General features: G+C 71.2%; 51 protein-coding genes and 2 tRNA genes (1 of these 53 cut by a window edge). 26 read left to right on the forward strand and 27 right to left on the reverse strand.

Annotated features, from left to right (window positions below):
* The 5 genes in view from QT381_RS04750 to QT381_RS04770 are tightly spaced (at most 56 nt apart) and all read right to left on the reverse strand, a layout consistent with a single transcriptional unit that may run on beyond the window.
* Window positions 1-558: the 5' portion of a lytic transglycosylase domain-containing protein gene (locus QT381_RS04750; protein ID WP_289247585.1), read on the reverse strand. The gene continues 315 nt to the left of window position 1, outside the view; only the first 558 of its 873 coding nucleotides appear in the window; the start codon lies at window positions 556-558; the stop codon falls past the left edge of the window.
* Window positions 555-1,943 (reverse strand): dihydrolipoamide acetyltransferase family protein, encoded by a 1,389-nt coding sequence (locus tag QT381_RS04755; RefSeq protein ID WP_289247586.1) that lies wholly within the window; start codon window positions 1,941-1,943, stop codon window positions 555-557. Before QT381_RS04755 ends, QT381_RS04750 begins: the two co-directional genes overlap by 4 nt.
* 4 nt (window positions 1,944-1,947) lie before the next feature.
* Window positions 1,948-2,907: an alpha-ketoacid dehydrogenase subunit beta gene (locus QT381_RS04760; protein WP_289247634.1), complete on the reverse strand. Its 960-nt coding sequence runs from the start codon at window positions 2,905-2,907 to the stop codon at window positions 1,948-1,950.
* 56 nt (window positions 2,908-2,963) lie between these two features.
* Window positions 2,964-4,079: a thiamine pyrophosphate-dependent dehydrogenase E1 component subunit alpha gene (locus tag QT381_RS04765; RefSeq protein ID WP_289247587.1), complete on the reverse strand. Its 1,116-nt coding sequence runs from the start codon at window positions 4,077-4,079 to the stop codon at window positions 2,964-2,966.
* A 34-nt stretch (window positions 4,080-4,113) separates the two neighbouring features.
* Window positions 4,114-5,175, reverse strand: coding sequence for a histidinol-phosphate transaminase (locus QT381_RS04770; RefSeq protein WP_289247588.1), 1,062 nt, complete (start codon window positions 5,173-5,175; stop codon window positions 4,114-4,116).
* Window positions 5,176-5,258: 83 nt separating this feature from the next.
* On the opposite strand from QT381_RS04770, the gene QT381_RS04775 reads away from it, so the two are divergent.
* On the forward strand, window positions 5,259-5,660 hold the full coding sequence (locus tag QT381_RS04775) for a phage holin family protein (protein WP_289247589.1): 402 nt from the start codon (window positions 5,259-5,261) through the stop codon (window positions 5,658-5,660).
* 10 nt (window positions 5,661-5,670) lie between these two features.
* Here the strand turns inward: QT381_RS04775 and QT381_RS04780 are convergent, their stop codons facing one another.
* Window positions 5,671-7,107 (reverse strand): alpha/beta hydrolase family protein, encoded by a 1,437-nt coding sequence (locus QT381_RS04780; RefSeq protein ID WP_289247590.1) that lies wholly within the window; start codon window positions 7,105-7,107, stop codon window positions 5,671-5,673.
* Window positions 7,100-7,372, reverse strand: a complete 273-nt coding sequence (locus tag QT381_RS04785) for a hypothetical protein (RefSeq protein WP_289247591.1) — start codon at window positions 7,370-7,372, stop codon at window positions 7,100-7,102. The genes QT381_RS04780 and QT381_RS04785 overlap by 8 nt, the downstream gene beginning before the upstream one ends.
* Window positions 7,373-7,485: 113 nt before the next feature.
* On the opposite strand from QT381_RS04785, the gene QT381_RS04790 reads away from it, so the two are divergent.
* Together QT381_RS04790 and purB are read left to right on the forward strand one after the other, a co-directional pair.
* Complete coding sequence (locus QT381_RS04790; protein ID WP_289247592.1) at window positions 7,486-7,992, forward strand: low molecular weight protein-tyrosine-phosphatase; 507 nt, start codon at window positions 7,486-7,488, stop codon at window positions 7,990-7,992.
* Window positions 7,989-9,374 (forward strand): adenylosuccinate lyase, encoded by a 1,386-nt coding sequence (gene purB, locus QT381_RS04795; RefSeq protein WP_289247593.1) that lies wholly within the window; start codon window positions 7,989-7,991, stop codon window positions 9,372-9,374. Before QT381_RS04790 ends, purB begins: the two co-directional genes overlap by 4 nt.
* Before the next feature lie 13 nt (window positions 9,375-9,387).
* On the opposite strand, the gene QT381_RS04800 is transcribed toward purB, so the two are convergent.
* The 5 genes from QT381_RS04800 to QT381_RS04820 form a co-directional block, all read right to left on the reverse strand.
* Window positions 9,388-9,675 carry a hypothetical protein gene (locus tag QT381_RS04800; RefSeq protein WP_289247594.1) on the reverse strand — a complete coding sequence of 96 codons (288 nt, stop codon included), beginning with the start codon at window positions 9,673-9,675 and terminating at the stop codon, window positions 9,388-9,390.
* Window positions 9,672-10,283 (reverse strand): hypothetical protein, encoded by a 612-nt coding sequence (locus tag QT381_RS04805; protein ID WP_289247595.1) that lies wholly within the window; start codon window positions 10,281-10,283, stop codon window positions 9,672-9,674. Before QT381_RS04805 ends, QT381_RS04800 begins: the two co-directional genes overlap by 4 nt.
* A gap of 96 nt (window positions 10,284-10,379) precedes the next feature.
* Window positions 10,380-11,099 (reverse strand): type 1 glutamine amidotransferase domain-containing protein, encoded by a 720-nt coding sequence (locus QT381_RS04810; RefSeq protein WP_289247596.1) that lies wholly within the window; start codon window positions 11,097-11,099, stop codon window positions 10,380-10,382.
* Window positions 11,100-11,212: 113 nt separating this feature from the next.
* A complete protein-coding gene (locus tag QT381_RS04815; protein ID WP_289247597.1) occupies window positions 11,213-12,088 on the reverse strand; it encodes a LysR family transcriptional regulator in 876 nt (291 codons plus the stop codon).
* A 65-nt stretch (window positions 12,089-12,153) separates the two neighbouring features.
* Window positions 12,154-12,765 (reverse strand): TetR/AcrR family transcriptional regulator, encoded by a 612-nt coding sequence (locus QT381_RS04820; RefSeq protein ID WP_289247598.1) that lies wholly within the window; start codon window positions 12,763-12,765, stop codon window positions 12,154-12,156.
* Between the two features lie 108 nt (window positions 12,766-12,873).
* Between QT381_RS04820 and QT381_RS04825 the strand changes: the two genes are divergently transcribed.
* Genes QT381_RS04825 through QT381_RS04835 form a run of 3 tightly spaced genes read left to right on the forward strand, consistent with a single transcriptional unit; the run spans window position 12,874 to window position 15,018 of the window.
* Window positions 12,874-13,431: a hypothetical protein gene (locus QT381_RS04825; RefSeq protein WP_289247599.1), complete on the forward strand. Its 558-nt coding sequence runs from the start codon at window positions 12,874-12,876 to the stop codon at window positions 13,429-13,431.
* On the forward strand, window positions 13,431-14,672 hold the full coding sequence (locus QT381_RS04830) for a dihydrolipoyl dehydrogenase family protein (RefSeq protein WP_289247600.1): 1,242 nt from the start codon (window positions 13,431-13,433) through the stop codon (window positions 14,670-14,672). The genes QT381_RS04825 and QT381_RS04830 overlap by 1 nt, the downstream gene beginning before the upstream one ends.
* 40 nt (window positions 14,673-14,712) lie before the next feature.
* Window positions 14,713-15,018 carry an EthD family reductase gene (locus tag QT381_RS04835; RefSeq protein WP_289247601.1) on the forward strand — a complete coding sequence of 102 codons (306 nt, stop codon included), beginning with the start codon at window positions 14,713-14,715 and terminating at the stop codon, window positions 15,016-15,018.
* A gap of 10 nt (window positions 15,019-15,028) precedes the next feature.
* Here the strand turns inward: QT381_RS04835 and dnaB are convergent, their stop codons facing one another.
* The 5 genes from dnaB to rpsF all read right to left on the reverse strand — a co-directional run bounded on the left by dnaB (window position 15,029) and on the right by rpsF (window position 18,538).
* Window positions 15,029-16,420: a replicative DNA helicase gene (gene dnaB / locus QT381_RS04840; RefSeq protein WP_502877441.1), complete on the reverse strand. Its 1,392-nt coding sequence runs from the start codon at window positions 16,418-16,420 to the stop codon at window positions 15,029-15,031.
* A gap of 474 nt (window positions 16,421-16,894) precedes the next feature.
* A complete protein-coding gene (gene rplI, locus QT381_RS04845; protein ID WP_289247602.1) occupies window positions 16,895-17,347 on the reverse strand; it encodes a 50S ribosomal protein L9 in 453 nt (150 codons plus the stop codon).
* Window positions 17,348-17,358: 11 nt separating this feature from the next.
* Window positions 17,359-17,622, reverse strand: a complete 264-nt coding sequence (gene rpsR, locus QT381_RS04850) for a 30S ribosomal protein S18 (RefSeq protein WP_289247603.1) — start codon at window positions 17,620-17,622, stop codon at window positions 17,359-17,361.
* Window positions 17,623-17,672: 50 nt separating this feature from the next.
* Entirely contained in the window at window positions 17,673-18,167 is a 495-nt protein-coding gene (locus QT381_RS04855; protein ID WP_289247604.1) for a single-stranded DNA-binding protein, read from the reverse strand.
* 2 nt (window positions 18,168-18,169) lie between these two features.
* Window positions 18,170-18,538 (reverse strand): 30S ribosomal protein S6, encoded by a 369-nt coding sequence (rpsF, locus tag QT381_RS04860; protein WP_289247636.1) that lies wholly within the window; start codon window positions 18,536-18,538, stop codon window positions 18,170-18,172.
* A gap of 198 nt (window positions 18,539-18,736) precedes the next feature.
* Between rpsF and QT381_RS04865 the strand changes: the two genes are divergently transcribed.
* Window positions 18,737-19,810 carry an inositol-3-phosphate synthase gene (locus QT381_RS04865; protein WP_289247605.1) on the forward strand — a complete coding sequence of 358 codons (1,074 nt, stop codon included), beginning with the start codon at window positions 18,737-18,739 and terminating at the stop codon, window positions 19,808-19,810.
* A gap of 704 nt (window positions 19,811-20,514) precedes the next feature.
* On the opposite strand, the gene QT381_RS04870 is transcribed toward QT381_RS04865, so the two are convergent.
* Window positions 20,515-21,939: a CCA tRNA nucleotidyltransferase gene (locus QT381_RS04870; RefSeq protein WP_289247606.1), complete on the reverse strand. Its 1,425-nt coding sequence runs from the start codon at window positions 21,937-21,939 to the stop codon at window positions 20,515-20,517.
* 87 nt (window positions 21,940-22,026) lie between these two features.
* Here QT381_RS04870 and QT381_RS04875 point away from each other — a divergent pair, with 87 nt between their 5' ends.
* The 6 genes from QT381_RS04875 (at window position 22,027) to QT381_RS04900 (ending at window position 29,344) form a co-directional block, all read left to right on the forward strand.
* Window positions 22,027-23,817, forward strand: a complete 1,791-nt coding sequence (locus QT381_RS04875) for a DUF6049 family protein (RefSeq protein ID WP_289247607.1) — start codon at window positions 22,027-22,029, stop codon at window positions 23,815-23,817.
* Window positions 23,814-25,436 (forward strand): murein biosynthesis integral membrane protein MurJ, encoded by a 1,623-nt coding sequence (murJ, locus tag QT381_RS04880; RefSeq protein ID WP_289247608.1) that lies wholly within the window; start codon window positions 23,814-23,816, stop codon window positions 25,434-25,436. Before QT381_RS04875 ends, murJ begins: the two co-directional genes overlap by 4 nt.
* A gap of 124 nt (window positions 25,437-25,560) precedes the next feature.
* Window positions 25,561-26,559, forward strand: coding sequence for a thioredoxin-disulfide reductase (gene trxB, locus QT381_RS04885; RefSeq protein WP_289247609.1), 999 nt, complete (start codon window positions 25,561-25,563; stop codon window positions 26,557-26,559).
* Window positions 26,560-26,590: 31 nt separating this feature from the next.
* Complete coding sequence (gene trxA, locus QT381_RS04890) at window positions 26,591-26,917, forward strand: thioredoxin (protein ID WP_289247610.1); 327 nt, start codon at window positions 26,591-26,593, stop codon at window positions 26,915-26,917.
* 136 nt (window positions 26,918-27,053) lie between these two features.
* Complete coding sequence (locus QT381_RS04895; protein ID WP_289247611.1) at window positions 27,054-28,373, forward strand: aminotransferase-like domain-containing protein; 1,320 nt, start codon at window positions 27,054-27,056, stop codon at window positions 28,371-28,373.
* Between the two features lie 26 nt (window positions 28,374-28,399).
* On the forward strand, window positions 28,400-29,344 hold the full coding sequence (locus QT381_RS04900) for a D-alanine--D-alanine ligase family protein (RefSeq protein WP_289247612.1): 945 nt from the start codon (window positions 28,400-28,402) through the stop codon (window positions 29,342-29,344).
* A 154-nt stretch (window positions 29,345-29,498) separates the two neighbouring features.
* Here the strand turns inward: QT381_RS04900 and QT381_RS04905 are convergent, their stop codons facing one another.
* The 8 genes from QT381_RS04905 to rpmH form a co-directional block, all read right to left on the reverse strand.
* Window positions 29,499-30,446 carry a ParB/RepB/Spo0J family partition protein gene (locus QT381_RS04905; protein ID WP_289247613.1) on the reverse strand — a complete coding sequence of 316 codons (948 nt, stop codon included), beginning with the start codon at window positions 30,444-30,446 and terminating at the stop codon, window positions 29,499-29,501.
* Window positions 30,446-31,324, reverse strand: coding sequence for a ParA family protein (locus tag QT381_RS04910; protein WP_289247637.1), 879 nt, complete (start codon window positions 31,322-31,324; stop codon window positions 30,446-30,448). Before QT381_RS04910 ends, QT381_RS04905 begins: the two co-directional genes overlap by 1 nt.
* Before the next feature lie 163 nt (window positions 31,325-31,487).
* Window positions 31,488-32,135, reverse strand: a complete 648-nt coding sequence (rsmG, locus tag QT381_RS04915; RefSeq protein WP_289247614.1) for a 16S rRNA (guanine(527)-N(7))-methyltransferase RsmG — start codon at window positions 32,133-32,135, stop codon at window positions 31,488-31,490.
* Between the two features lie 23 nt (window positions 32,136-32,158).
* Complete coding sequence (locus QT381_RS04920; protein ID WP_289247615.1) at window positions 32,159-32,671, reverse strand: Jag family protein; 513 nt, start codon at window positions 32,669-32,671, stop codon at window positions 32,159-32,161.
* Window positions 32,668-33,633 (reverse strand): membrane protein insertase YidC, encoded by a 966-nt coding sequence (gene yidC / locus QT381_RS04925; protein ID WP_289247616.1) that lies wholly within the window; start codon window positions 33,631-33,633, stop codon window positions 32,668-32,670. The genes QT381_RS04920 and yidC overlap by 4 nt, the downstream gene beginning before the upstream one ends.
* Before the next feature lie 19 nt (window positions 33,634-33,652).
* Entirely contained in the window at window positions 33,653-33,967 is a 315-nt protein-coding gene (gene yidD / locus QT381_RS04930; RefSeq protein WP_289247617.1) for a membrane protein insertion efficiency factor YidD, read from the reverse strand.
* Entirely contained in the window at window positions 33,964-34,305 is a 342-nt protein-coding gene (gene rnpA / locus QT381_RS04935; RefSeq protein ID WP_289247618.1) for a ribonuclease P protein component, read from the reverse strand. Before rnpA ends, yidD begins: the two co-directional genes overlap by 4 nt.
* 37 nt (window positions 34,306-34,342) lie before the next feature.
* A complete protein-coding gene (gene rpmH / locus QT381_RS04940; protein WP_096382907.1) occupies window positions 34,343-34,480 on the reverse strand; it encodes a 50S ribosomal protein L34 in 138 nt (45 codons plus the stop codon).
* 294 nt (window positions 34,481-34,774) lie between these two features.
* Between rpmH and dnaA the strand changes: the two genes are divergently transcribed.
* The 11 genes from dnaA to QT381_RS04995 all read left to right on the forward strand — a co-directional run bounded on the left by dnaA (window position 34,775) and on the right by QT381_RS04995 (window position 46,150).
* On the forward strand, window positions 34,775-36,169 hold the full coding sequence (gene dnaA / locus QT381_RS04945) for a chromosomal replication initiator protein DnaA (protein WP_289247619.1): 1,395 nt from the start codon (window positions 34,775-34,777) through the stop codon (window positions 36,167-36,169).
* A 361-nt stretch (window positions 36,170-36,530) separates the two neighbouring features.
* The gene (gene dnaN, locus QT381_RS04950; RefSeq protein WP_289247620.1) at window positions 36,531-37,676 is read left to right on the forward strand and encodes a DNA polymerase III subunit beta; all 1,146 of its coding nucleotides are present in this window, start codon (window positions 36,531-36,533) and stop codon (window positions 37,674-37,676) included.
* A 36-nt stretch (window positions 37,677-37,712) separates the two neighbouring features.
* Complete coding sequence (gene gnd, locus QT381_RS04955; protein WP_289247621.1) at window positions 37,713-38,600, forward strand: phosphogluconate dehydrogenase (NAD(+)-dependent, decarboxylating); 888 nt, start codon at window positions 37,713-37,715, stop codon at window positions 38,598-38,600.
* 62 nt (window positions 38,601-38,662) lie between these two features.
* A complete protein-coding gene (gene recF / locus QT381_RS04960) occupies window positions 38,663-39,835 on the forward strand; it encodes a DNA replication/repair protein RecF (RefSeq protein ID WP_289247622.1) in 1,173 nt (390 codons plus the stop codon).
* On the forward strand, window positions 39,832-40,344 hold the full coding sequence (locus QT381_RS04965) for a DciA family protein (RefSeq protein WP_289247623.1): 513 nt from the start codon (window positions 39,832-39,834) through the stop codon (window positions 40,342-40,344). Before recF ends, QT381_RS04965 begins: the two co-directional genes overlap by 4 nt.
* Window positions 40,345-40,509: 165 nt before the next feature.
* Window positions 40,510-42,489: a DNA topoisomerase (ATP-hydrolyzing) subunit B gene (gyrB, locus tag QT381_RS04970; RefSeq protein WP_289247624.1), complete on the forward strand. Its 1,980-nt coding sequence runs from the start codon at window positions 40,510-40,512 to the stop codon at window positions 42,487-42,489.
* Window positions 42,490-42,538: 49 nt separating this feature from the next.
* Window positions 42,539-45,085, forward strand: a complete 2,547-nt coding sequence (gene gyrA, locus QT381_RS04975; protein ID WP_289247625.1) for a DNA gyrase subunit A — start codon at window positions 42,539-42,541, stop codon at window positions 45,083-45,085.
* Window positions 45,082-45,489, forward strand: a complete 408-nt coding sequence (locus QT381_RS04980) for a DUF3566 domain-containing protein (protein ID WP_289247626.1) — start codon at window positions 45,082-45,084, stop codon at window positions 45,487-45,489. Before gyrA ends, QT381_RS04980 begins: the two co-directional genes overlap by 4 nt.
* A gap of 62 nt (window positions 45,490-45,551) precedes the next feature.
* Window positions 45,552-45,625: transfer RNA gene (locus QT381_RS04985), tRNA-Ile, on the forward strand.
* A 106-nt stretch (window positions 45,626-45,731) separates the two neighbouring features.
* Window positions 45,732-45,804 (forward strand) — tRNA-Ala (locus QT381_RS04990).
* Between the two features lie 118 nt (window positions 45,805-45,922).
* On the forward strand, window positions 45,923-46,150 hold the full coding sequence (locus tag QT381_RS04995; protein ID WP_289247627.1) for a hypothetical protein: 228 nt from the start codon (window positions 45,923-45,925) through the stop codon (window positions 46,148-46,150).
* A 240-nt stretch (window positions 46,151-46,390) separates the two neighbouring features.
* Here QT381_RS04995 and QT381_RS05000 read toward each other — a convergent pair whose 3' ends face one another.
* Window positions 46,391-46,918 carry a recombinase family protein gene (locus QT381_RS05000; RefSeq protein WP_289247628.1) on the reverse strand — a complete coding sequence of 176 codons (528 nt, stop codon included), beginning with the start codon at window positions 46,916-46,918 and terminating at the stop codon, window positions 46,391-46,393.
* Between the two features lie 36 nt (window positions 46,919-46,954).
* Between QT381_RS05000 and QT381_RS05005 the strand changes: the two genes are divergently transcribed.
* Together QT381_RS05005 and QT381_RS05010 are read left to right on the forward strand one after the other, a co-directional pair.
* Complete coding sequence (locus QT381_RS05005) at window positions 46,955-47,212, forward strand: ribbon-helix-helix domain-containing protein (protein ID WP_289247629.1); 258 nt, start codon at window positions 46,955-46,957, stop codon at window positions 47,210-47,212.
* A complete protein-coding gene (locus QT381_RS05010; RefSeq protein WP_289247630.1) occupies window positions 47,209-47,448 on the forward strand; it encodes a toxin in 240 nt (79 codons plus the stop codon). The genes QT381_RS05005 and QT381_RS05010 overlap by 4 nt, the downstream gene beginning before the upstream one ends.
* Window positions 47,449-47,825: the final 377 nt, after the last annotated feature.

Here is a 47,825-nt window from a genome sequence, read left to right on the forward strand (position 1 = left end):
GCCGCCGTCGAGGGCCGGCCCGACGATCCTCGGCGTCACGGTGCCGTCGGCCGCGACGCTCGTGCCGTCGATCGTGCCGTGCGCGGACTCCGCCCTTCCGATGCCCGCGAGCGTGTTCCAGCCCAGGTGGCAGCCGGGTTCCGCGGTCGCCAGCACCGCGGTGGCGCGGGCGTACGCGTCGAGCGCGACCGGCGGGACGCCCGTGGCCGCGGCCGTCCCGGCGAGCCAGGCCGGGTCGATGCGGATCGCCGCGGCCGCGGCGCCGAGGCGTGCCCCCGCGCCCCCTTCCCCGCCCCCGTCGCGGCCGGGGTCGGCGCCGGGAGCCGGGGTCGCATCCGTCCGCGTCGCGCCCGGCGCCGGGGACGCGGATGCCGCGAGCACCGGCACGGCGTCCGCCTGGGCGACGACGCGATCCCGGGTCGCCGTGGCGTCGAGCCGCGAGATCCACGCGACGCCGACGGCGGCGAACGCCGTCACGACGACGACCGCCGCGATCAGGAGCGCGACCAGTCGGCCGGCGCCGCCGCGACCCGGCGACGACCCCGCGGCATCCGTCACTCGAGCAGGAGTGCGGGCTCCTCGAGCACGCTCGCGACATCCGCGATGAACCGGCTGATCACGTCGCCGTCGACGACGCGGTGGTCGAAGCTGCCGCCCACGGTGGTCACGAACGCCGGCCGCACCTCGCCGTCGATCACCCACGGCTTCTGACGGATGGCGCCGAGCACGATGATCGCGACCTCTCCCGGGTTGAGGATCGGCGTGCCCGTGTCGACGCCGTACGAGCCGAGGTTCGTGATCGTGATCGTGCCGTTCGCCATGTCGGCGGGCGTCGTCTTGCCGTCGCGCGCCGTGAGCGTGAGCTGCTCGAGCGCCTTCGCGAGCTCGAGCAGGCTGAGCTCCTGGGCGTCCTTGACGTTCGGCACGATGAGCCCGCGGGGCGTCGCCGCGGCGATGCCCAGGTTCACGAAGTGGCGCACGATGATCTCCCGATCCGTCCACGCCGAGTTCACCATCGGGTTGCGGCGCACCGCCCAGATCACGGCCTTCGCCATGACGAGCAGCGGGCTCACCCGCACGCCCGCGAACTCGGGACTCGCCTTCAGGCGCTTCACGAACTCCATCGTGCGCGTGGCGTTCACGTCGGTGAACACGCTCACGTGCGGGGCCGTGAACTTCGAGGTGACCATCGCCGTCGCGATCGCCTTGCGCACGCCCTTGACCGGGATGCGCTCCTCGCGGTCGGCGCCCCACGCGGGCGTCTCGATGTTGCGGAACACGCTCGCCTGCTGCGCGTGACGGATGACGTCGTCGCGCGTGATCTCGCCCGCGAGCCCGGTGCCGGGCACGGCCTGGAGGTCGACCCCGAGGTCCTTCGCGAGCTTGCGGATCGGCGGCTTCGCGATGATCGGCAGGGCGGATGCCGCGGGCACGCTCGACGGGCGCGCGGGGGCCGGTGCGCCGTTCGCGGGCGCCGCGGTCGGGTGCAGCGCCGGCACCGCGGTCGGCGCGGGACCGCCCGCGGCCTTGCGCCGGCGGGAGACGCCGTGGCCCTTGATGCCGTAGCCGACGAGCACGGGGCCGGGGGCGTCCTCCGGGACGTCGCCCTCCTCGACCGGCACGGTGCCCGCCGTGTCGGCGATCGGCGTGGACACCGGGGCGGACGGCACCGCGGCGTCCGTGGCCTCGCCCTGGAAACGGATGATGGGCGTGCCCACCTCGACCGTGTCGCCCTCGCCGACGAGCAGCTCCGACACGACGCCGCCGAACGGGCTCGGCAGCTCGACGAGCGACTTCGCGGTCTCGATCTCGACGATGACCTGGTTGACCGCGATCTCGTCGCCGGGCTTGACCCTCCACCCGACGATCTCGGCCTCGGTCAGGCCCTCGCCGACATCCGGCAGGGTGAATTCGTTGCTCACGAGCGGTGCTCCTTGGGGCATGGGCCTAGTACGCCAGGGCGCGGTCGACGGCCTCGAGCACGCGATCCGCGTCGGGCAGGTGGGAGGTCTCGAGGCGCGCGGGCGGGAACGGGATGTCGAAGCCGGTCACCCGCAGCACGGGCGCCTGCAGCGAGTAGAACGCGCGCTCGGTGACGGTCGCCGCGATCTCCGACGAGATCGACACGAACCCCGGCGCCTCGGAGGCGACGACGAGGCGGCCGGTCTTCTGCACGCTCTCGACGATCGGCCCGTAGTCGATGGGCGAGAGCGAGCGCAGGTCGACGACCTCGAGGCTCGTGCCCTCCTCCTCGGCGAGGTTCGCCGCCTCGAGCAGTGTCGATACCATCGCGCCGTGCCCGACCACCGTCACCTCCGTGCCGGTTCGCACCACACGGCTCGCGTGCAGCGGCGTCGGGTTGCCCGACAGGTCCACCTCGCCCTTCGGCCAGTAGCGGCTCTTCGGCTCGAAGAACAGCACCGGGTCGTCGCTGCGGATCGCCTCCTGGATCATCCAGTACGCGTCGTGCGGGGTCGCGGGGCTCACCAGGCGCAGGCCGGCGGTGTGCGCGAACAGCGCCTCCGGGCTCTCGGAGTGGTGCTCGATCGCGCCGACGTGACCGCCGTAGGGCACCCGGATGACGACCGGGAACGACTGCGTGCCCATGTGGCGGTTGGTGAGCTTCGCGAGCTGCGACGTGATCTGGTTGTAGGCCGGGAAGATGAAGCCGTCGAACTGGATCTCGCAGACCGGCCGGAAGCCGGCCATCGCGAGCCCGATCGCCGTGCCGACGATGCCGGCCTCGCCGAGCGGGGTGTCGATGACACGCTGCTTGCCGAACTCGTTCTTGAGGCCCTCGGTCACCCGGAACACGCCGCCGAGCGTGCCGATGTCCTCGCCCATGAGCAGCACGCGCGGGTCGTCGGCGAGCGCACGGCGCAGTCCGGCGTTGATGGCCTTCGCCATCGGCAGCGTCTGCACCCCGGCGGGCGCCGCGGCCGGGGCGGTCGGGTCGATGAGGGTCACGCGGCACCTCCGAACGAGGCCTCGTAGTCGGCCAGCCACTGCTTCTGGGTCGCGATGAGCGGGTGCGGCTCGCTGTACACGTGGTCGAACATGCGCGACTGCGGCGGCTCGCCGAGCTCGAACGTGCCCCGACGGATGCCGGCCGCCACGTCGAGCGCCTCGCGCTCGACGTCCGCGAAGAACTCCTCGCCCGCGCCGCGCGCGCGCAGGAACGCCTCGAACCGGGTCAGCGGGTCGCGCGCCGCCCACGGCGCCGTGTCGTCATCCGTGCGGTACTTCGTCGGGTCGTCGCTCGAGGTGTGCGCGCCCATGCGGTAGGTGAGCGCCTCGATGAAGCGCGGACCCCGGCCGGCTCGGGCCGCATCGAGCGCGAGCCGCGTCGCCGCGTAGCTCGCGAGCGCGTCGTTGCCGTCGATCTGCACGGCCGGGATGCCGAAGCCCTCCGGGCGGTGGAACAGCGGCGTGCGCGACTGCGTCGTCACGGGCACCGAGATCGCCCAGTGGTTGTTCTGCAGGAACATCACGAGCGGCGCCTGGAAGCTCGCCGCCCAGATCATCGCCTCGTTGGTGTCGCCCTCGCTCGTCGAGCCGTCGCCGAAGTAGACGATCGTCGCGGCATCCGTTCCGGGGTCCCCCGTGCCGGTCAGGCCGTCGAACAGCTGGCCCATCGCGAAGCCCGCGGCGTGCAGGGTCTGCGCGCCGATGACGAGCGTGTAGAGGTGGAAGTTGCCGACCTCGCGCGGGTCCCAGCCGCCGAGCGTCATGCCCCGCCAGTACTCGATGAGCCGCATCGGGTCGAGGCCGTGGTGGTAGGCGACGACCGCCTCGCGGTAGGACGGGAAGACGTGGTCCTGGCCGCGCGTCGCGAACGCCGAGCCGATCTGCGCGCCCTCCTGGCCGAGGCTCGGCACCCAGAGCGCGAGCTGCCCCTGACGTTGCAGGTTGATCGCCTCGAGGTCGAACCGGCGGGCCACGACCATCTCGCGGTGCATCCGCTGCAGGTCGTCGTCGGAGAGCTCGGCGACGACGGCGAGCGCCTCCGCGGTGCTGTCGTCCTCGATGAGCCGGCCCTCGGGCGTGAGCAGCTGGAGCGGCGCCTGGGTGGTGGGCATTGCCCTAATCTAACGCGGCGCCCCGGGGGCCCGGTCAGAGGTCGCGGACAACCTCCGCGGCCGCGGCCAGGAGGTTGTCGACAGCCTCGCGCTCGCCGATCGAGATCCGCACGCCCTCGCCGAGCGCCCGCACCACGATGCCGTGGCGCGCGAACACCTCCGCGGCCTCGAGCGTGCGCTCGTCCGTCGGCAGCCAGATGAAGTTGCCGTGCGGCCGGGGCGAGTTCCAGCCCTGCGCGACGAGCGCCTGCCAGATCTCGTCGCGCAGCGCGCCGAGATGGGTGACGCGCTCGAGCAGCTCGTCCTCGTGGTCGAGGCTCACGATCGCGGCCTTCTGCGCCGCGTCGATCACCGAGAGCGGGATCGCGACGGCGCGAGCGGCATCCATGACGTAGGCCGGGCCGACCGCGTAGCCGACCCGCAGTCCGGCGAGGCCGTAGGCCTTCGAGAAGGTGCGCAGCAGCACGAGGTTCGGATGCGCGTGCAGCACGTCGGTGCCGCGCACCGCGCTCGGGTCGGTGACGAACTCGATGTACGCCTCGTCGAGCACCACGAGCACGGATGCCGGCACCGTCGCCATGAACGCGTCGAACTCGTCGCGCGTCACGATCGCCCCGGTCGGGTTGTTCGGGCTGCAGACGATGACGACGCGCGTGCGGTCGGTGATCGCCGCGGCCATCGCGTCGAGGTCGTGCCGCTCGTCGGGCGTGTTCGGCACCCGCACGCTCGTCGCCCCGGCGACCGCGACGAGGCCGGGGTACGCCTCGAAGCTGCGCCAGGAGAAGACGATCTCGTCGCCGACGCTCGCCGCTGCGGTGATCAGCTGCGAGAGGACGGCGACGGAGCCCGAGCCGACCTGCACCTGCGCGGCGGAGACCCCGAAGCGCTCTGCCAGGCGCTCGCGGAGCGCCACGGCGAGCGCGTCGGGGTACCGGTTGACGCTCGCCTCGGCGATCGCCTCGCGCACGCTCGGCAGCGGGTCGAACGGGTTCTCGTTGCTCGACAGCTTGAAGGCCTCGGCCGCCGCGGGCTTGCCCTGCTGGTAGGGCGCCATCGCGGCGATCTCGGGCCGGAGGGTCACGCGCTCGCTCGTCACCGTCTCACCCTAGGGTGCGGCGGTGCCCGCGGGCGCGCGCGTGGCTCATTGCGACCGCTCGGGCCGCCGGGCATAGTGGGCGCATGTCACGTCTGCTCGTCCGGATCGTCGTGAACGCGATCGCACTGTGGTTGACCACCCTCATCGTGACCGGGGTGCAGGTCGTGCCGTTCGCGCCGGGCGGCACGGTCGAGAAGGTGCTCACCTACCTCTTCGTCGCCCTCGTGTTCGGCATCGTCAACGGCACGGTCGGCACGCTCATCCGCGTCGTGGCGTTCCCCATCTACATCCTCACGCTCGGACTCATCGCGCTCGTCGTCAACGCCCTGCTGCTCCTGCTCGTGAGCTGGATCACCTCGCTGTTCGGCTTCGGGCTCGAGGTCGCCGACTTCGGCTGGGGCGTCGTCGCGGCGATCGTGCTCGGCCTGATCAGCTGGCTGCTGGGGCTGCTGCTGCGCCCGCTCGTGCGCGGCGACCGGCGCTGAGCCCTGCCGGTCACCGCACGCGCGACGAGGCGTACTTCTCGACCGTGACGGACGTCGCTCCGCCCGTGACGGATGCGATGGCCGACGTCAGCCTCGCGATCCGCGGGTCGTCGCTCTGCTGGGCGAGCGCGGCGGTCTGCTCGTAGGTCGCCGCATCGTGGGCGACGACGGGGATGTCGGTCGCCTTCGGCATCGGGCCGTCGTCCCACGGGGCGCGCTTCACGTCGACGGTGCGGGAGTCGCCGCCGAGCGCCGCGACGGGATCGCCGTCGTGCACGAGGCGCACGTCGGGCGTGCCCCGGTCGACGTCGACCTGGTCCGCGGGCGAGCCGATCTCGAACACCCCGGCCGTGCGGTAGTCGCCCGACGCCGCGAGCTCGTGCGCGATCAGCCCGCCCTGCGAGTGGCCGACGAAGACCACGTCGCTCTCGCTCGACACCCCGGCCTGCGCCATCGCCTCCCGCGCGGCGCGCTCGGCACCGGACGACAGCCCGCCCATCGCGTCCAGGTTGCTCGTCATGTCGGACGGGTCGGCGCTGCCCGTCGCCGTCCAGGTGTTCGTGCCCGCGATGTAGACGATGAACCCGTCCGCCCGGCCCGGCCGGTGGTACCGCTCGACCCGGACCCGCGACGCGGCGTCGTCGTCGTTCGTCGGCAGCCGGCGCACGAGCTCGTCGAGGGTGGGGCTCGCGGTCGACCCCGTCTCGCGCGCGATGCGGCGCACCTCGACCCGCGACTCCCGGTACAGGCCGAGCGCGGGCAGTGTCGTGCCGAGCAGGCGCGCCACGTCACGCGAGTCGACCCACCCGGTCTCGTCGTCGCCCGCGATGAGCGAGCCCGGCATCGGCACGCCCGCGAACCCGCCGAGGAACTCGTCGGCGTCCCGCGTCGCCGCTCGCAGCAGCATCGCGAGCAGCGGGTTGCTCGTCAGCCGGGGACGGTCGTGCAGGAACCGTTCTGCCGCGTGCGCGAGGTTCGAGATGCCGCGATCGCGGATGCGGCGGAAGTCGTCGCCGCCGACGGCGCCCGTGATCATCCAGCCCGCGGCCGCGTGCGCTCCCGCGATCACGAGCGCGGGCAGCGCGATGCGCACGAGCGCGCCGAGCGTCCAGGCGATCGCCGCGGTGGCCACGTGCGCGGCGCGATCGGCCAGCACGTAGGCGAGAGCGGCGGCCGCGAGCAGCGCCGCCTCGCGCTCCGCCCCGGCGACGAACGCGTCGACGCGCGCTCTGGCCTCGTCGATCTCGTCCTCGGTGCGATAGCAGGGGTACGGCGCACCGGCGGCCATGAGCAGCGCCCGGGGCACCGCGCCGTCGGCGACGCCGAGGGCGAGCGAGGCGAGGCGCGCCTCGAGCGACGACGATGCGATGCGCGACGCGAGGGCCAGCAGGTGCGCGGTGTCGACCGCGAGCTCGTTCGGCGACGCGACGGTGATGTCGTCACTCATCGAGCCACGCCGTCGTGTACCAGCCGCTCGTGTGCGCGGCGGACGTCGCCCGGGCGGCCTCGCCGAGCGCGGTGCGCATGCCGGCCAGGTCCCGTGCGAACCCGGCGGACGCCGGGCCTCGCCAGGATGCGCCGGGCGAGCGCGGCAGCGCGGCGAGCGCGGCCTCGAGGCGGCCCTGTGCGAGCGCGAGGGCGCCCTGCTGCGCCTCCACGCCGACGCGCAGCGCCAGGCGCGCCGCCTCGGTGAGGGGATCGAGTGTCGTCATGCCGACGAGGATGATCCGTGGGAGGCCCCGGCAGGGGCGTCCGTCGGCGACCGTCGCCGACATCCGCCGATCTGCCCGCTGTGGAGGAGCGGATTCTGCGCAAGGATCGACGCATGGGCCCGAGCGACGACCGCTTCACCGTGTGCTTCGTCTGCACCGGGAACATCTGCCGATCGCCGATGGCCGAGGTGATCTTCCGCGAGCTCGTCGACCGCGCCGGGCTCGTCGGCCGGGTCAGCGTCTCGAGTGCCGGGACCGGCGACTGGCACGTCGGCGAGCGCGCCGACGCGCGCACCCTCGCGGCGCTCGAGCGGCGCGGCCACGACGGGTCCCGGCATCGGGCGCGGCAGTTCGACCCGGCGTGGCTGCCGTCGATCGACCTCGTGATCGCGTTCGACCGCAGTCACGAGCGCATCCTCCGCTCCTGGGCGCGCACCGACGACGACCGCGGCAAGGTGCGCCTGCTCACGTCGTTCGACCCGGAGCGCGCCTCGCTCGACGTGCCCGACCCGTACTATTCGGATGCCGCCATGTTCGACGACGTGCTCTCCACCATCGAACGTGCGAGCCGCGCGCTGTTCGCGCAGATCCTGCCCGCCCTCCGCCAGGGAGCCTCATGAGTCCTCTGCCCCCGCAGCCCGTCAGCCCGCTCGACGGGCGTTACCGAGCCGCCGTCGGCGTGCTCGGCGAGCACCTGTCGGAGGCCGGCCTGAACCGCGCGCGCGTGCAGGTCGAGGTGGAGTGGCTGCTCTACCTCACCGACCACGAGCTGTTCGGCTCGCAGCACCTCACCGCCGAGCAGGCGCACGCGCTGCGCGCCCTCGTGGCGGACTTCGGCCAGCCCGAGATCGACCGGCTCGCCGAGCTCGAGGCCACCACCCGGCACGACGTGAAGGCCGTCGAGTACCTCGTGCGCGAGAAGCTCGCGGCCCTGGGGCTCACGGATGTGGCCGAGCTCACCCACTTCGCGTGCACGAGCGAGGACATCAACAATCTGTCCTACGCGATCACGATCGGTGCGGCGGTGCGCGAGACGTGGCTGCCCGCGGCGCGCGGCATCGTCGCCCGGCTCACGGAGCTCGCCCGCGAGCACGCCGCGACCCCGCTGCTCGCCCACACCCACGGGCAGCCCGCGACGCCGACGACAGTCGGCAAGGAGTTCGCCGTCTTCGCGCACCGTCTCGAGCGCGTGCTCGCCCAGGTCGAGGCGACCGAGTACCTCGGCAAGTTCAGCGGCGCGACCGGCACCTTCGGGGCGCACGTCGTCGCCGACCCGAGCCTGGACTGGCCCGCGATCTCGCGCGAGTTCGTCACCTCGCTCGGACTCGACTGGAACCCGCTCACCACCCAGATCGAGTCGCACGACTGGCAGGCCGAGCTCTACGCTCGCATCAGCCATGCCGGTCGCATCCTGCACAATCTGTGCACGGACATCTGGACCTACATCTCGATGGGCTACTTCACCCAGATCCCGCAGGCGGGCGCGACGGGGTCGTCGACGATGCCGCACAAGATCAACCCCATCCGGTTCGAGAACGCGGAGGCCAACCTCGAGCTCGCGAGCGCGCTCCTCGACTCGCTCGCGGCGACGCTCGTGACGAGCCGCCTGCAGCGCGACCTCACCGACTCCACGACACAGCGCAACGTCGGCGTCGCCCTCGGTCACTCGCTGCTCGCGCTCGACAACATCGCGCGCGGCCTCGGCGAGTTCAGCGTCGCGACCGACGTGCTCGCCGCCGACCTCGACCGGAACTGGGAGGTGCTCGGCGAGGCGATCCAGACGGTCATCCGCGCCGAGGTGACGGCCGGGCGCAGCTCGATCGCCGATCCGTACGCGATGCTCAAAGAGCTCACGCGCGGCAAGGGGGTGACGCGGGCCGACCTCGTCGCGTTCGTCGACGGGCTCGACATCGGCGCGGATGCGAAGGCCCGCCTGACGGCGCTCACGCCGGCCGGCTACACGGGCGTCGCGGCGCGGCTCGTCGACTACCTCGAGGGCTGACCGCGGGGCGGGATCAGTGCCCGCGCGGCTCCTCGCCCCGGTTCTGCTCGCCCCGGTTCTGCTCGTCGAGGTCGGCCTGCTCGTCGCCGGTCGGCCGGGCCGCGAGCGAGAGCATCGCGAGCACGACGAGCCCGACGATGAACGCGACGCCGCCGAACTCGAGCGCGATGAGCGGCTCACGGGTGCCCATGAACACGACCGCGGTGACGAAGACGCCCAGCACGGCCGCGAACACGAGCAGCTGCACGGGCCGGCGGCGGTCCCGCTTGTCCGGCTGGTTCTTGCCCGGCGTTGCGCTCACGACGCCACCTCCACGGTCGATGCGCGCGACCACCGCAGCGACAGCGCGGCGATGAACAGGTAGACGCCGAGGATCGCCGCGTAGGCGCCGACGAGGCCGGTGACCATGACGGATGCGGTGAGCGCGCGCTTCACCTCGTCCGGCCCGACGAACACCTGGTTGAGGTCGACGGGCACGAGCAGCACGGCGATCGCGAACAGCCCGGTGAGGGCCCCCGCGAACACCCATTCCCGGGCGAGGCTCGATCGCCCGCGGGAGCGCAGTCCCCGGAACAGCTCGATGAACGCCGTCAGCGCCGCCCAGCTGCTCAGCACGAACAGCAGGATCGCGATCTCGTCCCGCGCGACGAGGATCGAGACGACACCCGCCACCCCGCTCACGGCACCCTGCACGATGCCGGCCACCGGCAGCGGGCCGGTCACGGCGCCCACGCCGATAACGAGCCCGCTCACGATCGCGAACAGGCCGAACGCGAGCGCCCCGACGGCGGTCGCGTGGTCGGCGGAGAAGGTGACCACGAGGGCCACGACCAGGGCGACGACGGCGCGCGCGAGGAGCACGATCCATGCGCGACCCGGCGTCGCCGCGTCGGCAGCAGGACTGGACACAAGAGCCTTCCGACGCTCGACAAACGACATGCCAGTGTACCGCCGCGCGGATGGGCGCCGGCCGGGGCCGGTCGAGTTCGTCGACGGCGGGATGCGCTACGACCGGGCCGCCGCATCCTCGGCGAGGGCTGCGACGACCGCGGCGGCGACCGCGTGGCTCGACTGCGGGTTCTGCCCGGAGACCAGGTTGCCGTCGCGCACGACGTGGCTCGACCACGCGGCGCCCTCGTCGAGGATCGCCCCGCGCTCGGCGAGGGCCGACGCGACGAACCACGGTGCCGCCGCACCGAGGCCGCCGGTGCGCTCCTCCTCGTCGGAGAACACCGTGAGGCGACGTCCCGCGAAGGCGAACGCGCCGCCCGCGTCCACGGCGCTCAGCAGGCCGGCGGGGCCGTGGCAGAACGGCGCGATGAGCGTGCCCGCGCCGTTCGCGCGGATGAGGATCGCGCCGAGCACCGGGTCGGTGGCGAGGTCGGCCATCGGCCCGTGCCCGCCGGGCAGCACGATCGCCCCGACCCCGGAGAGGTCGACCGCGTCGAGCGAGAGCGGATGCGCGAGCTCGTCCGCGATGGACGCGAGGTAGCCGGCGAGCTCGTCGACGCGGGCCTGGTCGCCGACGATCGCCGCGCTGAGCGACCCGGGGTCGACCGTCGGGCGCTCGCCGCCCGGCGTCGCGATCGTGACGTCGTGACCGGCGGCGACGAGGTCGCGGTGCGCGACGACGAGCTCCTCGGCCCAGAAGCCGGTGGGGTGGGCGCTGCCGTCGGCGAGGGTGAGCGAGTCGGCCGCGGTGACGACCATGAGGATGCGAGACATCGGGTTCCTTTCGACGCTCGCAGTCTCGCCGGGCCGCGGGGCTCGCGGCACTCGGTTCTCCGATGGACCCCATCGGAGAATGTGACGACGCCGCCGACGGGCCGCGTCGCGCGTCAGCGGACGAGGCGCCGCAGCTCGGCGACGAGCGCCCGCGCGGGCGCGGACGGCGTCTCGCCGGCCCGCGTGGCGAGGAACACGGTGTTGAGCGGGGCGACCTCGGGGCGGTGCAGCGCGACGAGATCACCGCGCGCGAGGTCGGCCTCGACGAGGTAGTGCGGCAGCACCGACATGCCGGCGCCGCCCAGCAGGGCCACGCGGATGCCGCGCAGGTCGGGCACCACGGCGCTCAGCTGCAGGGCGTCCGGTCGGCGCCCGAACACGGAGCGCCAGTAGCGCCGCACGATCGGCAGGTTGCCCGCGTACGCGATCACCGGGATCCGCTCCGGGTTCGCGACCGCGTCCGCCCAGTGCGGGGCCGCGACGAGCACGAACTCCTCGTCGTACAGCGGGGTCGCGGCGACGCCCGCCGCCCGCGGCGGCACCGCGCTCACGACGACGTCGAGCTCACGCGTGCGCAGCGCCTCCAGCAGCTCGTCCGCGAGGCCGAACCGGAACCACACGGGTGCGGCGACGGCCGCGCCGAGGGCGGCGAGGTGCGGCAGCACGGCGCTCGCGATCAGGTCCGCGGGCCCGCCGAGGTGGACGGCACGGGGGCTCGGAACGGCGGTCGCGGCGAGCGCCGTCAGATCGTCGAGCGCGTCGATGTGGGGCCCGAGCTCGCGCGCCAGCTCGCTGCCCTTCGCGGTCGTCGTGACCCCGGTGCGACCGCGGACGAACAGGCGGTACCCGAGCGCCGCCTCGAGCGAACGGATGTGCGCTGAGACCGTCGGCTGCGACAGACCGAGCAGGCCGGCGGCTTCGGTGAGCGACCCGGCGCGGTGCACCGTGAGGAACGTGCGCAGGTGCTCGAGACTGCCCGTCGACGGCATCGCCCCTCCGTTCCGACCCTGTCAGCGGCCGGGGCCAGTCTTTCAGGGGTCGACGCCGCATCCGCCTAGGAAGCGGACGGGGCGGCCGCGTCCAGCGTGGCGAGGTAGGCGGCCCGCAGGGTTTCGCTGATCTCGTCGGGCTCGCCGAGGTAGCCGCCGACCATCGCGCCGTCACGGAGCATCATCAGCTGACGAGCGGTCTTCTCGGGTTCGGGGACACCGGCGTCGGCCGCGATGCCGGCGAAGACGTCGCGGGTCCAGCGTCGGTGCGCGTCCACCACGATCCGCACCGGATCGGCGGCGTCGGGCGTCTCGGCGGCGGCGTTGATGAACGCGCATCCGCGGAATCCGGGCGTGCAGCTGGCGGCGCCGATGAATCCGGCGATCCTCCGCAGGGCGCTGCGGGGGTCGGCGCCCGACCGGGCGTCGTCGAAGGCGGCGCGCTCCTGGTCGGCCTGCCGCTCGAGGTAGGCGACGACGAGGTCGGTCTTGGTGGGGAAATGGCGGTAGAACGTGACCTTCGAGATGCCGGCCGCCTCGATGACGCGATCGGCGCTCGTGCCGCGGATGCCGTTGGCATAGATCAGGTCCGAGGCGGCGTCGAGGATGCGGTTCCGCGCCACGCCCTCGTGGCCGCGGCCCGTCGCCTCGGTCGTCTTCGTGGCCGTGTCGCTCACGGATGCTCCTTCCTGGCCGCCTCGACTTGCGCCGCGGTGCACGCTCACTCTAGAGTCCCGATTGTAGACGTACTAGTTCGTCTACAAAATCGGAATGGACGTGACCTCATGACAACCATCGATTCACCGACCGCGAGTCCTCTGGCGAGGACCCTGCGGCGGCTCTACTTCACCCGCTTCGGCTTCGCCGTCGTGTGGGCCCTGCTCCTCGCCCTCGTCGCCGCGAACGTGGCGCCCCTGCTCACGGTGCTGCTCGTGCTCTACCCGCTCGTCGACGCGGCGTCGGTCTTCACCGAGCTCCGTGCGGCGGGCACCTCGCCGCGCTCGCGCATCAGCGAGACCGTCAACATCGTGGTCAGCGTGCTGGCCGCCATCGCACTCGGCTGGGCGTCGTTCCTGTCGACCGCCGCCGTGCTGGGCGTGTGGGGCGTGTGGGCGGTGCTCGCCGGGGCGACCCAGTTGCTCACCGGCGTCAGCCGGCGGAAGCTCGGCGGTCAGTGGCCGCTCATGGTCAGCGGCGGCCTCTCGGTGCTGGTCGGTTTCGCCTTCCTCGCGCAGGGGCTCTCCGGCGCCAGCAGCGTGACGTCGGTCGCCGGCTACGCGACCCTGGGCGGAGTGCTGTTCCTCATCTCGGCGATCCGCCTCGCGCGGGCGGCTCGCGCCTGATGGCCGGGGACCAGCACACTCCGGCACCGGACTACGACCTCATCGTCATCGGTGCCGGCCCCGTCGGGGAGAACGTCGCCGACTACGCGACCCGGCGCGGCATCCGCGTGGCCATCGTCGAATCCGAGCTCGTCGGAGGCGAGTGCTCCTACTGGGCCTGCATGCCGTCGAAGGCGCTGCTGCGCAGTGGCCACGCCCTCCGCGCCGCGGAACGCCTCGACGGCGCGCGGCAGGCGACGACCGGATCGCTCGACGCCCCCGCCGTGCTCGCCCGGCGGAACGCGTTCGCGAGCGACTGGAAGGATGACGGGCAGGTCGAGTGGTTGAGCTCGGCCGGCATCGACCTGATCCGCGGGCACGCCCGCATCACCGGCCCCGGCCTGATCGAGGTCGACGGTCGCGCCTACCGCGCGACGGCCGTCGCCGTGGCGACCGGGTCGATCCCGGTGCTCCCCGACGTGCCGGGGCTGCCGGCCGCGAAACCCTGGGGCACTCGTGAGGCGACCAGCGCCGCCGCTGTCCCTCCGCGTCTGCTCGTGGTCGGCGGCGGCGTCGCCGGCACCGAGCTGAGCGACGGCACGATCGTGACGTCGGACGAGATCCTGATCGCGACCGGGCGTCGGCCGGCCACCCTCGACCTCGGCGTCGAGACCGTCGGCCTGGTGCCGGGGGAGTGGCTGACCGTCGACGACACCCTGCTCGTGTCGGGCACCGACTGGCTCTACGCGGTGGGCGACGTCAACGGGCGCGCGCTCCTCACGCACCAGGGCAAGTACCAGGCCCGTGCCGCCGGAGAGGCGATCGCCGCCCGGATCACCGGCGCGCCCGTGCACGCGGAGCCGTGGGGCGACCACGTCGCCACGGCGGATCACGCGGCCGTGCCCCACGTCGTCTTCACCGACCCCGAGGTGGCGCGAGCCGGCCTCACCGAGCGCGAGGCCCGTGCGCGAGGCCTCGCCGTGCGGGTCGTCGAGTACGACCTCGGCTGGGTATCCGGCGCCAAGCTGCACGCGGACGGATACGAGGGCCGCGCGGTGTTCATCATTGACGAGGACCGGCAGGTCATCGTCGGTGCGACGTTCGTCGGCCAGGACGTCGCCGAACTGCTCCACTCGGCCACCATCGCCATCGTCGCCGAGGTCCCCCTCGCGCGTCTCTGGCACGCCGTTCCCTCCTACCCCACCATCAGCGAAGTCTGGCTGCGCCTCCTGGAGACGTACGGCCGCCCGACCGCCCGTTAGAGCCGACTACCCACACAAGAAGCAAGAGAAGGAAGACACCATGCCCACGAAGATCACCATCATCGTCGACAACCCGGCCGACGCGGAGGCGTTCGAGAACGGCTACCCGGAGATCGTCGCCCTCGCCCAGCAGCTGCCGAAGCTGCGCCGCACGGAGTCGGCGAAGGTCTGGCCGAAGGAGGACGGCACCCCGACCCCCTCGCACCGCACCCTCGACCTCTACTTCGACAGCTACGACGACGCCTCGGCAGCCGTCGCGACGCCCGCGGCCGCCGAGTTCTTCCAGCGCCTGGTCGGAACGGGCACACCGTTCACCGGGCTGTTCTCCGACATCGAACCGGTCTGACCGGCGACAGTCACGCGCCGGGCGGCAGGTCGGCGAATCGCGAGAAGTGGCCGTGGAAGCCGACGGTGATCGTCGCCGTCGGTCCGTTGCGGTGCTTCGCGACGATGAAGTCGGCCTCGCCGGCGCGTGGGTTGTCGGCCTCGTAGGCGCTCTCGCGGTGCAGCAGGATCACCATGTCGGCATCCTGCTCGATCGAGCCGGACTCGCGCAGGTCGGAGAGCGCGGGCTTCTTGTCGGCGCGCTGCTCGGGTCCGCGGTTGAGCTGCGAGATCGCGATGACGGGCACCTCGAGCTCCTTCGCGAGCAGCTTGAGCGCTCGCGAGAACTCGCTGACCTCCTGCTGGCGGCTCTCCACCTTCTTGCCGCTCGTCATGAGCTGCAGGTAGTCGATGATCACCATCTTGAGGCCCACACGCTGCTTGAGGCGACGGCATTTCGCCCGGATCTCGACCAGCGTCATGTTGGGGCTGTCGTCGATATACAGCGGCGCGTCGTTGATGCGCCCGCGGGTCTGCGCGATCGTCGTCCAGTCGTTCTGGTGCACGGTGCCCTTGCGCATGTGCTGCAGGGGAACGGATGCCTCTGCCGACAGCAGGCGCATCGCGATCTCGCTGCGCCCCATCTCGAGGCTGAAGATGATCGTCGGCAGGTCGTGGTGGATGGCGGCGGACCGGGCGATGTCGAGGCCGACCGTCGACTTACCGATCGCGGGGCGCGCCGCGATGATGATCATCTGGCCGGGGTGCAGGCCGTTCGTGAGCGCGTCGAGCTCGGCGAACCCGGTCGGCACTCCGACCATGCCGCCGTCGCGCCCGCGCGCCGCCTCGATCTCGTCGATCGCGCTCGTCACCGCCTCGGTGAGCGGCACGTAGTCCTCGGCCTCGACGCCGCCGGTCACGCCGTAGATCTCCGCCTGCGCGGTGTTCACGAGGTCGACGACCTCGCCCTCGCTCGCGTAGCCCATCTGCACGATCCGAGTGCCCGCCTCGACGAGCCGGCGCAGCACCGCCTTCTCCGCGACGATCGACGCGTAGAACCCCGCGTTCGCGGCGGTCGGCACGAGCGCCGTGAGCGTGTGCAGGTACTCCGCACCGCCCGCCCGCGCGATCGCACCGGTCTTCGTGAGCTCGTCGGTGACCGCGATGACGTCGGTCGGCTCGCCGTGCGAGTAGAGCGTGAGCACGGCGTCGAAGATGATCTCGTGCTTCGGGATGTAGAAGTCCACGGCGCGCACGGCCTCGATGACGTCGGCCACCGCATCCTTGCTCAGCAGCATGCCGCCGATCGTGCTCTGCTCGGCGAGCAGGTCGTGCGGGGGAACCCGGTCGCCGCGCGTGCCGTCGCCGCCGGCGGGGCGATCGCCCCGAGGATCGGAGGCGATGCCGAGGTGCGCGATCGACACGGGCGGGGTCCTTTCGCAGGGTCTGACTACGCGGCCAGTTGTACCGACCGCCGCCGACACGGACGTCGGCGCCGGGGTCGGTGCACCGCCGGTGCGCCGTCGGCGCGCCGCGGTCGGCGGGTGCGTCGAGAGACGCCCGCTCACGCTAGGGGCGCTCCGCCGACGCCGCCAATCGTGCCTGTGGACAGACCTGTGCGAATCCGGCGCGAAACGCCGGGCGGCTGGGGGGGATCGTGTGGACGGGCCTGTGGATTGCCGACGGATGTGGTCGGGCACATCCGCTCTGACCAGGCCTTTAAGAGTTCACACCGTGTGTGGGGAAATCCGTCTGCAGTGCACGTTGAAGGTTGGCCCCCGATTGGGGAGCCCTGTGCACAGAACGGGGGAAAGAACCCGTTATGACACTTGACGCGGGAACGACGAAGGCGGTATCGGGCCGGAGCCCGATACCGCCTTCGCGCGGTGCCGGAACGCCTACTTGGCGGCGTTCACCTGCAGCGAGATGGTCGCCACGACGTCGTCGCGGAGGCGGATCGTCGCCTCGTGCGCGCCGGTCGCCTTGATGGCGGACGGGATCTCGACCTTGCGACGGTCGATCGAGCCGAGGCCCGCTCCCGCCACGGCCTCGGCGACATCCGCCGGCTTCACCGAGCCGAACAGACGGCCGCCCTGGCCGGCCTTGACCGTGAGCGCGACCGTGGTCGCCTCGAGGCGCGCCTTGAGGTCGAGCGCCTCCTCGATCGTGGCGTGCTCGCGCGCGGCGCGGGCGGCCTTGATCGAGTCGATCTGCTTCTCGCCGCCACGGGTCCACGGCGTCGCGAAGCCCTGCGGGATGAGGTAGTTGCGTGCGTACCCGTTCTTGACGTCGACGACGTCACCGGGGGCGCCGAGGCCGGAGACCTCCTGCGTGAGGATGAGCTTGGACATGTCCCTACCCCCTACCGGCCCGCGCCCGCGTAGGGGAGGAGCGCCATCTCGCGCGCGTTCTTGATCGCGCGCGCGATGAGGCGCTGCTCCTGCACGGAGACGCCGGTGATGCGACGGGCGCGGATCTTGCCGCGCTCCGAGATGAACTTGCGAAGCGTCGCGACATCCTTGTAGTCGATGACGCCGACGGTGACCGACTTGGCCGGGGCGGCGTTCTTGCCGTCCTTGCCCTTGCGGATCGGCTTGCGGCGGTCGCCGCTGCTCTTTCCTGCCATGGTGTTTTCCTTCTAGTACGTGTCTGTCGCCGCCTGAGCCCGTCGAAGGCTCAGAACGGCGTGTCGTCCGAGTAGCTGCCGGGGGTGTTCCAGACGTCGCCGGCGGGCGCGGATGCGGCCCACGGCTCCTCCGAGACCTGAGCCTGGGGGCGTCCGCCGCCACCGGCACCGCTGCTGCCGCCCGCGGCGCGGGTGACCTGCGCGGTCGCGTAGCGCAGCGACGGGCCGATCTCGTCGACCTCGAGCTCGATCGAGGTGCGGCGGTTGCCGTCGCGGTCGTCGTACGAGCGCTGCTTGAGGCGGCCCGACGCGATGACGCGCGAGCCCTTCGTGAGCGACCCGGCGACGTGCTCGGCGAACTCGCGCCAGCACGACGCGCGGAGGAACAGCGCTTCGCCGTCCTTCCACTCGTTGCTCGCGCGATCGAACGTGCGGGGCGTCGACGCGATCGTGAAGTTCGCGACGGCCAGGCCGTTCTGCGTGTAGCGCAGCTCCGGGTCGGCGGTGAGGTTGCCGACCACCGTGATGATGGTCTCGCCGGCCACGACTACTCCGCGACCGCCGCAGCGGCGGCAGCGGGCGCGGCGGCGGGCTTGCGCGCGGCCTTCGCGTCGGCGGCCCTCTTGGCGGCGGCGACCTGGGCGATGGCCTCCTCGGCGCGGAGCACCTTGGTGCGCACGACGGCCTCGGAGAGCTTCAGCTGGCGGTCGAGCTCGACCGTCGCGTCGCTCGTCGCGGTGAAGTCGACGACGGCGTAGATGCCCTCGCTCTTCTTGTTGATCTCGTAGGCGAGACGGCGGCGACCCCACACGTCCACGCTCTCGATCGTGCCGCCGTCGTTGCGGATGACGTTGAGGAACTTGTCGAGACTCGGAGCCACGGTGCGCTCATCGATCTCGGGGTCGAGGATGACCATGAGTTCGTACTGGTGCGTCACGGTGTTGGATGTCACAAACCCACCTCCTTCGGACTAGAACGGTCGCAGACGGTCTGCGACAGGAGGGTGTTGACGTGTCGCCGCGTCGGCCGGAACGACCGGGCGCGGGCAACCTGCCTAGTGTAGTCAGGGCGACCGCCCCCACACAACGACCAGCCCATCCGAGGAGTTCCGCCCGTGCCCCTGCGTCTCGCGATCGTCGGTGTCGGCAAGTGCGCGAACGCGCTCGTACAGGGGCTCGCGCACTACGCGGACGTCGCCGACGACGGCGTGGTGCCGGGACTCATGCATCCCGTGCTCGACGGGTACCGCATCCGTGACCTCGAGGTCGTCGCGGCGTTCGACGTCGACGCGACCAAGGTGGGAGCGGATGTCGCCGACGCGATCTGGGCGGGCCGCAACGACACCTTCCGGTTCGCGTCGGTCGCCCCGACCGGCGTCGTCGTGCAGCGCGGGCCGACGCTCGACGGGCTCGGCGAGCAGTATCGCGCCGCGATCGAGGAGTCGGCGGCGGAACCGGTGGACGTGGCATCCGTGCTGCGCGCCACGCGAGCCGACGTCGTCGTGCTGTACCTGCCGGTCGGGTCGGATGCCGCGGCCAAGCACTACGCGCGCGCCGCGATCGAGGCCGGGGTCGCGGTCGTCAACGCTCTGCCGGTGTTCCTCGCGAGCGACCCGGAGTGGGCGACCCGGTTCGCGGACGCCGGGGTGCCGATCGTCGGCGACGACATCAAGAGCCAGTTCGGCGCGACCGTGACGCATCGCGTGCTCGCGCGGCTGTTCGAGGAGCGCGGGCTCGTGCTCGACCGCACCTACCAGCTCAACGTCGGCGGCAACATGGACTTCGAGAACATGCTCGAGCGCTCCCGGCTCGCGTCGAAGAAGGTCAGCAAGACCCGCGCGGTGACGAGCAACCTCGACGCGGAGCTGCCGGCGCGCGACGTGCACATCGGGCCGAGCGACCACGTGCCGTGGCTCGGCGACCGCAAGGTCGCGTTCGTGCGCCTCGAGGGGCACGGATTCGGCGGGGCGCCGACGAGCCTCGAGTACCGGCTCGAGGTGTGGGACTCCCCCAACTCCGCCGGGGTGGCGATCGACGCGATCCGCCTCGCGGCGCTCGCGCGCGACCGCGGCCTCGGCGGCCCGGTGGAGGCCGCGAGCGCCTACCTCATGAAGAGCCCCGCGGTGCAGCACCCGGAACCCGAGGCCCGCGCGCTGCTCGAGGCGTTCATCCGGTCCGCCGCTGGTTGAGGAGCGCCCGAGCGTGGTTGCCTTTCCGCTGGCTGAGGAGCGCCCGAGCGCAGTTGCCCTTCCGCTGGTCGAGGAGCGCCCGAGCGCAGCGAGGACGCGTCTCGAGACCACCCACCCGCCCGAACGATCCGCGGTGGTCTCGAGCGCCGACATCACGGAAATGCAGGAGCGCAGCGCGACGCACGCGCGCCCAGCCCCCGAATCACGCGAACGTCTCTGCGGTGACGCTCGGGTGCTCCTGCATTTCCGTGATCGAGGGGAGGGTTTCCACGGTCGGGCCGCGCCGGGCGGCACGCCCGAAGGAGCAGCGGCGGCGCCGGCTCGCTTCGCTCGCGGCTCCTCGACCAGCGGGGTGCGACACAGCTGCCGCTCCGCTGGTTGAGGAGCGCCCGAGCGCAGCGAGGACGCGTCTCGAGACCACCCGCCCGCCCGAACGATCCGTGCTGGTCTCGAGCGCCGACATCACGGAAATGCAGGAGCGCAGCGCGGCGCACGCGCGCCCGGCCCCCGAATCACGCCAACGACTCTCCGGTGACGCTCGGATGCTCCTGCATTTCCGTGATCGAGGGAGGGGTTTCCGCGGTGGGGCCGCGCTGGGCGGCGCGCCCGGAGGAGCAGCGGCGGGGCGGCGGGGCGGCGCCGCGAGCGCCGCGAGCAGCGGCGGCGCCGCGAGCGGCGGGCCGCAGCGCTCCTCGACCCGCGCGCTACTGCGTCGCGGCCCACGCCCGGAGGCGGCGCTCCGCCTCCTCGGCGCCGAGCGGGCCCTCGTCGAGGCGCAGCTCGAGCAGGAACCGGTACGCCCGGCCCACGACCGGCCCCGGGGGCACGCCGAGGATCGCCATGATCTGCTCGCCGTCGAGGTCCGGCCGGAGCGCTGCGATCCCCTCGGCCTCCTCGAGCGCCGCGATCCGCTCCTCGAGGTCGTCGTACGCGAACGAGAGCCGGTCGGCCTTGCGGACGTTGCGCGTGGTCACGTCCGCGCGCGTGAGCATGTGCAGCCGTTCGAGCAGGGCCCCCGCGTCGCGCGCGTAGCGCCGCACGGCCGAGTCGGTCCAGGCCGCCTCGCTGTACCCGAAGAACCGCAGGTGCAGCTCGATGAGGCGTGCGACATCCGCGATGGTCTGCTTGTCGAAGCGCAGCGCCGCGAGGCGCTTCTTGGCGAGCTTCGAGCCGACGACGTCGTGGTGGTGGAACGAGACGGTCGCGCCCGGCCCGATCCGTCGCGTCGCGGGCTTGCCGATGTCGTGCAGCAGCGCGGCGAGGCGCAGCGTGATGTCGGGCGGCTCCCCGGGGTGCCGCGACCGCTCGAGCTCGATCGCCTGCCGCACGACCGTGAGGCTGTGCTCGTAGACGTCCTTGTGGTGCGCGTGCTCGTCGACCTCGAGCCGCAGCGCGGGCACCTCCGGCAGCACGCGCTCCGCGAGTCCGGTGTCGACGAGCAGACGGATGCCGGGCACCGGGTCGTCCGCGGACAGCAGCTTGACGAGCTCGTCGCGCACGCGCTCGGCGGAGACGATCGCGATGTCGTCCGCGCGCGCGACCATGGCATCCGTCGTCTCGGCGTCGACGTCGAAGCCGAGCTGCGCGGCGAACCGGGCCGCGCGCATCATGCGCAGCGGGTCGTCGCCGAACGAGACGTCGGGGGAGGAGGGCGTCGTGATGCGCCCGGCCAGGAGGTCGTCGAGCCCGTTCGACGGGTCGACGAGCTGCCGCTCGGGCAGGCGCAGCGCCATGGCGTTGATGGTGAAGTCGCGGCGGGCCAGGTCGCCCTCGAGCGAGTCGCCGAACGCGACCACGGGCTTGCGGGTCACGCCGTCGTAGGCGTCGCTGCGGTAGGTGGTGATCTCGACGCTCTCGTCGTCGACGCGCGCCGCGATCGTGCCGAACTCGCGGCCGACGTCCCACTGCGCCGAGCTGATCGGCCGCACGATCGCGAGCGTCTCGTCGGGCGACGCGCTCGTCGCGAAGTCGAGGTCGGTCAGCGGCCGGTCGAGGAACGCGTCGCGCACCGGGCCGCCGACGAGCGCGAGCTCGTGCCCGGCATCCGCGAACGCCGCGGCGAGCCGCGCGACGGCGGGGGAGGCGGCCAGGGAGCCCAGTCGCTCGATGCCCGCAGCGACGTTCACCACGTTCGGAAGGATAGCCGCCAGGTGGCCCCGATCGTCGGACTCTAGACTGGCGGCCATGCTGGACGGTCGGTTGTCGGAGACCCGGGCGTGAGGCGTCCGGCCCGTGCGGCCGCGCTCATCCTGCTCGCCGCCTCGGCGACGGTGGGCTCGCTGACGAGCGCCACCGCCGCGACCGCGAGCGCCACCGCCGCGACCGCGACCGCGGGCGCCACCGCCGAGACGGATGCGCCTGCCGCCGACCTGCCCGAGGCGTCGCCCGTGAGCGTGTCGCTCATCGTGCCGCTGACCGTGCCGATCTCGGAGGGCGCCTCGGTGCCCGCCGACACGCTCGAGACCCAGACCGCGCCGGGCGGCGACCTCGACGCCGTGCTGTGGGCCACGATCGACACCGCCGTGACCTACGCGATCGATCCGATGCTGATCGCGTCGATCCGCGGGCTCGGCGCGGACGCCCCCGCCTCGGCCACGGCGTGGCTCGACCGGCTCGCCGCGGCGACGAACCCCACGTTCCCGCTCGCGTGGGCCGACAGCGACCTGACCGCCCCCCTGCAGGCCGGTCGGGATCGCGTGCTCACCACCTCGTCGCTGCGCTTCCTGGTCGACCCGTCGGGGTTCGCCGCGGCATCCGACGACGACGACGACGCCACGCCCGCTCCGGACGGCGCGCTGCAGCCCGTGCCGACCGACGACGAGCTCGTCGCGTGGGACTACACGCTGCCGACCGCGGCCTGGCCGCGCGACGACACCGTCACGGCGGCCGACCTCGCGATCCTCGCGCACCGCCGGTCGTCGCCGACGATCGTGACGTCGACGAACGTGCAGCGCATCGACGAGCTCGCGGCCGCGACGACGGTCTCGAAGGCGGACGTGCTCGTCACCGACGACGCGGGCTCGGAGCTGCTGCAGGCCGCGCTCGGGGCGGCCGACGACGAGGTCTGGCAACAGGCGATCGACGCGCTCACCGCATCCGTCGGCGCTCGCTCGCTCGCCGCACCCGCGACGTCGCAGCGCTCGATCGTGCTCGCGCTCGACCGCACCTCGCCCGTGCCGACGATGCGCCTGGCCGCGACGATCGACGCGCTCGGCAGCGCCCAGGCGGTGCGGCTCGTCGGGCTCGACACGGTGGCGGCGCTCGGCCCGGCCGCCGCGCGCCTCGTCGACGAGCCGCAGAGCGGCGCGCGCGTCAAGCGCGTCGCGGAGCTGCTCGACGCCGAGCGCAGGGACGTGCGCGCCGCATCCGTCGCCGACGACCCCGCCGCGCTCGCCGGACTGCGCCGGGCCCGGCTGCTCGTGACGCTCTCGCCCGGCGCCGAGGACCCGCCGGGCGGCTGGCAGGGCTCGGCCCTGGCGTTCCTCGCCGAGTCGGAGGCGCTGCGCACGGGGGTGTCGATCGCCCCGACGAGTCCGTTCTCGCTGCTCGCCGATCACGCGGCGATCCCCGTGACCGTGCAGAACGATCTCGACGTGCCGGTCACGGTCTACGTCACGATCGACCCGATGCTGCCGCTCATCGACGTCGAGGACGCGGCCGTTCCGCTGCGCATCGAGCCGCGCTCGCAGGCGCGAGCGGACGTGCCGGTGCGCTCGATCGCGAACGGCAACGTCGAGCTCGCGATCTCGCTGCGCACGGCGGGCGACGCCCCGGTCGGCACGACGCTGTACGTGCGCACGAGCGTGCAGGCGGGCTGGGAGGGCCCGGTCACGGTCGTCTTCGCCGCCCTCGTCGTCGCCGTCTTCGCCCTCGGCATCGCGCGCGGCATCGTGCGCCGGCGCCGTGGCGTGCGCGCGGACAGCGCCGCGGCCGCGGACGACGTGGCGCCGCCCGAGAACGCGCCGCCCGAGAACACGCCCGAGAACGCGCCGCCGGAGAACGGATGAGCGGCGGGCTCGGCCGCGCGAGCGCCCTGTTCGCCTCGGGCACGATCGTGTCCCGGCTGCTCGGCTTCGTGAGCCTCGTGCTGCTCTCGCAGACGCTCGGCACGCGCGGCGAGCCGACGGACCTGTTCGGCATCGCGAACCAGCTGCCGAACAACGTCTACGCGATCGTCGCGGGGGGCCTGTTCAGCGCGGTGTTCGTGCCGGCGATCGTGCGCGCCGGCGTGCACAGCGACGGCGGTCAGGCGTTCGTGAACCGGCTCGTGACGCTCGGCCTCGTCGTGTTCACGGCGCTCGGCGTCGCCGCCACGCTCGCGGCCCCCGCGCTCGTGCGCGTCTACGCGTCCCCGACGCTGCTGGCGCGCCCCGGAGCGGATGACCTGCTCACCGCCTTCGCATGCTGGTGCCTTCCGCAGGTGCTCTTCTACGCGCTCTACAGCCTGTTCGGCGAGGTGCTCAACGCCCGCGGGGTGTTCGGGCCGTTCACGTGGGTGCCGGCGCTCAACAACGTCGTCGCGATCGCGGGGCTCGTCGTGTTCCGGGTCGCCTTCGACCTCGACGCGGCGCGCGCATCGGCCGAGGCCTGGACGCCGGCCATGGTCGCGGTGCTCGCCGGCAGCGCCACCCTCGGCGTCGCCGTGCAGGCGTTCGGCCTGCTGTTCTTCTGGCGCCGCACCGGCCTCGGCTTCCGCCCGGACTTCCACTGGCGCGGCGCCGGACTCGGTGCGGCGGGCCGCGCCGCGATCTGGACGTTCGGCATGGTGCTCATCACCCAGCTCGCGGGCGTCGTGCAGACGCAGGTGAGCTCGTCGGCGTCGGGCGACGACGCATCCGTGCGCGTGCTCGGCAACACCTGGCTCGTGTTCATGCTGCCGCACTCGATCGCCGCGGTCTCGATCGGCACGGCGTACTTCACCCGGATGGCGACCCACTCGCGCGACGGACGGCTCGGCGCGCTGCGCGACGACATCGGGTCGTCGCTCAACGCCATCGGCCTCGTGCTGGTGTTCTCGGCGATCGGGCTCATCGTGCTGTCCTTCCCGTTCAGCGCCGTGTTCGCGAGCCACGGCTGGGCGGACGTCACGGCCATGGCGCCCGTGCTCATCGCCTTCCTCGTCGGCCTCGTCCCGTTCAGCGTGCTGTTCGCGGTGCGCCGCATCTTCTACGCGCTCGACGACACGCGCACGCCGTTCTGGCTCACCGTGGCGCAGGCCGTCGTGTTCGTGCTGCTCGTGCTGCTCGTGCCCGTCGTGCTGCCGACGGATGCGGTCGCCCTCGGCATCGCGATCGTCACGACCGTGGCCGGCACCCTGCAGACCGGGCTCGGACTCGTGCTGCTGCGGCGCAAGCTCGGCCACCTGCGCGGCCGCGTGATCCTGCGTCGGCACGTGCAGTTCGCGGTGGCGGCGCTCCCCGCGGCGATCGTCGGCCTGCTCGCCGTCTGGGCGCTCGGCGGCCTGCACGCGGGCGGCTTCGGCGTGTCGAGCCCGCTCGGCGGGATCACCACCGTGGTCGTCGGCGGCGGCCTCATGGCCCTCGTCTACGCGGCGGTGCTGCGGGTGATGCACAACCCGCAGCTCGACGCGATCATCGGCCCGGTGCTGCGTCGCATCCGTCGCTGACGGCCGGCTCGTCGACGTGTCGTCCGCGCCCGTGGGTGCGGAATATCCCGCACCTAGGATGTGTTCCACCGCGTAGAACGACGCTCGCCGGCCGGCGGGCGTCCCGCCTTCTCAGGAGCAGCTCGTGCGTCAGACCATCATCATCGGCTCGGGTCCCGCCGGCTACACCGCGGCGATCTACGCCGCCCGTGCGAACCTCGCGCCGCTCGTGATCGCGAGCTCGGTCGAGTTCGGCGGCGAGCTCATGAAGACCACCGAGGTGGAGAACTTCCCCGGCTTCCCCGACGGCATCATGGGGCCCGACCTGATGATGAAGATGCAGGCGCAGGCGGAGCGTTTCGGCGCCGAGATCGTCTACGACGACGTCGTGAAGCTCGAGCTCACGGGCGACGTGAAGCGCGTGCACCTCGGCAACGGCGGCGTTGAAGAGGCCCTCACGGTCATCTACGCGACCGGCTCGGCCTACCGCAAGCTCGGGCTCGACGATGAAACCCGCCTGAGCGGTTACGGCGTCTCGTGGTGCGCGACGTGCGACGGCGCGTTCTTCCGCGACAAGGAGATCGCGGTCGTCGGCGGCGGCGACTCGGCGATGGAGGAGGCGACCTTCCTCACCCGGTTCGCCGAGAAGGTGCACGTCGTGCACCGCAAGGACGCGCTGCGCGCCTCGGCCGCGATGCAGGAGCGGGCGTTCGCCGACCCGAAGATCCAGTTCCACTGGAACAAGGAGGTGTCGGGCATCCACGGCGACGACCTCGTCGACGGCGTGCGCCTGACGGACACCGTCGACGGATCCGTCGCGGATCTGGACCTGTCCGGCCTGTTCATCGCGATCGGCGCCGACCCGCGCACCCACCTCGTGCACGGTCAGCTCGAGCTCACCGCCGAGGGCACCATCCGCGTCGACGGGCGCAGCTCGCGCACCAACCTGCCCGGCGTATTCGCCGCGGGCGACGTGATCGACCCCGACTACAAGCAGGCCGCGACCGCGGCGGGCTCGGGGGTCGTCGCCGCGCTCGACGCCGAGCACTACCTGGCCGCACTGCCCACGGACCTCGTGGCCGCCGCCCTGCAGCCGAGCACCGGCATCCCGAGCACCGAGACCAACACCCCCGTCGGCGCCTGATCGCACCGACCCCGAACGAGAGACGAGAGATATGAGCAGCGCACACGACGTCACCGACGCCACCTTCCAGAGCGAGGTGCTCGGCAGCGAGGACACGATCATGGTCGACTTCTGGGCCGAGTGGTGCGGCCCGTGTCGCGCGGTCTCGCCGATCCTCGACCAGATCGCGACCGAGCACTCCGACAAGATCAAGATCGTCAAGCTCAACGTCGACGACAACCCCGAGACCGCGATGAAGTACCGGATCACGTCGATCCCGGCGATGAAGGTCTTCAAGGGCGGCGAGGTCGTCAAGACCGTCATCGGCGCGAAGCCGAAGCCGGCGCTCGAGCACGACCTCGCGGAGTTCCTCGCGTAGTCGACGCGGCCAATAGCCCGATCGCGGCCCCTTCTCCCTGTCGGAGCGGGGGCCGCATCCGTTAACCACCTAGGGTGGAGCCCTGGCGCGCCGTGCGCCCGAGGGCGCGTCGTGCGCGCGAGAGAACAGGACGGACATGAACCGACAGGACCTGTCGGGGGGCAACAACCTCGACCCGTGGTACGACAGCTACGCCGCGCGCACCGCCGGCCTGGCCGCCTCCGAGGTCCGAGCCCTGTTCGCCGTCGCGTCGCGGCCCGAGGTGGTCTCGCTCGCCGGCGGCATGCCGTTCGTCTCCGCCCTGCCGAAGGAGCGTCTCGACGACACCCTCGCCCGCGTGATGCGCGACCGCGGCCCGGTGGCGCTGCAGTACGGCTCCGGCCAGGGCGACCCGGTGCTGCGCGAGCAGATCCTCGAGGTGATGGCGCTCGAGGGCATCCACGGCAGCGCCGACGACGTCGTCGTCACCACGGGCTCGCAGCACGCGCTCGAGCTCATCACGAAGCTCTTCGTCGACCCGGGCGACGTCGTGCTCGCCGAGGGGCCGAGCTACGTCACGGCGATGGTCGTGTTCCGGTCGTTCCAGGCCGACATCCGGCACGCCGCGATGGACGAGCACGGGCTGATCCCGGATGCGCTGCGCGCGAAGATCGCGGAGCTGAAGACCGCGGGCAAGCGGATCAAGTTCCTCTACACGATCCCGACGTTCTCCAACCCCGCCGGTGTGACGCTGAGCTGGGAGCGGCGCGTCGAGATCCTCGAAATATGCCGGTCAGAAGGCATTCTCGTGCTCGAGGACAACCCCTACGGCCTGCTCTACTTCGACGCCCCGCCGCCGAACGCGATGCGCTCGCTCGACGACGAGGGCGTCGTCTACCTCGGCACGTTCTCGAAGACCCTCGCGCCGGGCTTCCGGGTCGGCTGGGCGCTTGCGCCGCACGCCATCCGCGAGAAGCTCATCCTCGCCAACGAGGCCGCGATCCTCTCGCCGTCGTCGTTCAACCAGCTCGTGATCAGCGACTACCTCGCGACCACCGACTGGCGCGGCCAGATCGACACGTTCCGCGGCGTGTACCGCGAGCGGCGCGACGCGATGCTGCAGGCGCTCGACGACTACCTGCCCGACCTCGAGTGGACCGTGCCGAACGGCGGCTTCTACGTGTGGCTCTCGCTGCCGCGCGACCTCGACTCGAAGGCGATGCTGCCGCGCGCCGTCACCGAGCTCGTCGCGTACACGCCCGGCACCGCGTTCTACGCCGACGGGCAGGGTGCCGACCGCATCCGCCTGTCGTTCTGCTACCCGACGCCCGAGTTCATCCGCGAGGGCATCCGCCGGCTCGCGAAGGTCGTGAACGGCGAGCGGGATCTGGTCGACACGTTCGCCGGCACCGGCTCGCTCGAGCTGCCGCGACTCGATCAGGATGCGGTGTTCATCCCACCGACAAACCTTGCCTGACCAGCATTTCTGTGGAGGATCGCGCCATGCCCGATCGCACGATCGTCGTGCTCGCCGGCGGCCTGTCGCACGAGCGGGACATCTCGCTGCGCTCGGGCCGGCGGGTCGCCGACAGCCTGCACCAGCCCGGAACGCGCGTCATCGTGCGCGACCCCGACGCGACGCTGCTCGACTACCTGCGCGCCGAGCGGCCGGACGTCGTGTGGCCCGTGCTGCACGGTGCGAGTGGCGAGGACGGCACCCTCAAGGAGCTCCTCGAGGCGCTCGGCATCCCGTTCGTCGGGTCCCGCGCGGATGCCACCCGCCTCGCCTGGGACAAGCCGACGGCGAAGACGCTCGTCGCGCGCGCCGGGGTGCCGACCCCGGCGTCCTTCACCCTCACCCGTGACTCGTTCCGCGAGCTCGGCGCGGCCGCGGTGCTCGACGTGACGGCGCACGAGCTGCCGGTGCCCGTCGTGGTCAAGCCGGCGCGCGGCGGCTCCGCGCAGGGCGTGCGCATCGTCGACGACCCCGACGATCTGCCGCGCGCCATGGTCGGCGCGTACACCTACTGGGAGGCGGCGCTCGTCGAGCAGAAGATCGTCGGCACGGAGATCGCGGTGAGCGTCATCGACACGGGCGACGGGCCGGTGGCGCTGCCCGCCGTCGAGATCGTCCCGCGCTCGGGCGTGTACAGCTTCGAGGCGCGCTACACCGCGGGGGAGACGCGGTACTACGCACCCGCCCGGATCCCGGATGCCGCGGCCGACCGCGCCGCGCAGGTCGCGGTCGCCGCGCACACGGCCCTCGGCATGCGGCACATCTCCCGCATCGACCTCATCGTCGACGGCGCGGGCACCCCGTGGTTCCTCGAGGCGGCGACCATGCCGGGTCTCACGGAGACGTCGCTCTTCCCGCTCGCCCTCGAGGCCGCGGGGCACGACGTCGGCTGGGTCTACTCGGCGTTGGCCGACGCCGCGCTCACCGCCTAGCCCGTCCGCGCCCCCGGTCGTCCCCGGTCGTCTGGCCCGGTGTGAGGACGTTCTGCGCGTGTGAGGACTGTCCGGGGCGTCCTCACACGCGCAAAACATCCTCACACCGGGCCAGGCGGAGGCGGAGGCGGAGGGGGGCGCGGGGGGCGCGGGGCTAGCGGAAGCCCGGGTCGCCGAGCTCGGCGAGGATGCGGTTGAGGTCGCCGATGGTCGCGAACTCGATCGTGATGGTGCCCTTGGCCGCGCCGAGCTGCACCCGCACGCGCGTGTCGAGGCGGTCGCCGAGGCGCTCGGCGATCTCGTCGAGGTGACCCTGACGCTTTCCGGCGCTCGGCTTGGGCGCGCGCTTCGGCTTGTTCGAGAGCCGCGCCGCGATCTCCTCAGCGGCGCGCACGGAGAGGTCCTGGTTGACGATCCGGTCGGCGAGCTGCTCCATGGTCACGACATCCGCCGTGGACAGGATGGCCCGCGCGTGTCCCGCGCTCAGCACCCCGGCGGCGACGCGCGACTGCACGGCGGCGGGCAGGCGCAGCAAGCGCAGCGTGTTCGTGATCTGGGGGCGCGACCGCCCGATCCGCTCGCCGAGCTGCTCCTGGGTGATGCCGAAGTCGGCGATGAGCTGCTGGTACGCGGATGCCTCCTCCAGCGGGTTGAGCTGCGCGCGGTGGATGTTCTCCAGCAGGGCGTCGCGCAGCATGGCATCGTCCGCCGTCTCGCGCACGACCGCCGGGATCGTCTGCAGGCCGGCGGCCTTCGCGGCGCGGAGGCGCCGCTCGCCCATGATGAGCTCGTACTGCGGACCACCCGGCGCCGCGCCCTTGAGCGGACGCACCACGATGGGCTGCAGCACGCCGAACTCGCGCACCGACACGACGAGCTCGGCGAGCTCCTCCTCGCGGAACTCGGTGCGGGGCTGCTGCGGGTTGGGGATCACCTCGGCGGGGCTCACGCTCACCAGCCGGGCGCCGGGCACGGCCACGAGCTCGTCGTCGGTGGGCGTCTCGCCGCCGAAGAACACGTCCGTCGCCTTCTCCTGCGTGTCCCCCGTGGGGATCAGGGCGCCGATTCCCCGGCCGAGTCCGGTGCGCTTGGGTGCGGCCATCAGGCGGGTGCCCCTCTCCGTGCGATCTCCCCGGCGGCCTCGAGGTACGAGATCGATCCGGCCGACGAGCCATCGTAGGCGATGACGGTCTGCTGGTAGCTCGGCGCCTCCGATATGCGCACCGAACGCGGGATGAGGGTCGCGAGCGTCTCGGCCGGGAAGTGCTCGCGCACCTCGTCGGCGACCTGGTTCGCGAGGTTGGTGCGCGAGTCGTACATCGTGAGCAGGATCGTCGACACGCGCAGATCGGGGTTGAGGTGCTTCTCGATGAGACCGATGTTGCCGAGCAGCTGGCTCAGCCCCTCGAGCGCGTAGTACTCGCACTGGATCGGGATGAGCACCTCGCGCGCGGCGACGAACGCGTTGATCGTCAGCAGCCCGAGCGAGGGCGGGCAGTCGATGAAGACGTAGTGGATGTCGTGGTCGAGCTGCGCGAGGTACGCGTCGAGGGCGGTGCGCAGTCGCTGTTCGCGCGCGACGAGCGACACGAGCTCGATCTCCGCGCCCGCGAGGTGGATCGTGGCCGGCACGCACCACAGGGTGTCGCTGTCCGGGCTGCGCTGCACGACCTCGGCGATCTCGGCGTCGCCGACGATGACGTCGTACACGCTCGTCGTCTCGGCACGGTGCTCGACACCGAGCGCGGTCGAGGCGTTGCCCTGCGGATCGAGGTCGATGACGAGCACGTTCGCGCCGCGGCGGGCGAGCGCGGCCGCGAGATTCACGGTCGTCGTGGTCTTGCCGACCCCGCCCTTCTGGTTCGCGACCGTGATCACACGCGTGCGCTCGGGCAGCGGCAGCTGCTGGCCCTCGACGGCGGCGCGGCGGCGGGTGATCTCGGCCAGCTCGCGCGCGAGCGGCGTGTCGTCGTCCGACACGGTGTTCTCGGCGACGGTGTTCGGGGCGGGTGCGGCGACGCTCTCCGGCGCAGGGCCGGACAGCGCGGCGTCGTCGGAATCCACGACGTCTCCTTCGGATGTTTCACGTGAAACGTTGGGGGCGGATGCCGCGGGGCGCGGCGGGGGGAGGGCCCGGTAACGGTCAGTTCACTGTAGCCCGGAACACGCGGGTGACCTCGGGACCCAGGTCGGCACCGAGCGTCAGCACCTCGACGTCGGCGAGTCGCGCGCGGCGGATCTCCTTCTCGGCCGCCGCCACCTCGTCGTGCACGCGCTCGCCCTTGAGGAAGAGCAGCGTGCCGCCCGGGCGCACCAGCCCGCGAGTGATCGGGATGAGCGTCTTCAGCGCGGAGACCGCACGGGCCGTGACGACATCCGCGGGCTCGTCGAGCCGCACCTCCTGCGCACGGCCGCGCAGCACGGTCACGTTGTCGAGGCCGAGCCGATCGCGTTCCGCCGCGAGCCACTCGGTGCGCCGCTCCATCGGCTCGATGAGCGTGAGGCGGGTGTCCGGGCGGGCGATCGCGAGCACGAGGCCCGGCAGGCCCGCGCCACTGCCGACGTCCGCGACGTGCGCTCCGTCGGGCAGCAGCGGAGCGAGCAGCGCGCTGTTGACGACGTGGCGCGTCCACAGCCGGGGCAGCTCCTGCGGGCCGATCAGCCCGAGGAGCTCGCCGAACTCGCGCAGGTGCGCGACGTACGCTCGCGCCACGGGGGTGCGGTCGCCGAAGACGACGGATGCCGCGGGCGGCTCGGCCTCGAGCGCGCCGGCCGTCGACGGGTCGGTCATCGGGAGCGATGTTTCACGTGAAACTAGGCCCGCGTGATGACGGTGTGCCGATCGCGGCCCTCGCCCTCGGACTCCGAGGCGAAGCCGCGCTCGGAGACGATGTCGTGCACGACCTTGCGCTCGTAGGACGACATCGCGGGCAGCGCGGCCGAGGCGGCGCCGTCGTCGAGGCGTGCGATGGCGGCATCCACGAGCGAGGCGAGCTCCGCCGCGCGGGCGTCGCGCGATCCGCCGACGTCGAGGATGAGCCGCGAGAACTCGCCCGTGCGGGTCTGCACGGCGATGCGCGTGAGCTCCTGCAGGGCGCCCACCGTGTCCGGCTTCGCGAGCAGGCGCAGGCCGTCGGCCGATGCGCCGTCCGCGGGAGCGGTCACCGACAGGTAGACCCGTCCGCCGCGGGTGTCGATCTCGATGTCGCCGTCGAGGTCGACGATGTCGAGCAGTTCCTCGATGTAGTCGGCCGCGACGTCGCCCTCGTCGGGCACGGCCGCATCCGTCACGCTCTCGACGGTGCTCGCTGCTGGGGTGTCGGTCATCGCTTGTTCCCGCTCTTCTTCGCTCGGTTCTTCGAGATGGGCTGCTGGCGCTGGGTGGTCTTCGGCTGGACGATCGCCGGCGTCTCGGTCTCGACCACGGTGATGCCGCGGCGCTGATTGCGACGCGCGAGTCGGGCCTCACGCGCGAGCGCCGCCTCACTGCCGGGCGTCGGCATGTTCCGGATAACGAGGAACTGCTGCGCCATCGTCCAGATGTTCGAGGTCAGCCAGTAGAACATCGTGCCGATCGGGAACGCGAAGCCCGAGAACGCGAACACCAGCGGGAGGATGTAGAGCAGGATGCGCTGCTGGCGGTACATCGGGCTGGCCTTCATCTCGGCCGACTGGTTCTTCGACATGATCTGCAGCTGCGTGATGAACTGCGACGCCGTCATGATGACGACCATCACGGCGGCGATCACGACGACGAGCGCGTTGCCCGCGTCGAGCGCGGTCTGGATGCTCAGGCTCAGGGGGGCGGCGCCGCCGAACAGTGCCGACTTGCCGAACTGGTCGGAGAGCTGCTGCGTGAGCAGGCCGACGCCCGCCTTGTCGCCGCGGGCCTCCTGCAGCACCGAGAACAGCGAGAAGAAGATCGGCATCTGGATGAGCAGCGGCAGGCACGAGGCGAGCGGGTTCGTGCCCGTCTTCTTGTAGAGGTCCATGGTCTCGCGCGACATCGCCTCGCGCGAGAACTGGTCCTTCTTGCCCTTGTACTTGTCCTGGATCTTCTTGAGCTGCGGCGCGACCTCGAGCATCCGGCGCTGGCTCTTGATCTGGCGCACGAAGATCGGGATGAGCGCGGCGCGCACGATGAGCACGAGGCCGACGATCGAGAGCACCCAGGTGAGGCCGGCGCCGGGGTCGAGTCCGATGGCCGTGAGCAGCCAGTGGAAGCCGACGAGAATGGCCTCGATGACCCATTTCACGGGCCAGAGGACGGTGCCGAGGATGTCAGGCATGGCGGTGGCGGGTCCCTTCCTAGGACTCGGTGGCGGTGACGGCCGGCAGCACGAAGCCGAACCGGGTCACGCGGTAGCGATGGTGGTGTGCGGGCGGCACGTCGTCGACGCCCCCGGCGGCCCACGGATGACAGCGCGCGATGCGCCAGCCGCCGAGGGCCACCCCCTTCACGACACCGTGGGTCTGGATGGCCTGCAGCGCGTAGTGCGAGCAGGACGGGTAGTAGCGGCAGACGTCGCCGTACAGCGGGGAGATGACGGCCCGGTAGACGCGCAGCACCGCGACGCACAGGTTGCGGGGGGCGAGCACGAGGAGGAGTGCGACACGCGTCATCGCTGGGCTGTCCCCTCGGTCCTCGCACGGTCGAGCGCGCGATCCACGCCCGCGCGGAGCGTATCCCACGGCACCTCGACGATGCCCGGGAGGGCGCGCACCACGACGTCCGCGCCACGGGGCCGGTCCGGGAGCGCCGCACGGCCGATGGCGCGAAGGCGCCGGGTCACGAGGTGGCGCTCGACGGATCCGCCGACCGCCTTCGACACGATGAAACCGAATCGCGTGGGGGAGGCGGCATCCGTCTCGCGCACGTAGACGACGGCGACGGGCGTCGCAAAACGACGACCGGACCGCACGACGGTGCGGAAGTCCGCACCGCGCGCGATCCGGTTCACGCGGGAAAGCACTGGCGACGCACCCGGAGGGTGCGCGTCAGGCGGAGAGCTCGCTGCGTCCCTTGCGGCGGCGGGCCGCGAGGATCGCGCGGCCGGCGCGGGTGCGCATGCGGAGGCGGAAGCCGTGCACCTTGGCGCGACGGCGGTTGTTCGGCTGGAAAGTACGCTTGCTCATGAGTGCTCCATGCCCTGCCGCGGGCAGGGAAGATCAGCGGATGCCCGTTGGACACGGACGGAAGTCAACCGGTTAAAAATAGGGCCCGAACGCGCTCCGGTCAAACGGATCAGGCCGATCGACCAGTATCGCGCGCATCCACACCCTGTTGATAGCGACGCGCCGACGCGCATAGGGTGAACTCCGTCCCACGCCCGGAGCCCGCGTCGCCACTCGGATCCGAGGTTATCCCGGCGGTGGATAACGTTGTGGAAAACACGGCCGCGCCCGAGGGCCGTGTGATGAGGAGGATCCGTGGCCGAGGCCGACCCGACGCCCGCCGTGTGGCGAGCCGTGCTCGCCCGCATCGCCGACGACGAGCGCGTGACGCCCCAGCTCATCGGCTTCGTGAACCTCATCGAGCCGCGCGGGGTGATGGCCGGCACGCTCTACCTCGAGGTGCCGAACGAGCTCACCCGCGGGATGATCGAGCAGCGCGTGCGCAACCCGATCATGGACGCGATCCGCTCCGCCGGCGACCCGGACGTGCAGAACTTCGCGGTCATCGTGAACCCGTCGATCCAGCAGGACGTGCTCACCCAGCGCGACGAGGAGCAGCCCTACATCGAGCCGTCCGTCGTCTCGGCGCCGACGCCCGTGCGCAGCGGCGACTCCCGGTTGAGCGCCAAGTACAACTTCGACAACTTCGTCATCGGCAGCTCCAACCGGTTCGCCCACGCCGCCGCGGTCGCCGTGGCCGAGGCGCCGGCCAAGGCGTACAACCCGCTGTTCATCTACGGCGACTCCGGGCTCGGCAAGACCCACCTGCTGCACGCCATCGGCCACTACGCCGAGAGCCTTTACCCCGGCATCCGCGTGCGCTACGTGAGCTCGGAGGAGTTCACGAACGACTTCATCAACTCGATCGCGAACAACCGCGCGTCGGCGTTCAACTCCCGCTACCGCGAGATCGACATCCTGCTCATCGACGACATCCAGTTCCTGCAGGGCAAGGACTCCACGCAGGAGGCGTTCTTCCACACCTTCAACACGCTGCACGATCACAACAAGCAGGTCGTCATCACGAGCGACCTGGCGCCGAAGCAGCTCACCGGCTTCGAGGACCGGATGCGGTCCCGGTTCGAGTGGGGACTGATCACCGACGTGCAGGCCCCCGACCTCGAGACCCGCATCGCGATCCTGCGCAAGAAGGCCCAGAACGACCGGCTGCAGATCGACAACGAGATCCTCGAGTACATGGCCTCGAAGGTGTCGAGCAACATCCGCGAGCTCGAGGGCACCCTCATCCGCGTCACGGCGTTCGCGAACCTCAACCGCACGCCCGTCGACATGCAGCTCGTGCAGACCGTGCTCAAGGACCTGATCACCCTCGACGAGGACAACGTCATCGCGCCGGTCGACATCATCAATCACACCGCGGACTACTTCAAGCTCACGGTCGACGACCTGTACGGCTCGAGCCGGAGCCAGGCGGTCGCCACCGCGCGCCAGATCGCGATGTACCTGTGCCGCGAGATGACGAACCTGTCACTGCCGAAGATCGGCCAGCTGTTCGGCAACCGCGACCACACCACCGTGATGTACGCGAACAAGAAGATCACCGAGCTCATGAAGGAGCGCCGGTCGATCTACAACCAGGTCACCGAGCTCACCGCGCGCATCAAGCAGAACCACCGGTTCAGCAACTGACGAGCAGCTCGCGCGGCTTCTGCACAATCTGTGGACAACGGTGTGGAGAACCCGGGGAGACACGCCGCCCGGGGTGTGAGCGATCGACCGCCGGCCTGTGGGCGGGACGGTCGACGCCGCGGCCGCCGTCCCGAGCCGAGCCGTCTCGATGCACACGCCGCCCACATCTCACACGCGTGTAGTTCCCGCCCGTCGACTGTCCTCCACCGGGTTATCCCCAGTTCCCACAGGCGTTAACACTCCTAGAGATCTCTTCTCATCCAGGGGGCGATCCGGCAACCTCCCCGAAGCCGGCGGTTCGGCGCTGTGCCAGTATTAACCGGCCAACCCAGAGCCCACCTCCCACGCGACAGGGGTACCCGTGAGATTCCAGGTCAATCGCGACGTGTTCAGTGAAGCTGTCTCGTTCGCGGTGAAGCTCCTGCCGCAGCGCACCACGCTGCCGATCCTCTCGGGCGTGCTCATCGAGACCACGGATGCCGGACTCACGCTCTCGTCGTTCGACTACGAGGTGTCGTCGCAGACCGTCATCGCCGCGGAGGTCGACGAGCCGGGGCGCGTGCTCGTGTCGGGCCGGCTGCTCAACGACATCGCGAGCCGGCTGCCGAGCGCGCCCGTCATCATCTCGACCGACGAGGGACGGGTCGCCGTCTCCTGCGGCTCGGCGCACTTCACGCTGCTGAGCATGCCCGTCGAGGAGTACCCGACCCTGCCGACGATCGGCGACCCGTCGGGCTCGCTCGCCGCGGAGGACTTCTCCGAGGCGGTCGCGCAGGTGGCCGTCGCGGCATCCCGCGACGACGTCACCCCGGTCATCACGGGCGTGCAGCTCGAGATCGCCGACGGCTCGATCTCGTTCATCGCGACCGACCGGTACCGGGTCGCCGTCCGGCAGATCGCCTGGGCCGCAGCCGACACGGGAGCGGATGCCGCGACCGCGCTCATCCCGGCCCGCACGCTCGTCGAGGTCGGCAAGACCTTCGGGCACTCGGGCGACGTCGCCGTCTCGATCACCTCGACCGACGATCGCGAGCTCATCGCGTTCAGCGCCGGCAACAAGACGGTGACGTCGCTGCTCATCAAGGGCAACTTCCCGCCGGTCAAGCGGCTGTTCCCCGAGTCGGTCGACAACTACGCCGTCGTCGGCACGGCCGAGCTCGTCGAATCGGTGCGCCGCGTCGCGCTCGTGCTCGAGCGCGAGGCCGCGCTGCGCTTCTCCTTCTCCACCGACGGACTCACCCTCGAGGCCATCGGCTCCGAGCAGGCCCAGGCTTCCGAGAGCATCGACGCTTTCCTCACCGGTGCGGACACGGTCGTCTCGCTCAAGCCGGCGTTCCTCCTCGACGGCCTGGGTGCTGTGCACTCCGAGTTCGTGCGGATCTCGTTCACCGCGACCGAGAACCCGAACAAGCCCGGGCCCGTGCTCATCACGAGCCAGTCGTCGAAGGATCAGCCGGGGGCGGACAACTACAGGTATCTCCTGCAGCCCAACCTCCTCCTGCGCTGACATCCACCACTGTCATAGGCAAAGGGACAACTCAACATGCACATCGGACTCATCGGCCTCGGCAAGATGGGCAACAACATGCGCGGCCGCCTGCGCGAGCACGGCATCGAGGTCACGGGCTACGACCCGAACCCCGCGGTCACGGATGTCCCCGACCTCGCGGCTCTTGCGGCCGCGGTGCCGGGCCCCCGCATCATCTGGGTCATGGTGCCCTCCGGGAGGATCACCGACGGGGTGATCAACGACCTCGCCGGCGTGCTGAGCGAGGGCGACCTCGTGATCGAGGGCGGCAACTCGCGTTTCACCGAGGACTTCACCCACCAGGCCGTGCTCGCGGAGAAGGGCATCAAGTACGTCGACGCCGGCGTCTCCGGCGGCGTCTGGGGCCTCACGAACGGCTACGGCTTGATGGTCGGCGGTGACGACTCCGACATCGAGCGCGCGCTGCCCGTGTTCGACGCGCTGCGCCCGGACGGCCCCCGCGAGGAGGGCTTCGTGCACGTCGGTCCGGTCGGATCGGGCCACTACGCGAAGATGGTGCACAACGGCATCGAGTACGCGCTCATGCAGGCCTACGCCGAGGGCTACGAGCTGCTGCTCAAGCGCGACGACCTCATCAAGGACCTGCCGGGCACGTTCGCCGCCTGGCAGCGCGGCACGGTCGTGCGCTCCTGGCTGCTCGACCTCATGGTCAAGGCCCTCAAGGAGGACCCGCAGTTCGACGACATCGAGGGTTACGTGGAGGACTCGGGCGAGGGTCGCTGGACCGTCGAGGAGGCGATCAACAACGCCGTGCCCGTGCCGACGATCGCCGCGTCGATCTTCGCGCGCTTCGTCTCGCGCCAGGAGGACTCGCCGTCGATGAAGGCCGTCGCCGCGCTGCGCAAGCAGTTCGGCGGCCACGCGGTGCGCCCGAAGGACTGATCCCGGCACCGCCGTCGCAGGATGGTGATGCCCAGGCAGGTCGAGTCGAGCGGGAGGTGCGGATGTACGTCACCCACCTCTCGCTCGCCGACTTCCGCAACTACGCGACGCTCGAGGTCGAGCTGGTCCCCGGCGCGAACGTGTTCGTCGGCAGCAACGGCCAGGGCAAGACGAACCTCGTCGAGGCGCTCGGCTACCTGAGCACCCTGGGGTCGCACCGGGTCTCGAGCGATCAGGCCCTCATCCGTCAGGGCACGGATGCCGCGGTCGTGCGTGCCCGGATCGCCCACGACGAGCGCGCGATCCTCGCCGAGGTGCAGATCAACCGCAGCGGCGCCAATCGCGCGCAGGTGAACCGCGCCGCGATCAGGCCACGCGAGCTGCCGCGCTACGTCGCGACGGTGCTGTTCGCCCCCGAGGACCTCGCGCTCGTGCGCGGTGAGCCCTCCGGTCGACGACGATTCCTCGACGAACTGCTCGTCGCCCGCACGCCGCGGCTCGCCGGCGTGCTCGGCGACTACGACCGGGCGCTCCGGCAGCGCAACACCCTGCTCAAGTCCGCGCGCGCGACGCGGGTGAGCGAGGCGCAGCTGAGCACGCTCGACGTGTGGGACGAGCGGCTCGTCGCCTTCGGCGCCGAGATCGTCGCGGCGCGCGGCGCGCTCGTGGACGAGCTGCGCCCGGAGGTCAGCGCCGCGTACGCGACCATCGCCGGCGCCGAGCACGACGCGTCCCTCGCGAGCTACCTGAGCATCCGCGCGTCCCGAACGCCCGACGACGACGAGCCCTCGGCCGACGGCACCGTCGCGGCGTCGCTGAGCGCACCGGATGCCGCGGCCGAGTTCGCGGCGTCGCTCGCCCGATCGCGCCGCGCGGAGCTCGAGCGCGGCCTCACCCTGACCGGACCGCACCGCGACGACCTCGTGCTCACCCTCAACGGGCTGCCGGCGCGCGGCTACGCGAGCCACGGCGAGTCGTGGTCGTTCGCGCTCGCCCTCAAGCTTGCGGCCGCGCGGCTGCTGCGCCGCGAGTCGTCGCTAGGCGACCCGGTGCTCGTGCTCGACGACGTGTTCGCCGAGCTCGACGCATCGAGGCGGGCGCGTCTCGCGGCCGCAGTGCACGACTTCGAGCAGGTGCTCATCACCGCGGCGGTGCTCGACGACGTGCCGGAGGAGCTCGCCGGGCGCGTGATCCGCATCCGTGCCGGCGCGCTCGAGAGCGGAGTGGGCGCGTGACGGCCGGTGGAGGAGAGGAGCCGGAGCTCGCCCCGGCCGACGAGGCGCAGGCGGTCTACCTGCGGTTCCGCGAGGTGTTCGGCGGCCGGCGCCGCGGCCGCGGCCGGCGCCGAGCGCCCGAGCCCGAGGGCGCCAACGTGCCGTTCGCCCTCGGTCGCGACCCGCGCGGCCTCGGCGACGTGCTCGACGCGCTCACCACCTCGCTCGGCTGGGACTCGCCGCTCGCCGAGTCCGACCTGCTGCTCGCCTGGCCGCGGATCGTCGGCGCGGAGACGGCCGCCCACTCGACCCCGGTCTCGATCGAGGACGGCCGCCTGCTCGTGCGCTGCGACTCGACGGCGTGGGCGACGCAGCTGCGCCTGATGCGGTCGAGCATCGTGACGCGCATCGTCGAGGAGCACCCGGATGCGGGCGTGCAGTCCGTGCGTTTCGACGGACCGGACGCCCCATCCTGGAAACGCGGCCTCAGATCGGTCCAGGGGCGCGGTCCGCGCGATACCTACGGCTGAGACGATTCGTTTGGTCACCGCGTCGGCGTTCGCCCGTCACGCGGGCATCCTGCCGGTTTTCGGGCTGTCGAGCGGGTAGACTGGGCGGGTCGCCGTGAGCCCTCCACTCGCTCGGAATCCCGCCTCGGATGACGCATCCCCCCGTGGTCAGGAGTACAGCCGAACATGCCGTCCGAGAACTCGAAGAACCAGACTCCCGACAGCTCGTACGGCGCCGAACAGATCCAGGTTCTCGAGGGGCTCGAGGCGGTGCGCAAGCGCCCCGGCATGTACATCGGCTCGACCGGGCCGCGCGGTCTGCACCACCTGGTCTACGAGATCGTCGACAACTCCGTCGACGAGGCGCTCGCCGGCTACGCGACCCACATCGAGGTGACGATCCGCCGGGACGGCTCGGTGCGCGTCGTCGACGACGGCCGCGGCATCCCGGTCGCCGAGCATCCGGTGGAGAAGAAGTCGACCCTCGAGGTCGTGCTCACCGTGCTGCACGCCGGCGGCAAGTTCGGCGGCGGCGGATACGCCGTCTCCGGCGGGCTGCACGGCGTCGGCTCGTCGGTCGTCAACGCGCTGTCGTTCCGGCTCGACGCCGAGGTGAGCCGCGACGGCGCGGTGTGGCGGCAGAGCTACGAGAACGGCGTGCCGCTCTCGCCCGTCGAGGAGGGCGAGCCCACCGACGCGACCGGCACCACGATCACGTTCTGGCCGAACAGCGACATCTTCGAGACCGTCGAGTTCGACTACGAGACGCTCAAGACGCGCTTCCAGCAGATGGCGTTCCTCAACAAGGGCCTCCGCATCCAGCTGCAGGACGAGCGCGAGGTCGACGACGAGACGGGCGACGTGCGCGGCGACGTGTTCCTCTACGAGCGCGGCCTCGTCGACTACGTCGAGTACCTCAACGGCGCCAAGAAGAGCGAGGTGATCCACCCCGAGATCATCAGCTTCGAGTCGGAGGACACCGAGAAGCGGATCGCGCTCGAGGTCGCGATGCAGTGGACGACCGCGTACAGCGAGAGCGTGCATACCTACGCCAACACGATCAACACGCACGAGGGCGGCACTCACGAGGAGGGCTTCCGCGCGGCGCTCACGACCCTCGTCAACCGCTACGCGCGCGAGCAGAAGCTGCTGCGCGAGAAGGACGAGAACCTGTCCGGGGACGACGTGCGCGAGGGCCTCACCGCCGTCGTCTCGATCAAGCTCGGCGAGCCGCAGTTCGAGGGCCAGACCAAGACCAAGCTCGGCAACACCGAGGCGAAGTCGTTCGTGCAGCGCGTCGTCGGGCAGGAGCTCGGCCACTGGTTCGAGAGCAACCCGGGTCAGGCGAAGGATGTCGTGCGCAAGTCGATCATGGCGTCGCAGGCGCGCATGGCCGCGCGAAAGGCGCGCGAGCAGACACGCCGCAAGGGACTGCTCGAGGGCGGCGGCATGCCGGGCAAGCTCAGCGACTGCTCGAGCAAGGACCCGGTGCGCTCGGAGATCTTCCTCGTCGAGGGCGACTCGGCGGGAGGGTCCGCGAAGACCGGCCGCAATCCCGAGACGCAGGCGATCCTGCCGCTGCGCGGCAAGATCCTCAACGTCGAGAAGGCGCGGCTCGACCGCGCGCTCGCGAACGCCGAGATCCAGGCGATGATCACCGCGTTCGGCACGGGCATCGGCGAGGACTTCGACGGCGAGAAGGCCCGGTACCACAAGATCGTGCTCATGGCGGATGCCGACGTCGACGGCCAGCACATCACGACGCTGCTGCTCACCCTCATCTTCCGGTACATGCGACCGCTCATCGAGATGGGCTACGTCTACCTCGCGCAGCCGCCGCTCTACCGCCTCAAGTGGACGAACGCCGACCACGAGTACGTCTACACCGACCGCGAGCGCGACGTGCTGCTGGAGGCCGGCCTCGCGAGCGGCAAGCGGCTGCAGAAGGAGAACGGTGTGCAGCGCTACAAGGGCCTCGGCGAGATGAACTACCAGGAGCTGTGGGACACCACGATGAACCCCGACTCCCGCACCCTGCGCCAGGTCACCCTCGACGACGCCGCCATCGCGGACGGCGTCTTCGCCACCCTCATGGGCGACGACGTGGATGCCCGGCGCACCTTCATCCAGCAGAACGCGAAGGACGTGCGGTTCCTCGACATCTGATCGGGAGCCGCATCCGTTCCTCCGCTGAGCCGACGAAGAGAGACCTGTCATGACCGACGAGACCACCACCGAGGGCATGCCCGGCGACCGCATCGAGCCGGTCGATCTGCAGACCGAGATGCAGCGGTCGTACCTCGACTACGCGATGAGCGTCATCGTGGGGCGCGCGCTGCCCGACGTGCGGGACGGGCTCAAGCCCGTGCACCGCCGCGTGATCTACACGATGTACGACGGCGGCTACCGGCCCGACCGCGCGTTCTCCAAGTGCACCCGCGTCATCGGCGACGTCATGGGCCAGTTCCACCCGCACGGCGACTCGTCGGTGTACGACGCGCTCGTGCGCCTCGTGCAGCCCTGGTCGCTGCGCTACCCGCTCGCCCTCGGCCAGGGCAACTTCGGCTCGCCCGGCAACGACGGCGCCGCCGCCCACCGGTACACCGAGACCAAGATGGCCCCGCTCGCCATGGAGATGGTGCGCGACATCGACGAGGACACCGTCGACTTCCAGCCGAACTACGACGGCCGCACGCAGGAGCCCGTGGTGCTCCCGGCGCGGTTCCCGAACCTGCTGATCAACGGGTCGGTCGGCATCGCCGTCGGCATGGCCACCAACATCCCGCCGCACAACCTGCGCGAGGTGGCGGATGGCGCCCTCTGGGCGCTCGAGCACCCGGATGCCGATCGCGAGGAGCTGCTCGCGGCGCTGCTGCAGCGCATCAAGGGACCGGACTTCCCGACCGGCGCGCAGATCCTCGGCGTCAAGGGCATCCAGGACGCCTACCGCAGCGGCCGCGGGTCGATCACCATGCGCGCCGTCGTGAACGTCGAGGAGCTGCAGGGCCGCACCTGCCTCGTCGTGACCGAGCTGCCCTACCAGGTCAACCCCGACAACCTCGCGATCAAGATCGCGGAGCTCGTCAAGGAGGGCAAGATCCCCGGCATCGCGGACATCCGCGATGAGACCTCGGGCCGCACCGGTCAGCGCCTCGTCATCGTGCTCAAGCGCGACGCGGTCGCGAAGGTCGTGCTCAACAACCTGTACAAGCACACCCAGCTGCAGGAGAACTTCGGCGCGAACATGCTCGCGATCGTCGACGGCGTGCCGCGAACCCTCGCCCTCGACCAGTTCATCGCGTACTGGATCGACCACCAGATCGACGTCATCGTGCGGCGCACCCGCTACCGACTCGCCGAGGCCGAGGCGCGCGCGCACATCCTGCGCGGCTACCTCAAGGCGCTCGACGCGCTCGACGAGGTCATCGCGCTCATCCGTCGCTCGCCGGACGTCGCCGAGGCCCGGGTCGGCCTCATCGAGCTGCTCGGCATCGACGAGCTGCAGGCGAACGCGATCCTCGAGCTGCAGCTGCGCCGCCTCGCCGCCCTCGAGCGCCAGCGGATCATCGACGAGCACGACGCCATCGAGGCGAAGATCGCCGACTTCGCCGACATCCTCGCGAGCCCGTCCCGGCAGCGCACGATCATCGCCGACGAGCTCGCCGACATCGCGGCCAAGTTCGGCGATGACCGGCGCACCGAGATCATGTACGGCTTCGACGGCGACATGAGCGTGGAAGACCTCATCCCGCAGGAGGAGATGGTCGTCACCGTCACGCGCGGCGGCTACATCAAGCGCACCCGCAGCGACAACTACCGCTCGCAGCACCGCGGCGGCAAGGGCGTCAAGGGCGCCCAGCTGCGCGCGGACGACGTCGTCGAGCACTTCTTCGTCACGACCACCCACCACTGGCTGCTGTTCTTCACGACCACGGGGCGCGTGTACCGCGCGAAGACCTACGAGCTGCAGGAGGCCGGCCGCGACGCGAAGGGACAGCACGTCGCGAACCTGCTCGCGCTGCAGCCGGGCGAGGAGATCGCGCAGATCCTCGACATCCGCGACTACCGCGTGGCGAAGTACCTCGTGCTCGCGACGCGCGACGGCCTCGTGAAGAAGACCGCGCTCACCGAGTACGACACGAACCGCACGGGCGGCATCATCGCGATCAACCTGCGCGAGGGCGACGAGCTCGTCTCCGCCCTGCTCGTCGACGAGGATGCGGACGTGCTGCTCGTCTCGCGCCACGGCCAGTCGATCCGGTTCACGGCATCCGACACCGCGCTGCGTCCGATGGGCCGGTCGACCTCGGGGGTCAAGGGCATGGACTTCCGCGCCGGCGACACGCTGCTGTCGGCATCCGTGGTCGCGGACGACGGCTACGTCTTCGTGGTCACGGAGGGCGGCTACGCCAAGCGCACCGCGGTCGACCAGTACCGCATCCAGAACCGTGGCGGCCTCGGCATCAAGGTGGCGAAGCTCAACGACGACCGCGGCGTGCTGGCCGGCGCGATCATCGTCGAGGACGGCGACGAGGTGCTCGTCGTGCTCGAGAGCGGCAAGGTCGTGCGCTCGGATGTCGCGGAGGTTCCCGCGAAGGGCCGCGATACCATGGGCGTCGTCTTCGCCCGGTTCGCCGAAGAGGACCGGATCATCGCCATAGCGCGCAACACCGAGCGCAACCTCGATGGTCACCAGGACGTGGCCGATGACGCCGAGTCCGCTGCCGACGACACGACCGGAGAGGCCGAGACCGCAGAATGACCAGCGTCGCCGAGAAGCTTCAGCGCAAGTCGCAGAAGCCCGTCACCACCAAGCAGGTGCGCCTCAAGCTCGTCTACGTCGACTTCTGGTCCGCCGTGAAGCTGTCGTTCCTCGTCGCGCTGTCGCTCGGCATCGTGCTCATCGTCGTGACCGTCTTCCTCTACCTCGCGCTGCAGAGCTTCCACGTGTTCGACTCGATCGACGGACTGCTGCAGGACGTGTTCGGCGAACCGGACTTCTCGGTCACGACGGAGCTGTCGCTCGTGCGCGTGGCCCTGTTCGCGGTCGTCATCGCCGTCGTCAACACGGTGATCGGCACGGTGCTCGGCGCGATCGCGAGCCTGCTCTACAACCTCAGCGTGCGTGTGACCGGCGGCCTGCTGGTCGGCTTCACCAACAACTGACCGCTCCGCGGCATCCGATTAACGGTCTCGGCGCGATTCGGGTACGCTGGCATGCGGCCTGCGGGGGTATAGCTCAGGCGGTTAGAGCGCTTCGCTGATAACGAAGAGGTCCCAGGTTCAAGTCCTGGTACCCCCACACTGCGCCGATCCGGCCCGCCGCCGCCCCTGGGGCGGGCGCCGTCGGTGCTCGGCATCGGGCACGCCGACCTCGCTCGCGATCGTGGCGGGTAGCCTGGGGTCACGGGGCCTTAGCTCAATTGGTAGAGCGCCTGCTTTGCAAGCAGGAGGTCAGGAGTTCGATTCTCCTAGGCTCCACCCAAGTGTCCTTACGGGAACACGCGACATCGCAGGATGCGGTGTGTTCGTGTTCCGTCTCTTTGCCTCGCGTCTCGCCGACGATGGTGGCGAACGGCTCGGCCAGCACCCGGCGTAGGTGCTCGTCTTCGGTGACTTCGAGCCGGGTGTAGAACGCCTGGTTGGCCAGTCGCCGGTTGCCGTCGTCGGAGTGCTTGTAGGCGTGGTGCGCATCGGTGAGCAGCCGCAGGGAGTCGTGGAGGAACGCGCGGCTTCCGGTGTGATGCTGGTCATGCTCGGTGAGGCGGTGGTTGATGTCTGTGAGCCCTGCTCTGATGCGGTCTTGGTGTCGTTTCAGGGTGGGTAGGTCGATGGCGTCGGCGAAGTGGGCGGCGAGGAGCTTGTCGCTCTCGGCTTCCAAGCGCGCCCGGTTCGCCGTGAGGTCGGCGAACTCCTGGTCGCGTCCTGCGGAGCGCTTGTCGAACGCCGCATCGACCCTTGCGGCGAGGTTCCGGTAGTCGTTCTCGCTGATGGTGATCGAGGCGTAGGAATCCGCGACGAGTCGTTCGGCCAGGTGGACGGGGACGCCGCGGCGGGTGCAGGGTGTCTACTTGGCGGCTCTCCCTGAGCAGACGAAGTAGGCGTAGGTGGTGCCTCTTGGGTTGGTGGCGAAGTCCAGCAGCATCCGTGACCCACAGGAGCCGCACTGCAGCAGCCCTTTCAGGTGGTGGGCGTGACGGACGTGCCGGGTTGCCTTCGCGTTGCGTGCTTTCAGGAGGGATTGCACCGTGTCGAACAGCGCGGGTTCCACGATCGGCTCGTGCGCGCCGGGGTGTAGCGCTCCCTTGTAGCGGATCATGCCCGCGTAGTACGGGTTGGTCAGCAGCGCGTAGAACGTCGCCTTGCCCAGCGGCTTCGACGGACGCTTCGGCGAGGGCACCGTGCTCAGCCCGCGCGCCGTCACCTCGCGCAACAACTCCGCAACCGACACCTCGCCCGTGGCGTATCGCTCAAACGCCCACCGGATCAACGGCGCGCGTTCGGGATCGACGTCGACCGTGCGGACCTCCCGGCCCTGCTCGTCGGTGCGGCGGACGTTGAGGTAGCCGACCTGCCCCGGCCACGAGGCGAGCACTGGCCGCTGACTATATTTTCGTATAACATTAATGGCATGAGTGAGCGCGAAACGATCAACGGCACCCCTGTCACCGAGGAGCAGATCGCAGCCTGGGCAACCGAAGCGGAGACTGGCTACGACGTGGAGGCGTTGAAGAATCGGGGTCGTGGTCGTCCTGGTCGTGGCGCGGAGCCATCGCAGGTCATCGCGTTGCGGCTTACGGCGGACGAGATCAGTGCCCTTGATGCTCGGGCGGAGCGTGAAGGCAAGTCTCGCTCCGAGGTGATCCGCGAGGCGCTGGCCTCGGCGTGAGAGTCCACTCCTCGGCTCTCAAACACGGCGTCGATGCCGAGGACGCAATCCAGGCTGCGACCTGGGCGACGTGGATCGAGGACCTCGATGATGACAGCCCGGCGCGGCAGCTCCGGCTCGGGTTCGACACCCGTGGCCGGCTGCTGGAGACGGTCGTGCTGGTCTTCGATAGTGGAAACGAACTCGTGATCCACGCCATGAAGGCTCGCCCACAGATGCTCGACCTCCTGCCGTAGCAACCTCCATGCCCAGATTCATCTGGTCTGAGTTTTCTCCCACACCGTCATGCGGGTCACCTCGAACCGACGGGCGATCGACATGACACTCTCGCCGCTGTCGCGCGCCGTTTGAATCGCGTCTATCTGCTTGGCGGTCAGAGGTGTTCGACTCCGTCTCGTTGGTTCCGTGACCGCTCCGACGAGCCCAGAATCAGCCGCAGAGCCCGATGCCCCCAGGCCCCGCTTCGCCAGTTCCCACACCGCTTCCAGCCGCTTGTTAGCGGCGGGGCTCGGCGGGGCGGGGCTCGGCGGGGCGGGGCTCGGCGGGGCGGGCCGGGCGCCGGGCGGACCGGGCCGGGGCGGGCCGGGGCGGGGCACGGCGAGGCGGGCCGGGC

The sequence above is a fragment of the Galbitalea sp. SE-J8 genome, assembly GCF_030345695.1.
Classification (GTDB): domain Bacteria; phylum Actinomycetota; class Actinomycetes; order Actinomycetales; family Microbacteriaceae; genus JAUASV01.

Coding starts and splice junctions, on each gene's coding strand:
- QT381_RS04755 (WP_289247586.1), bottom strand. CDS start 1,943: ATGCCCCAAGGAGCACCGCTCGTGAGCAACGAATTCACCCTGCCGGAT.
- QT381_RS04760 (WP_289247634.1), bottom strand. CDS start 2,907: ATGGCGAAGGCCATCAACGCCGGACTGCGCCGTGCGCTCGCCGACGAC.
- QT381_RS04765 (WP_289247587.1), bottom strand. CDS start 4,079: ATGCCCACCACCCAGGCGCCGCTCCAGCTGCTCACGCCCGAGGGCCGG.
- QT381_RS04775 (WP_289247589.1), top strand. CDS start 5,259: ATGTCACGTCTGCTCGTCCGGATCGTCGTGAACGCGATCGCACTGTGG.
- QT381_RS04780 (WP_289247590.1), bottom strand. CDS start 7,107: ATGAGTGACGACATCACCGTCGCGTCGCCGAACGAGCTCGCGGTCGAC.
- QT381_RS04785 (WP_289247591.1), bottom strand. CDS start 7,372: ATGACGACACTCGATCCCCTCACCGAGGCGGCGCGCCTGGCGCTGCGC.
- QT381_RS04790 (WP_289247592.1), top strand. CDS start 7,486: ATGGGCCCGAGCGACGACCGCTTCACCGTGTGCTTCGTCTGCACCGGG.
- purB (WP_289247593.1), top strand. CDS start 7,989: ATGAGTCCTCTGCCCCCGCAGCCCGTCAGCCCGCTCGACGGGCGTTAC.
- QT381_RS04810 (WP_289247596.1), bottom strand. CDS start 11,099: ATGTCTCGCATCCTCATGGTCGTCACCGCGGCCGACTCGCTCACCCTC.
- QT381_RS04815 (WP_289247597.1), bottom strand. CDS start 12,088: ATGCCGTCGACGGGCAGTCTCGAGCACCTGCGCACGTTCCTCACGGTG.
- QT381_RS04825 (WP_289247599.1), top strand. CDS start 12,874: ATGACAACCATCGATTCACCGACCGCGAGTCCTCTGGCGAGGACCCTG.
- QT381_RS04830 (WP_289247600.1), top strand. CDS start 13,431: ATGGCCGGGGACCAGCACACTCCGGCACCGGACTACGACCTCATCGTC.
- QT381_RS04835 (WP_289247601.1), top strand. CDS start 14,713: ATGCCCACGAAGATCACCATCATCGTCGACAACCCGGCCGACGCGGAG.
- rplI (WP_289247602.1), bottom strand. CDS start 17,347: ATGTCCAAGCTCATCCTCACGCAGGAGGTCTCCGGCCTCGGCGCCCCC.
- rpsR (WP_289247603.1), bottom strand. CDS start 17,622: ATGGCAGGAAAGAGCAGCGGCGACCGCCGCAAGCCGATCCGCAAGGGC.
- rpsF (WP_289247636.1), bottom strand. CDS start 18,538: ATGGTCATCCTCGACCCCGAGATCGATGAGCGCACCGTGGCTCCGAGT.
- murJ (WP_289247608.1), top strand. CDS start 23,814: ATGAGCGGCGGGCTCGGCCGCGCGAGCGCCCTGTTCGCCTCGGGCACG.
- trxA (WP_289247610.1), top strand. CDS start 26,591: ATGAGCAGCGCACACGACGTCACCGACGCCACCTTCCAGAGCGAGGTG.
- QT381_RS04895 (WP_289247611.1), top strand. CDS start 27,054: ATGAACCGACAGGACCTGTCGGGGGGCAACAACCTCGACCCGTGGTAC.
- QT381_RS04900 (WP_289247612.1), top strand. CDS start 28,400: ATGCCCGATCGCACGATCGTCGTGCTCGCCGGCGGCCTGTCGCACGAG.
- QT381_RS04905 (WP_289247613.1), bottom strand. CDS start 30,446: ATGGCCGCACCCAAGCGCACCGGACTCGGCCGGGGAATCGGCGCCCTG.
- rsmG (WP_289247614.1), bottom strand. CDS start 32,135: ATGACCGACCCGTCGACGGCCGGCGCGCTCGAGGCCGAGCCGCCCGCG.
- QT381_RS04920 (WP_289247615.1), bottom strand. CDS start 32,671: ATGACCGACACCCCAGCAGCGAGCACCGTCGAGAGCGTGACGGATGCG.
- yidC (WP_289247616.1), bottom strand. CDS start 33,633: ATGCCTGACATCCTCGGCACCGTCCTCTGGCCCGTGAAATGGGTCATC.
- yidD (WP_289247617.1), bottom strand. CDS start 33,967: ATGACGCGTGTCGCACTCCTCCTCGTGCTCGCCCCCCGCAACCTGTGC.
- rpmH (WP_096382907.1), bottom strand. CDS start 34,480: ATGAGCAAGCGTACTTTCCAGCCGAACAACCGCCGTCGCGCCAAGGTG.
- gnd (WP_289247621.1), top strand. CDS start 37,713: ATGCACATCGGACTCATCGGCCTCGGCAAGATGGGCAACAACATGCGC.
- recF (WP_289247622.1), top strand. CDS start 38,663: ATGTACGTCACCCACCTCTCGCTCGCCGACTTCCGCAACTACGCGACG.
- gyrB (WP_289247624.1), top strand. CDS start 40,510: ATGCCGTCCGAGAACTCGAAGAACCAGACTCCCGACAGCTCGTACGGC.
- gyrA (WP_289247625.1), top strand. CDS start 42,539: ATGACCGACGAGACCACCACCGAGGGCATGCCCGGCGACCGCATCGAG.
- QT381_RS04980 (WP_289247626.1), top strand. CDS start 45,082: ATGACCAGCGTCGCCGAGAAGCTTCAGCGCAAGTCGCAGAAGCCCGTC.
- QT381_RS05005 (WP_289247629.1), top strand. CDS start 46,955: ATGAGTGAGCGCGAAACGATCAACGGCACCCCTGTCACCGAGGAGCAG.